The sequence below is a fragment of the Mesorhizobium sp. WSM4904 genome (genome assembly GCF_029674545.1).
In the GTDB taxonomy this organism is placed as follows: Bacteria; Pseudomonadota; Alphaproteobacteria; order Rhizobiales; family Rhizobiaceae; genus Mesorhizobium.
In genome coordinates, this window is record NZ_CP121354.1 from 6,484,372 (window position 1) to 6,539,694 (window position 55,323).

54 protein-coding genes and 1 pseudogene (2 of these 55 cut by a window edge) are annotated in these 55,323 nt (G+C 65.1%); 13 read left to right on the top strand and 42 right to left on the bottom strand.

Annotation, left to right across the window (positions count from 1 at the left end; translation table 11 throughout):
• The 3 genes in view from QAZ47_RS31310 to fdnG are tightly spaced (at most 12 nt apart) and all read right to left on the bottom strand, a layout consistent with a single transcriptional unit that may run on beyond the window.
• A protein-coding gene (locus QAZ47_RS31310; protein WP_278231959.1) for a formate dehydrogenase subunit gamma crosses the window boundary here: on the bottom strand, positions 1-346 show its start. Its footprint begins 359 nt before the window's first position; the window shows 346 of its 705 coding nt (coding positions 1-346); the start codon lies at positions 344-346; the stop codon falls past the left edge of the window.
• Positions 333-1,283: a formate dehydrogenase subunit beta gene (gene fdxH / locus QAZ47_RS31315; RefSeq protein WP_278204783.1), complete on the bottom strand. Its 951-nt coding sequence runs from the start codon at positions 1,281-1,283 to the stop codon at positions 333-335. The genes QAZ47_RS31310 and fdxH overlap by 14 nt, the downstream gene beginning before the upstream one ends.
• Before the next feature lie 12 nt (positions 1,284-1,295).
• On the bottom strand, positions 1,296-4,382 hold the full coding sequence (fdnG, locus tag QAZ47_RS31320) for a formate dehydrogenase-N subunit alpha (RefSeq protein WP_278231960.1): 3,087 nt from the start codon (positions 4,380-4,382) through the stop codon (positions 1,296-1,298).
• Between the two features lie 211 nt (positions 4,383-4,593).
• On the opposite strand from fdnG, the gene selD reads away from it, so the two are divergent.
• Both selD and QAZ47_RS31330 read left to right on the top strand, forming a co-directional pair.
• Positions 4,594-5,643, top strand: coding sequence for a selenide, water dikinase SelD (gene selD, locus QAZ47_RS31325; RefSeq protein WP_278233918.1), 1,050 nt, complete (start codon positions 4,594-4,596; stop codon positions 5,641-5,643).
• Between the two features lie 171 nt (positions 5,644-5,814).
• Complete coding sequence (locus tag QAZ47_RS31330) at positions 5,815-7,311, top strand: aldehyde dehydrogenase family protein (protein WP_278231961.1); 1,497 nt, start codon at positions 5,815-5,817, stop codon at positions 7,309-7,311.
• A gap of 424 nt (positions 7,312-7,735) precedes the next feature.
• On the opposite strand, the gene QAZ47_RS31335 is transcribed toward QAZ47_RS31330, so the two are convergent.
• From QAZ47_RS31335 to QAZ47_RS31455, 25 genes and pseudogenes are all read right to left on the bottom strand, one after another.
• Positions 7,736-7,945, bottom strand: coding sequence for a hypothetical protein (locus QAZ47_RS31335; RefSeq protein ID WP_278233929.1), 210 nt, complete (start codon positions 7,943-7,945; stop codon positions 7,736-7,738).
• Positions 7,946-7,970: 25 nt separating this feature from the next.
• Positions 7,971-10,310 carry a carbamoyltransferase HypF gene (gene hypF, locus QAZ47_RS31340; protein WP_278231962.1) on the bottom strand — a complete coding sequence of 780 codons (2,340 nt, stop codon included), beginning with the start codon at positions 10,308-10,310 and terminating at the stop codon, positions 7,971-7,973.
• A 9-nt stretch (positions 10,311-10,319) separates the two neighbouring features.
• Positions 10,320-11,771 (bottom strand): nickel-dependent hydrogenase large subunit, encoded by a 1,452-nt coding sequence (locus QAZ47_RS31345; RefSeq protein ID WP_278231963.1) that lies wholly within the window; start codon positions 11,769-11,771, stop codon positions 10,320-10,322.
• Positions 11,768-12,778, bottom strand: coding sequence for a HupU protein (locus QAZ47_RS31350; protein ID WP_278231964.1), 1,011 nt, complete (start codon positions 12,776-12,778; stop codon positions 11,768-11,770). Before QAZ47_RS31350 ends, QAZ47_RS31345 begins: the two co-directional genes overlap by 4 nt.
• Positions 12,779-12,785: 7 nt before the next feature.
• Positions 12,786-14,150, bottom strand: coding sequence for an ATP-binding protein (locus tag QAZ47_RS31355; RefSeq protein WP_278231965.1), 1,365 nt, complete (start codon positions 14,148-14,150; stop codon positions 12,786-12,788).
• A gap of 39 nt (positions 14,151-14,189) precedes the next feature.
• Positions 14,190-15,677: a sigma-54 dependent transcriptional regulator gene (locus QAZ47_RS31360; RefSeq protein WP_278231966.1), complete on the bottom strand. Its 1,488-nt coding sequence runs from the start codon at positions 15,675-15,677 to the stop codon at positions 14,190-14,192.
• A complete protein-coding gene (locus tag QAZ47_RS31365; protein ID WP_278231967.1) occupies positions 15,674-17,395 on the bottom strand; it encodes a hydrogenase maturation protein in 1,722 nt (573 codons plus the stop codon). The genes QAZ47_RS31360 and QAZ47_RS31365 overlap by 4 nt, the downstream gene beginning before the upstream one ends.
• A 1-nt stretch (position 17,396) precedes the next feature.
• Entirely contained in the window at positions 17,397-18,446 is a 1,050-nt protein-coding gene (hypE, locus tag QAZ47_RS31370; protein WP_278231968.1) for a hydrogenase expression/formation protein HypE, read from the bottom strand.
• Positions 18,443-19,594, bottom strand: coding sequence for a hydrogenase formation protein HypD (hypD, locus tag QAZ47_RS31375; protein WP_278231969.1), 1,152 nt, complete (start codon positions 19,592-19,594; stop codon positions 18,443-18,445). Before hypD ends, hypE begins: the two co-directional genes overlap by 4 nt.
• Entirely contained in the window at positions 19,591-19,836 is a 246-nt protein-coding gene (locus tag QAZ47_RS31380; protein ID WP_278204796.1) for a HypC/HybG/HupF family hydrogenase formation chaperone, read from the bottom strand. Before QAZ47_RS31380 ends, hypD begins: the two co-directional genes overlap by 4 nt.
• Positions 19,836-20,744: a hydrogenase nickel incorporation protein HypB gene (gene hypB, locus QAZ47_RS31385; RefSeq protein WP_278204797.1), complete on the bottom strand. Its 909-nt coding sequence runs from the start codon at positions 20,742-20,744 to the stop codon at positions 19,836-19,838. Before hypB ends, QAZ47_RS31380 begins: the two co-directional genes overlap by 1 nt.
• Entirely contained in the window at positions 20,744-21,085 is a 342-nt protein-coding gene (gene hypA, locus QAZ47_RS31390; protein WP_278231970.1) for a hydrogenase maturation nickel metallochaperone HypA, read from the bottom strand. The genes hypB and hypA overlap by 1 nt, the downstream gene beginning before the upstream one ends.
• On the bottom strand, positions 21,085-22,290 hold the full coding sequence (locus QAZ47_RS31395) for a hypothetical protein (RefSeq protein WP_278231971.1): 1,206 nt from the start codon (positions 22,288-22,290) through the stop codon (positions 21,085-21,087). Before QAZ47_RS31395 ends, hypA begins: the two co-directional genes overlap by 1 nt.
• Entirely contained in the window at positions 22,287-22,784 is a 498-nt protein-coding gene (hybE, locus tag QAZ47_RS31400; RefSeq protein ID WP_278231972.1) for a [NiFe]-hydrogenase assembly chaperone HybE, read from the bottom strand. The genes QAZ47_RS31395 and hybE overlap by 4 nt, the downstream gene beginning before the upstream one ends.
• Positions 22,785-22,851: 67 nt before the next feature.
• Positions 22,852-23,076 (bottom strand): rubredoxin, encoded by a 225-nt coding sequence (locus QAZ47_RS31405; RefSeq protein ID WP_278231973.1) that lies wholly within the window; start codon positions 23,074-23,076, stop codon positions 22,852-22,854.
• Entirely contained in the window at positions 23,073-23,918 is an 846-nt protein-coding gene (locus QAZ47_RS31410; protein ID WP_278231974.1) for a hydrogenase expression/formation protein, read from the bottom strand. Before QAZ47_RS31410 ends, QAZ47_RS31405 begins: the two co-directional genes overlap by 4 nt.
• Positions 23,919-23,941: 23 nt before the next feature.
• Positions 23,942-24,385: a hydrogenase-1 expression HyaE gene (locus tag QAZ47_RS31415; RefSeq protein ID WP_278075544.1), complete on the bottom strand. Its 444-nt coding sequence runs from the start codon at positions 24,383-24,385 to the stop codon at positions 23,942-23,944.
• Between the two features lie 4 nt (positions 24,386-24,389).
• The gene (locus QAZ47_RS31420; RefSeq protein ID WP_278075545.1) at positions 24,390-24,716 is read right to left on the bottom strand and encodes a HypC/HybG/HupF family hydrogenase formation chaperone; all 327 of its coding nucleotides are present in this window, start codon (positions 24,714-24,716) and stop codon (positions 24,390-24,392) included.
• Entirely contained in the window at positions 24,716-25,405 is a 690-nt protein-coding gene (locus QAZ47_RS31425) for a HyaD/HybD family hydrogenase maturation endopeptidase (protein WP_278231975.1), read from the bottom strand. The genes QAZ47_RS31420 and QAZ47_RS31425 overlap by 1 nt, the downstream gene beginning before the upstream one ends.
• 29 nt (positions 25,406-25,434) lie before the next feature.
• Positions 25,435-25,608: a hypothetical protein gene (locus QAZ47_RS31430; RefSeq protein WP_278204803.1), complete on the bottom strand. Its 174-nt coding sequence runs from the start codon at positions 25,606-25,608 to the stop codon at positions 25,435-25,437.
• Between the two features lie 100 nt (positions 25,609-25,708).
• Entirely contained in the window at positions 25,709-26,413 is a 705-nt protein-coding gene (cybH, locus tag QAZ47_RS31435) for a Ni/Fe-hydrogenase, b-type cytochrome subunit (protein ID WP_278204804.1), read from the bottom strand.
• 10 nt (positions 26,414-26,423) lie between these two features.
• Positions 26,424-27,002, bottom strand: a complete 579-nt coding sequence (locus tag QAZ47_RS31440) for a HupE/UreJ family protein (protein ID WP_278231976.1) — start codon at positions 27,000-27,002, stop codon at positions 26,424-26,426.
• Between the two features lie 12 nt (positions 27,003-27,014).
• On the bottom strand, positions 27,015-28,811 hold the full coding sequence (locus tag QAZ47_RS31445) for a nickel-dependent hydrogenase large subunit (RefSeq protein WP_278204806.1): 1,797 nt from the start codon (positions 28,809-28,811) through the stop codon (positions 27,015-27,017).
• Positions 28,811-29,887 carry a hydrogenase small subunit gene (locus QAZ47_RS31450; RefSeq protein ID WP_278075550.1) on the bottom strand — a complete coding sequence of 359 codons (1,077 nt, stop codon included), beginning with the start codon at positions 29,885-29,887 and terminating at the stop codon, positions 28,811-28,813. The genes QAZ47_RS31445 and QAZ47_RS31450 overlap by 1 nt, the downstream gene beginning before the upstream one ends.
• 339 nt (positions 29,888-30,226) lie before the next feature.
• Positions 30,227-30,358, bottom strand: a pseudogene (locus QAZ47_RS31455) (GntR family transcriptional regulator); the annotation flags it as partial.
• On the opposite strand from QAZ47_RS31455, the gene QAZ47_RS31460 reads away from it, so the two are divergent.
• Complete coding sequence (locus QAZ47_RS31460; RefSeq protein WP_278231977.1) at positions 30,336-30,800, top strand: TOBE domain-containing protein; 465 nt, start codon at positions 30,336-30,338, stop codon at positions 30,798-30,800. The pseudogene QAZ47_RS31455 and the gene QAZ47_RS31460 sit on opposite strands and share 23 nt — an antisense overlap.
• Before the next feature lie 155 nt (positions 30,801-30,955).
• Here the strand turns inward: QAZ47_RS31460 and QAZ47_RS31465 are convergent, their stop codons facing one another.
• The 4 genes from QAZ47_RS31465 to QAZ47_RS31480 form a co-directional block, all read right to left on the bottom strand.
• Positions 30,956-31,663: an SDR family oxidoreductase gene (locus QAZ47_RS31465; protein ID WP_278233919.1), complete on the bottom strand. Its 708-nt coding sequence runs from the start codon at positions 31,661-31,663 to the stop codon at positions 30,956-30,958.
• A 148-nt stretch (positions 31,664-31,811) separates the two neighbouring features.
• Positions 31,812-32,147 carry a hypothetical protein gene (locus QAZ47_RS31470; protein WP_278231978.1) on the bottom strand — a complete coding sequence of 112 codons (336 nt, stop codon included), beginning with the start codon at positions 32,145-32,147 and terminating at the stop codon, positions 31,812-31,814.
• Complete coding sequence (locus QAZ47_RS31475) at positions 32,147-33,013, bottom strand: DUF6772 family protein (protein ID WP_278233920.1); 867 nt, start codon at positions 33,011-33,013, stop codon at positions 32,147-32,149. Before QAZ47_RS31475 ends, QAZ47_RS31470 begins: the two co-directional genes overlap by 1 nt.
• Before the next feature lie 59 nt (positions 33,014-33,072).
• Complete coding sequence (locus QAZ47_RS31480) at positions 33,073-34,215, bottom strand: mandelate racemase/muconate lactonizing enzyme family protein (protein WP_278231979.1); 1,143 nt, start codon at positions 34,213-34,215, stop codon at positions 33,073-33,075.
• Positions 34,216-34,350: 135 nt separating this feature from the next.
• Here QAZ47_RS31480 and QAZ47_RS31485 point away from each other — a divergent pair, with 135 nt between their 5' ends.
• From QAZ47_RS31485 to QAZ47_RS31510, 6 genes are all read left to right on the top strand, one after another.
• A complete protein-coding gene (locus tag QAZ47_RS31485) occupies positions 34,351-35,109 on the top strand; it encodes a FadR/GntR family transcriptional regulator (RefSeq protein ID WP_278204809.1) in 759 nt (252 codons plus the stop codon).
• The gene (locus tag QAZ47_RS31490) at positions 35,106-35,897 is read left to right on the top strand and encodes an SDR family oxidoreductase (RefSeq protein WP_278231980.1); all 792 of its coding nucleotides are present in this window, start codon (positions 35,106-35,108) and stop codon (positions 35,895-35,897) included. Before QAZ47_RS31485 ends, QAZ47_RS31490 begins: the two co-directional genes overlap by 4 nt.
• A gap of 91 nt (positions 35,898-35,988) precedes the next feature.
• Positions 35,989-37,233: a sugar ABC transporter substrate-binding protein gene (locus QAZ47_RS31495; protein WP_278231981.1), complete on the top strand. Its 1,245-nt coding sequence runs from the start codon at positions 35,989-35,991 to the stop codon at positions 37,231-37,233.
• A gap of 87 nt (positions 37,234-37,320) precedes the next feature.
• Positions 37,321-38,175 carry a sugar ABC transporter permease gene (locus tag QAZ47_RS31500; protein WP_347567211.1) on the top strand — a complete coding sequence of 285 codons (855 nt, stop codon included), beginning with the start codon at positions 37,321-37,323 and terminating at the stop codon, positions 38,173-38,175.
• Complete coding sequence (locus tag QAZ47_RS31505; RefSeq protein WP_278231983.1) at positions 38,172-39,014, top strand: carbohydrate ABC transporter permease; 843 nt, start codon at positions 38,172-38,174, stop codon at positions 39,012-39,014. Before QAZ47_RS31500 ends, QAZ47_RS31505 begins: the two co-directional genes overlap by 4 nt.
• Positions 39,015-39,025: 11 nt before the next feature.
• On the top strand, positions 39,026-40,078 hold the full coding sequence (locus QAZ47_RS31510) for an ABC transporter ATP-binding protein (protein WP_278231984.1): 1,053 nt from the start codon (positions 39,026-39,028) through the stop codon (positions 40,076-40,078).
• A 51-nt stretch (positions 40,079-40,129) separates the two neighbouring features.
• Here the strand turns inward: QAZ47_RS31510 and QAZ47_RS31515 are convergent, their stop codons facing one another.
• From QAZ47_RS31515 to QAZ47_RS31540, 6 genes are all read right to left on the bottom strand, one after another.
• Positions 40,130-40,792 carry a TetR/AcrR family transcriptional regulator gene (locus QAZ47_RS31515; RefSeq protein ID WP_278233921.1) on the bottom strand — a complete coding sequence of 221 codons (663 nt, stop codon included), beginning with the start codon at positions 40,790-40,792 and terminating at the stop codon, positions 40,130-40,132.
• A gap of 154 nt (positions 40,793-40,946) precedes the next feature.
• Positions 40,947-41,471, bottom strand: a complete 525-nt coding sequence (locus QAZ47_RS31520) for a hypothetical protein (protein ID WP_278231985.1) — start codon at positions 41,469-41,471, stop codon at positions 40,947-40,949.
• Positions 41,464-44,343: a sarcosine oxidase subunit alpha family protein gene (locus QAZ47_RS31525; RefSeq protein ID WP_278231986.1), complete on the bottom strand. Its 2,880-nt coding sequence runs from the start codon at positions 44,341-44,343 to the stop codon at positions 41,464-41,466. Before QAZ47_RS31525 ends, QAZ47_RS31520 begins: the two co-directional genes overlap by 8 nt.
• The gene (locus QAZ47_RS31530; RefSeq protein ID WP_278231987.1) at positions 44,340-44,609 is read right to left on the bottom strand and encodes a sarcosine oxidase subunit delta; all 270 of its coding nucleotides are present in this window, start codon (positions 44,607-44,609) and stop codon (positions 44,340-44,342) included. Before QAZ47_RS31530 ends, QAZ47_RS31525 begins: the two co-directional genes overlap by 4 nt.
• Positions 44,610-44,621: 12 nt before the next feature.
• Positions 44,622-45,875, bottom strand: coding sequence for a sarcosine oxidase subunit beta family protein (locus QAZ47_RS31535; protein ID WP_278231988.1), 1,254 nt, complete (start codon positions 45,873-45,875; stop codon positions 44,622-44,624).
• On the bottom strand, positions 45,872-46,129 hold the full coding sequence (locus QAZ47_RS31540; RefSeq protein WP_278231989.1) for a hypothetical protein: 258 nt from the start codon (positions 46,127-46,129) through the stop codon (positions 45,872-45,874). The genes QAZ47_RS31535 and QAZ47_RS31540 overlap by 4 nt, the downstream gene beginning before the upstream one ends.
• Positions 46,130-46,187: 58 nt before the next feature.
• Here QAZ47_RS31540 and QAZ47_RS31545 point away from each other — a divergent pair, with 58 nt between their 5' ends.
• Together QAZ47_RS31545 and QAZ47_RS31550 are read left to right on the top strand one after the other, a co-directional pair.
• Entirely contained in the window at positions 46,188-46,628 is a 441-nt protein-coding gene (locus tag QAZ47_RS31545; RefSeq protein WP_278231990.1) for a hypothetical protein, read from the top strand.
• A 119-nt stretch (positions 46,629-46,747) separates the two neighbouring features.
• Positions 46,748-47,233, top strand: coding sequence for a hypothetical protein (locus tag QAZ47_RS31550; protein WP_278231991.1), 486 nt, complete (start codon positions 46,748-46,750; stop codon positions 47,231-47,233).
• An 86-nt stretch (positions 47,234-47,319) separates the two neighbouring features.
• On the opposite strand, the gene fhuB is transcribed toward QAZ47_RS31550, so the two are convergent.
• Together fhuB and QAZ47_RS31560 are read right to left on the bottom strand one after the other, a co-directional pair.
• A complete protein-coding gene (gene fhuB, locus QAZ47_RS31555; protein ID WP_278231992.1) occupies positions 47,320-49,347 on the bottom strand; it encodes a Fe(3+)-hydroxamate ABC transporter permease FhuB in 2,028 nt (675 codons plus the stop codon).
• A complete protein-coding gene (locus QAZ47_RS31560; RefSeq protein WP_278231993.1) occupies positions 49,340-50,140 on the bottom strand; it encodes an ABC transporter substrate-binding protein in 801 nt (266 codons plus the stop codon). The genes fhuB and QAZ47_RS31560 overlap by 8 nt, the downstream gene beginning before the upstream one ends.
• Before the next feature lie 294 nt (positions 50,141-50,434).
• Here QAZ47_RS31560 and QAZ47_RS31565 point away from each other — a divergent pair, with 294 nt between their 5' ends.
• The gene (locus tag QAZ47_RS31565; protein ID WP_278231994.1) at positions 50,435-51,199 is read left to right on the top strand and encodes a pseudouridine synthase; all 765 of its coding nucleotides are present in this window, start codon (positions 50,435-50,437) and stop codon (positions 51,197-51,199) included.
• 258 nt (positions 51,200-51,457) lie between these two features.
• Here the strand turns inward: QAZ47_RS31565 and QAZ47_RS31570 are convergent, their stop codons facing one another.
• Entirely contained in the window at positions 51,458-52,039 is a 582-nt protein-coding gene (locus QAZ47_RS31570) for a histidine phosphatase family protein (protein WP_278231995.1), read from the bottom strand.
• 187 nt (positions 52,040-52,226) lie between these two features.
• Positions 52,227-53,561, bottom strand: a complete 1,335-nt coding sequence (locus tag QAZ47_RS31575; RefSeq protein ID WP_278231996.1) for a dicarboxylate/amino acid:cation symporter — start codon at positions 53,559-53,561, stop codon at positions 52,227-52,229.
• 235 nt (positions 53,562-53,796) lie between these two features.
• Here QAZ47_RS31575 and QAZ47_RS31580 point away from each other — a divergent pair, with 235 nt between their 5' ends.
• A protein-coding gene (locus tag QAZ47_RS31580; RefSeq protein ID WP_278231997.1) for an ATP-binding protein crosses the window boundary here: on the top strand, positions 53,797-55,323 show its 5' portion. It continues 339 nt past the right edge of the window; only the first 1,527 of its 1,866 coding nucleotides appear in the window; the start codon lies at positions 53,797-53,799; its stop codon lies off the right edge, out of view.

Genomic DNA, 55,323 nt, shown 5'->3' on the forward strand with positions numbered 1-55,323 from the left:
CATTGTCCTCTTGATTGGCCAGCACGTCGCGGAAACGGCCGAGCCACGTCCCGTCCTCGCGTCTCCACAGATTGGCTTTCCAGAACCGAAGGAAAAGCCCAAGGAAGCCGAAGAAGAGCACGACGCCGATCCAAGGATGGATGAAGCGTGTGAACTGACCTCCGCCGAAAAGGCCGGACAGGAAGAACAGGCTCGGGTGGAACATCGCAAGGCCGGACAGAGCGAGCAGGACCAGGCTCGCCGCGGTGATCCAGTGGTTGATCCGCGCCCCTACCGTGTAGCGGTCCACGATCACCGGCTTGCCGGGATGGACCTGTTCGTTCGGCTTGAGGTCATCGGCGGCCATGGCTGTCGCCTCCCGTCAGCTCTTCGGCGTGCTCCTCATCCGCCTCGGTTACCCTGTTCGGTCCCATGATCAAATGGTGGAGCAAGCCGACGCCGGCCGCCACGCCCAACACCGTGAGGCCTGCATATTTGGTTACACCTTTCCACGCCTCGACCAACGGACTGATCTTCGGGTCCTTGGGCAGGCCGCCGTAGATCTCCGGCTTGTCGGCATGATGCAGCACATACATTACATGTGTGCCGCCAACGCCCGGTGGATCATAGAGGCCGGCATTGACGAAGCCGCGCGACTTCAAGTCCTCGACACGCTTGGCGGCCCAACCCGTCATCTCATCCTTGGTGCCGAAGACGATCGCCTGCGTTGGGCAAGCCTTGGCGCAGGCAGGGCCTTGGCCGACCGCGACGCGGTCTGAGCAGAGCGTGCATTTATAGGCCGTGTGGTCGACCTTGGAGATGCGCGGGATGTTGAACGGGCAGCCCTTGATACAATAGCCGCAGCCGATGCAGTTCTCGTGGACGAAATCGACGATGCCGTTCGAATATTGCACGATCGCGCCCGGCGCCGGACAGGCCTTGAGGCAGCCCGGATCGGCGCAGTGCATGCAGCCGTCCTTGCGGATCAGCCATTCGAGCTCATTGGTCTCGGGGTTGTCCCATTCGCTGTAGCGCATCAGCGTGAACATGTCCGGCGTCAGGTCGGGCGGATTCTCGAAGGCGCCGGCGAAGACACCGACTTCCGGATGCGTGTCGTTCCACTCGATGCAGGCCGTTTGGCAGGCCTTGCAGCCGATGCATTTCGAGACATCGATGAGCTTGGCGACTTCCGTCAGCTGCTTCTCAGGAGCAGGAACGGTCGACGCCGAGCGGCGGATGAGGTCCTTCTCGGAGAGACGCGGGGTCGTCTGCGTCGTCGATGGATTGGGAAGGGGAGGAAACATCGCTTGCCCCTCCTATGCCGCCGGGCCCGGTGCGGGCTCGATATTGACCAGGAACGCCTTGTACTCCGGCGTCTCGATATTGGCGTCGCCGACAAAGGGCGTGAGCATATTCGGGCCGAAGCCTTTCTTTGCCGCTCCGGTGAAGCCCCAGTGCAGCGGAATGCCGACGATATGAATGGTCTTGCCGTCGCAGGTGAGCGGCCTGATCCGTTTGGTCACCATGGCTTTCGCCACCACCGAGCCGCGCTTCGACCAGACACGCACCCAGCCGCCCTTGGCGATGCCCTTCTCGGCCGCAAGCTGTTCGGAAATCTCCACGAAGAATTCCGGCTGGATCACCGCATTGACGATGACGTGCTTGGTCCAGAAGTGGAAATGCTCGGTCAGCCGGTAGGAGGTCGCCGCGTAGGGGAACTCCGGCGAGGCCGCTTCGGCGAACTGGGCCATGTCGCCTTGGAATACCCGCGCCGCGGGATTGCCGCGGACTTTGGGCGCCACCGGATTGACGATCGGCGACTCGAACGGCTCGTAGTGCGCCGGGAACGGTCCGTCGCGCATCATGGTTCGGGTAAAGAGACGCGAGACGCCTTCCGGGTTCATGATGAACGGGCCGACCTGATCAGGCTTAGCCGACGGCGCGATATCAGGTACGTCGTAACCCGACCACTTCTGGCCGTCCCATGCGATCACTTTGCGGCTCGGATCCCAGGGCTTTCCGGTGAGATCAGCGGAGGCCCTGTTATAGAGAATGCGGCGGTTGGCGGGCCATGAGAACGCCCATTTCGAATAGAAGCCGGCATCGTCCGGATCGCTCGTATCCCGCCGGGCCATGTTGTTGCCGTTCTCGTTGAAGCAGCCGGAATAGATCCAGCAGCCGCAGGCGGTCGAGCCGTCGTCACGCAATGCGGCAAAGGCCGGCAGCAGCTTGCCGGCCTCGGCCAGCACCTTCGTCGGATCGGTCGTGTCGGTCACCTTGGCGAGCGCCCTGCCGTTGATCTCCTGCGCAAGTTCTTCGGCCTTCGGGTCGCCGGGATCGGCGTAAGGCCAGTTGAGCTTGACGATCGGATCGGGGAAGGCACCGCCTTCCTTGGTGTAGAGATCCTTCAGGCGCAGGTAGAGTTGCGCCATGATCCAGGTATCGCGCTTGGCCTCCCCGGGGGGCGTGCCGCCGGCCCAATGCCATTGCAGCCAGCGTCCCGAATTAACTAGAGAGCCATCGTCCTCCGCGAAGCAGGTCGAGGGCAGCTGGTAGACTTCCGTCTGAATCTTCGACGGATCGACATCGTTGTACGGCCCGTGGTTCTCCCAAAACCGGCCCGTTTCCGTATCCAGCGGATCCATGATGACCAGGAATTTGAGCTTGGAGAGGGACTCGATCACCTTCTTCTTGTTCGGAGCCGCCTGCAGCGGGTTGAAGCCCTGGCAGAAATAGCCGTTCATCTTGCCCTGGTGCATCAGCTCGAAAGTTCGCAGCATGTCGTAGCCCGGCACGTCGAGCTTCGGCAGATAGTCATAGGCGAAGTCGTTCTGCGGCGTTGCCGCATCACCCCACATCGACTTCTGGAAGCTGACGAAGAACTTCTTGTAGTTCTGCCAATAGCTCATCTGGTTCGGCCGCAGCGGCTTGAAGCCGCGCGTCGACATGTAGGTCGCGAGGTCCGGCTCCTTCTGCGTCGGCACCGTGAGATAACCCGGAAGCAGGTTCGACATCAGCCCCAGGTCGGTCAGCCCCTGGATGTTCGAATGGCCGCGCAATGCATTCATGCCGCCGCCCCGAATGCCGATATTGCCGAGAACGAGCTGCAGCATGGCCATGGCGCGAATGTTTTGCGAGCCCTTAGAGTGCTGCGTCCAGCCGAGCGCATACATCGACGTCATTGCCTTGTTCGGCGCGGACGTTTCGGCAACCATCTTGGCTACCTGAAGGAATTTCTCCTTCGGCGTGCCGCAGATGCGTTCGACCATTTCCGGCGTATAGATCGCGACGTGGTTCTTGAGCAGGTTCCAGACGCAACGGGGATTGGCCAGGGTTTCGTCGACGACGGCGAAGCCATCGGGTCCGATATCGTAATCCCAACTGGACTTGTCATAGTCCCGCTTTGCCTCGTCATAGCCGGAGAACAAGCCGTCCTTGTAAGTGAAGCCCTGCTTGACGACATAGGGCGCGTTGGTGAACGCCTTCACATAGTCCCATTGCACCTTGTCATTCTGGATACAGTAGTTGATGAGGCCGAGCAGGAAGGCGATGTCGGTCCCCTGGCGGATCGGCGCATAGACGTCTGACACCGAGGCCGAGCGCGTGAAGCGCGGATCGATGACGATGAGCTTGGCGCCGCGGTTGGCCTTGGCTTCCGTAACCCATTTGAAGCCGCACGGATGGGCTTCGGCGGCATTGCCGCCCATGATCACAACAAGATCCGTGTTCCTGATGTCGGTCCAGGAATTGGTCATTGCGCCGCGGCCGAATGTTGGGGCGAGACTCGCCACCGTCGGGCCGTGTCAGACACGCGCCTGGTTGTCGAACGCCAGTATCCCTGTGCTGCGGACTACCTTGTAGGTCGCGAACGCGGTTTCATTGGTCGAAGCCGAGGCGGCGAGGAAGCCTGTGGTGAGCCACCGGTTGACCGTCACGCCGTCATTGTTCTTCGCGACGAAATTCTTGTCGCGATCGTCCTTCATCAGGCGCGCGATGCGATCCAGCGCGTCCTCCCAGCCTATCGGCTCGAACTTGTCGGACCCGGGCTTGCGGATCAATGGATGCTGCAGCCGGGTCGGAGATTTTACGAAGCCGAGCAGGGCCGATCCCTTGGGGCACAACGTGCCGCGATTGGTCGGATGGTCGGTATCGCCCTCGATATGGGTGATCTCGGCCTTTTCGCCCTTCCTGAGGTCGCCTTTCGAATACAGGATGATGCCACAGGCCACCGAGCAGTAGGGGCAGGTGTTGCGCGTCTCGACCGTGGTGGCGAGCTTGAAGGGCCGTATCGCCGCCGCATGCGCGGCCTCGATGTCGGCGAAGCCGAAAGCTCCCAACGTTGTGCCGGCGAGACCCGCGCCTGCGGTACGCAGGAACGCGCGCCGTGAGAGTTCAACGTTCATCTGGATTTCCTCCCGAATTCCACGCCCATCGGGGCATCTAGAACCAAGGGATACGCACGCCATTTTGAGCCGAATTGGCGTAATGTCAAAACTTAGAGCGCAAATCAGCGCCGGCAAATGTTTCACGCAGGAAAATGGAATTGACGCTCTTCGGAACGTGATCCTACAGTAGGGCGTGGTGTTGGAAACGGCTCCCGCGTTGCGGGGCGATATCACCGAAGCACATCCGCGCCTGACCAGCCTTGCCCATGGCGGCGGCTGCGGCTGCAAGCTGGCGCCCTCCGTCCTTCAGCAGCTTCTTGCCGAGCAGGCGGAACCGAGCCCCTTCAGGCAGCTCCTCGTCGGCACCGAAACCGGAGACGATGCTGCCGTCTGGCAGATCGACGACGCGACCTGCGTGATTGCAACCACCGATTTTTTCATGCCGATGGTGGACGATCCTTACGATTTCGGCCGGATCGCCGCGGCCAACGCACTCTCCGACGTCTATGCAATGGGCGGCCGCCCGATCATGGCCTTGGCCATCGTCGGAATGCCGATCGAGAAATTGCCGACGCATACGGTGCAGGAAATCCTCAAAGGCGGCTGCGACATCTGCGCCACAGCCGGGATACCGATCGCGGGCGGCCATTCGATCGACTCGCCGGAGCCGATCTACGGGCTTGCCGTGACCGGCATCTGCCGACCGGAGGCAATCCGGCGCAATTCGGGAGCTAGGCCGGGAGATGCTCTGATCCTAACCAAGGGACTCGGCGTCGGGATCTATTCAGCTGCCATCAAAAAGCAGGCGTTGTCGCCCAGCGGCTATAAAGAGATGATTGCTTCGACGACTCTTCTCAACCGGATCGGAGCGGAACTCGCCGAGGACGCAAGCGTGCATGCGATCACCGATGTGACCGGCTTTGGCCTGCTCGGACACGCCCTTGAGATGGCGCGAGGCTCAGCCTGTGAGCTCGTGATCCACAATCGCGAGATTCCGGTCTTTGCGCAGGCCTCATCACTTGCACAACAAGGCTTCGTCACCGGCGCGTCACGGCGCAATTGGGCTAGTTACGGCGATGCGGTGCGACTGCCTAAGGGCATGCCGGAGTGGCGGCGCGATCTGCTTGCCGACCCGCAGACATCAGGTGGGCTGCTGATTGCCTGCGATCCCGGCAGGGCCACCGCCCTGGTCGAGAGAGTCGTCGCAAGCGGCTATCCGTCGACTAGAATGATCGGGTGTGTAAAAGGCGGCCGACCCGTAATTGCGATCACGGACTGACCAGATTCTCACGTTTCCCTGGCGCATTCTTGAAGGTCCTCCGTTGCCGGAACCATCGGGGAAGACGCGTGTGTTGCACAGTCCGATTATCTGAACGCCCTCTTAGCGTTCCTTGTTTGAGGTCGCCCGTACCGGGAGTAATAGTCGGCACGAAATTGCCAGGAGGAGACGATGACGCTGAACTTCGACCCGAGGGCAAAGGCCACGACGCTTTACCATGGCGAGTTCCGGCCGATGTTCATCGGCGGCAAGTGGATCGCGGCGCAGTCCGGCCAGGAGATGCAGGCGTTGAACCCGGCGACGGGCGAAGTGCTGGCCACGGTGCCGCGCGGTTCGGCCGCCGATATCGACGCGGCGGTGGCTGCCGCGCGGGCGGCCTTCGAAGGCCCCTGGTCCAAATTCTCCCCTTACGAGCGTCAATGCGTGCTTCTGCGGATCGCAGACCTGTTCGAGAAGCATTGGGAGGAGCTCAGCGTCTCCGACACGCTCGACATGGGGCTGCCGATCACGCGCACGCTGGCCAACCGGCGCCGGGTCATCGGCATGCTGCGCTTCTACGGCGGCATGGCGACCGCGCTGCATGGCGAGGCGATCGACAATTCCATTCCGGGCGAGATCGTCACCTTCACCCGGCGCGAGCCCGTCGGCGTGGTCGGCGCGATCATTCCCTGGAACGCGCCGACCGCCGCTTCGATCTGGAAGATCGCGCCGGCTTTGGCCACCGGCTGCACCGTCGTCCTGAAGCCCTCGGAGGATGCGTCACTGACGCCGCTATTGATCGCGCGGCTGATGCAGGAAGCGGGCGTGCCCGACGGTGTGGTCAACGTGGTCACCGGAACGGGCGCGGAGGCGGGTGCCCGACTGGCGGAGCATCCCGACGTCAACAAGATCGTTTTTACCGGCTCGACGCTGACCGGGCAGGCCATCGCGCGGGCGGGTGTCACCAACCTCAAGCGCGTCTCGCTCGAGCTCGGCGGCAAGTCGCCGATCATCGTCTGCCGCGACGCCGATATCGACAAGGCTGTTCCGGTCGCGGCGATGGCGGTGTTCGTGCATTCGGGCCAAATCTGCATCGCCGGTTCGCGGCTGTTCGTGGCGCGCGAGATCCACGACGAGTTCGTCCGCCGGATCGCCGAGTTTGCCGGCAAGCTGCGCATCGGCCACGGCATCGAGGCGGAAACCGAAATCGGCCCGCTCATCAATGCAAGGCAGGCGGGCAAGGTGGAGGGTTACATCAGGGCCGGCAGCGACGAGGGTGCTGAACTGATCGCCGGTGGCTCACGGCTGACGGGCGCGCTCTATGATGGCGGCAACTTCATCGCGCCGACCGTCTTCGGCGCGGTGTCGGACGGGATGACCATCGCGCGGGAAGAAATCTTCGGACCGGTCATTTCGGCGATGCCTTTCGACACGCTGGATGAAGTCGTCGCGCGGGCCAACGCAACGCCTTACGGCCTCGCGGCCGGCATCTTCACCACCAATCTCGGCACCGCGCACAAGCTTGCCCGCCGCGTCAAGGCCGGTTCGGTCTGGGTCAACATGTACCACGCCATCGACCCGGCCGTGCCTTTCGGCGGCATGAAGATGTCCGGCTACGGTCGCGAAGGCGGCATCGAGCATCTGCACGAATATCTGGAAACAAAGGCGGTCTGGATCCAGACCGATTGATATTCAGGCGAGGCCGGCCTGACCTGGACCTCGACACGGCATGGCGCGTTCGGAAAGATTTGGATGAGCGCTACCTGCGACGAGGTCTCGATGACCTCGACGATCGAGCGGGTGGCGCAGCTTGAACGTCGCCAGTATGTCACCCGCAGACCAGGTTGAGGAGGCAGACGTCCTCTAGACTGGCCAGCACGCTACCGTCAGCCCGATGATCGCCCCAATTGCGAGGTTCTTGATCACAAAGAGCACCAGTGGAGGCATGAACTATGCTCCCGGAGAGCATTCGCGGCGCAGCCACCGCTTGCTGCTTGCACGAATTCAGCAACTGCCACTCAACGCCAAACACGCGGCTGGGTTGCTCCTCCAGTCTGTTTTCATTCCGGCACCGGTTCTACGGCTGTCCACGGTTTGCCAGGCCGACCGGCGCTCAGCGTTGCCAATCGAGGTCGGACGCGCGCCAACGCTTGCCTCGCCGCGCGACTGCCCCACGTCGCAGATCGAGCTGATCTTCAGCCGACACCTTGCGCCCGACGAGAACGGATATCTTGCTCTGGACGTCGCGAAGTTCGATCGCGACCTCCTTGCGCAGATCCTGATCGACCTGGACCTGATCGACATGGATGGTCCGCAGCCGCAAGGCGGAACGTCAACCGCACTACTTCTTAGCCGAGGGCGGCCAAGCCTATCATCGCTTGGCCGAGCGCCAGCCCCCCGTCATTGGCCGGGACATTCTTATGGGCAAGCACCTCGAACCCAGCGGCGGAGAGTTCCGAGAACACGCCTTCAAGCATGATCCGGTTCTGGAAGACGCCACCGGAAAGCGCGATCGCGTCGACTTCGTTCTCGCGGGCCAATCGGCGCGCGGTCCTGGACACGACCGCGATCAAGGTCCGATGAAAACGCGCGGCGATCAGGCCGGTCTCGACCTCCGCGGCCATGTCGCGCAGCAACGCCTCCCAGAGACTTCGCCAGCGAATGATCGATCCATTGTCGGAAGGCAGTGCCCAAGCCTCGGCCGCCTCGATGAACGGGTTTGCCAACGCCTCCAACTCCATGCCTGCTTGCCCTTCATAGGACTGCAGCTCGAAACAGGTTCCCAGGATCGCCGCACAGGCGTCGAACAGCCGTCCCGCGGAGGACGCGAGCGGGGTGTTCACTCCCCTTTCAATCATTTTCGCGACAACATTCGGCTGCCTTTCGGCGAGCGCCCGCGCAAACGGCAAGCCACCCGCCGGACCGGCAAGAAAATCAGGGCCGAAGGCGGCGCGAAGATGCGCGTAGGCGTTGCGCCAGGGCTCCCGGCTCGCCCGGTCGCCGCCGGGCATCGCGACGGCGTCGAAATGGGCGAGGCGCTTGTAACGGCGGTAATCTCCCAGCAGGAACTCGCCGCCCCAGATCGTATCGTCTTCACCGAAACCCGTACCGTCGATGATCACGCCCAGAACCGAAGGCGCGTCGAGCGCGCGGCCGTGCTGAGCGATGCAAGAGGCGAGATGAGCGTGATGGTGCTGGATCTGGACCAGCCTCGCGCCGGTCTCGCGCGCGAATTCGAGGCCGATGCGCGTCGAGCGATAGCCCGGATGCAAGTCGGTAACGACGATGTCCGGCCTCGCGTCGAAGATACTCCGGTAGAGGGCAGCGGCGTCTCGCCAGGCCTGCTCGCTCTTCCGTTCCTCGAGGTCGCCGAGATGCTGGGAAAGCAGCGCCTTGCCATTGCCGGCCAGGCAGAAGGCAGCCTTGAGATCGCCCCCGGCGGCAAACACCCGGCGCGAACCGTCGAAGCCGTCCGGCACGGCAACTTCCTCCGGCGCCAGCCCGCGGGCACGCCGCAGCACCGAAACGCCATGCCTGTCGCACCGCACGACGCTGTCATCCAGTCGGTTGACGATAGCGCGGTCGTGCATCAGCCAATGATCGGCAATGCCGCCGAGTTCGTTTTTCGCCTCGTCGTTGTCCGTGCATTGCGGCTCGCCCGAACGATTGGCCGAGGTCAGGACGATCGGCCTGTCGAGCGCCTGCATCATGAGGTGGTGGAGCGGGGTATAGGGCAGCATGAAGCCAAGCCGGTCATTGCCGAGGGCAACCCCTGCCGCGATGCCGCGGTCCCCGCGGCTGCGCAGCAGTACGATCGGCGCGGCGCGCGAGGCGAGCGCTTCGCGCTCCTCGGCAGAAATGCGGGCGAATTCCGCGATCTGCCGCAGGTCGCGCGCCATCAGCGCGAAAGGCTTCGCCTCGCGCTGCTTGCGGCCGCGCAGCCGTGCAACGGCATCGTCATCGGTGGCGTCACAGGCGAGGTGGAAGCCGCCGACACCTTTGACGGCCACGATGCGCCCCGACGCGATCAAGGCGGCCGCCCTCCGGATAACGGTCTGCGATGCTCCTTCGGCCGCAACGCCGGTCTGGTCTTCAAGCCAGATGCGCGGGCCGCAGGCGGGGCAGGCGATCGGCTGGGCATGGAAACGCCGGTCCGCCGGGTTCTCGTACTCGGCCCGGCATTCCTCGCACATGATGAAGCTTTTCATCGAGGTCGAGGCGCGATCGTATGGAATCGCCTCGATGATCGAGAGACGCGGACCGCAATGCGTGCAGTTGGCGAACGGATAGAAGTAGCGGCGGTCGCCTGGATCGAGTATCTCGGCAAGGCATTGCTGACAGCATGCGGCGTCGGGGACGGCGCTTGTCCTCACCTGCCCGCCCGCGCTCGCGGCGATGGCAAAGCCGTCTGCCGGGGGCACGCCTTCGAGATCGACTGCCTGGATCGCGTCGATGCGCGCCAATGGCGGGCATTCGGCGGTCAGCCTTTGCCTGAAGGCGGCCAGTTCCGCGTCGCTGCACCACAACGCAATCTCGACACCCGCCGCATCGTTGCGCACGTGACCGGTGAGTCCGAGGGCGGTGGCTATGCGCCAGACCGTCGGCCGGAAGCCGACCCCCTGCACGGCGCCGGAAACCCGGATCAGGCGACCCCGGACGGCTGGCGAAGCAGCGAGCGGCGTGCTCATCGCCCGACCTCAATGCACCGTGCAGACCATGCACGGATCGAACGAGCGCACAATGTGCTGGACTGCGACCGGTTCGGTCTCGCCTTGACGCACGGGCGCGCCTTCGAGCGCGAGCTCCAGCGGACCCGGATTGCCGTCACGGTCGCGCGGCGAAAAATTCCAGGTCGTCGGAGCAATGATCTGGTAGTTGGCGATCCGGCCATTGCGCACCGCCAGCCAATGGCCGAGCGAGCCGCGAGCGGCCTCCGTCAGGCCCGTGCCCTGGCTGTCGGCCGCGGTGGCGCCGTGATCGCAAAAGCTTTCGCCGGGTCTAAGATCGCGTATCCAGCGCTCCATCGCGATCACCACGAGCGCGATCTCCAGCACGCGGGCGACGACGCGGGCATGCACATTGCCGCCGCCCGATCCGACCAGTTCGCTGATCAGCGGATGGCCGTTCACAAGCTGACGGGCGATTGCCCCCACTTCGACAGCCTCGCCGGCAAGGCGCGGCGCCTTGCACCAGCTATAGCCCTTGCCCGTGCCGTCGCCCGGCACGGTCTCTCCCAAGGCCGGCGGCAGCGGACGCTCAGCCGGCGCGTACCAGGCATTCTCGGTATCCTCGGCAATGAGCGAGAGGTCGAGCGGCACCTGGCGGCCTGCCCTCCAGAGACCGCGGCGAAACAAATGCCCGCCTGCGGCATGATAGGCGCCGTAGCTCATGAACAGGCTGCCGGCACGGCCGAGCCTGCCCAGGCCGAGAGCCTCCGAAATGGCCAGGAAATGGCGGAAGTCGCCGGTGGTCGCGGGTTTTTCCTCGCGCCAGGCCGCGAGCTCGTCGATGGTGGCCAGCGCCGCCACCCGCTCCAGCGCATCGGAAAAAAGCGTCCGTTCGAGGAACCGGCGGAAGGCGCCGACGATGCCGGCCAAGCGCGCCTGTTCGTTGGCGGTGACGGCGCGGGTGGAGCCGCCGGGCCGAATGCCGAGCGTATGCGGCCAATGGCCGGCCAACAGGCCCATCACGTGCATCCACTGCGCGCGCGCCGGCAGGACCTCCTCGGCCGCGGTTCCCGAGAGCGCGCGGAAGCGCGCGGCGGCAGCCTGGTGCCATGGCTCGCCCGCATAGGCCTCGCGGGCGAAATCCGGCATGAAAAACAGATAGAAATGCGTCAGGTGGTCGGCGACATTCTCGGCCGCGTGGATAAGATCGATGGCGATCCTCCCGTTCTCCGCGACGCTCAGGCCCTGCACTTCGGCGAGCGCGCGTGCGGCGGCGATGGACTGCGAGACCGAACAGATGCCGCAGATGCGTGGCGCATAGACGAGCGCGTCTTCGGGCGGCTTGCCGCGCAGGATCTGCTCGAAGCCGCGATAGAGCGGTGAAACAACCTCGGCCGAGCGGACGGCTCCGCCGCTCAGGTCGAGCTTGACCTCGAGATCGCCCTCGACTCGATTGAACGGTCCGACGACGAGCCGGCTCATGGTCGCCTCTTCTGCTTGTCGTGCGGCGGCACGGCGACGTGATCGGCGGTGGCATTGGTTTTGAGACGGACGGGGGTCGCCGCCTTGGACAGCGCCGCCAGCGCGACGAACCATGCCTTGGGCATATCCGTCGGAAGCCCGACCGGGATGCCGGAAACCTTCGGCGTCGCGGTGAAGGAATGGCCGGGCTCCTCGAAGCCGGGCGAGGTGCAGTTGATGCAGGGATAGCCGCCGTCGATGCACGAGCCGGAACCGTTCCACGGCCGTATGTTGCAATCGGCGCGCGCCTGCGTGCCCTTGCAGCCGAGATTCTCCATCATGCAGCCAAGATCGCACAGGCGCTCGGCGCTCGCCTTGAACTCGTAGAATTCGTTGCGGGAGCAGCCGTGATGAACGAGATGGTTGGTGTAGCTGACGGGGCGCTCCCATTCGTCGACCTGGCCGCGATCGAACCGGCCCGCGGCGATCTGATGGAGCGTTTCCGTCAGCCAGTCGGGATGAATGGGACAGCCCGCGACATTGATGACCGGCAGGCCGGATTTCGACAGGAAACCGTGGCCGAGCAGCCCGCCGGGTTCCGTGCCCTCATAGGCGAGGCCGCAGGCCTCGACGTGGTTGGCGCCGGCGGCCGTGATGCCGCCGAAGGCCGCGCACGAACCGACCGCGACCACGTGGCCGGCGACCGCCGCGAGCTCGCCGATCCAGTCCATCACCGGCCGGCCGGTCCCCGCCATCATGTGGAAGCGGCCGGTGCCGTTGGGCCCGCGCATGACGGCGCCTTCGAGGCAGAGGATGTCCAGTGGAACCTCGCCCGATGTCACGCGCTCCATGATCGCGATGACGCCGCGCCCGGTTTCGGCACTGAGCGAGGGATGCCACAGCACTTCGATGCCGGCCGTGGCGAGGCTCGTGATCAGGTCCGGCCCTTCCGCGCCGATCAAAGACAGCGTGCAGCCGCCGCAGCCGCCGGACTGCAGCCAGAGAAGATTGAGCGGCCGCTTCGTCATCGTTCCCTCAGCCCGGATTCGCCGGAAGGTGGATGGTGAACACGGCGCCGCCTTCGGGATGATTTGCCGCTGTCAGATCTCCGCCCTGCTCCTTCATGAGGCCGTAGCTCACATAGAGCCCCAGCCCCGTTCCCTGCCCGATCGGCTTGGTGGTGAAGAACGGTTCGAATATCTGGTCCATATGCGTTTGCGGAATGCCGGTCCCGTTGTCGCGAACCTTGATGACGACATCCTCCCCTTCCCGGCGGCAGGAGATTTCGATCCGGGGGTCCGGGCGGTTCTGAAGGACGTCCGCGGCGTTGTGGACGAGATTGACGATGACCTGATGCAGATGCCCCTTGCGCGCGCAGACATCGAGCTCACCCGGCATGTCGAAGACGACGGCGGGTTTGACGCGCTCTGCCCTGACGACCCAGTCGACGGCAGTGCGGATGGTGCGGGTGACATCGAAGACCTCCAGCCCCTCTCGCTGGCTGCTGGAAAAGCGACGCAAATCCTGAACGATCGCGCGCACACGCTCCGCGCCTTCGAGCGTGCCGTCGATCAGCGGCTTCATGTCGGCTGCGATCGAATCGATCTTCAGCTTTCGGCGCAGCTCCTCGAGCGCCTGCGGGTCGGCGCGGCCATGCGCAGCATCGAGATAGGCGGAGATCGCCGCCCCGTAGCGCTTCAGGGCGTGCATGTTTCCGAAGACGAAGCTGATCGGGTTGTTGAGCTCATGGGCGACCCCGGCAACGACGCGGCCGAGCGCCGCCATCTTCTCGGAGACGACGAGCTGCTGCTGCGTCCTGGTCAGTCTCTGGTGCGCAAGATCGAGCTGGTGGTAAGCGCGACGAAGTTCGCCGATCGGCCTTCCGACGATGACGATGCCGACGAGCCTGCCCCGATGGTCGAGCCGCGGCGAGCAGTTCAGCGCCAGCGGCGTCGCACCGCCGCCCTGCTGGCGCATGTGCACTTCGAGGTCAGAGATTGGGCGCGCCTCGCGGAAACAACCGGCGAGCCGGGCGGCAACCGCACCATCCTCATCCTCGAACAGATCGAGGATGGCCGATCCCATCAGGCTCTTCTCGGCGACACCCGACAACTGGACCATCGCCGGGTTGACCTGCTGGATGCGCCCCCTCGCATCGCAGGCCACAAGCACGTCGGTCATCGAGCCCAGTACCGAATCGATGAATTGCTGCGCTTCCTCGAGGGCGGCGTGCTGACGCTCCAGCAATGTCTGCGATTCGACCAGATCCTTGTAGACCGCGTCCATCTTGCGGATGACCTCGATCCAGGCTTCCTCGCCGGCCGGCGCCAGGCCGAGCGTGGGCACTTCCGCCTGCATCGGCAAGGACTCGTGGAATTTCCCTGACGCGGGCTTTGCCATCTGCGGTTTCGGCACCCTTATGAGCTCCATGGGCGCGCCTCACCGGACGGAGCCGGCCGCGCGCCGTGCCGGCAAGGGCTTCACATTCTCCAGCCCCAGTCGCTCGAGCTTGCCGCGCAATCCGACCCGAGACAATCCCAGCTCCTCCGCTGCCTTCGACTTGTTCCAGCGATGGCGGATGAGTGTCTCGCGGATGATGCGCAGCTCCATCTCGTTGATGCGGTCGCGCAACGTTCCGGTGAGCCCCGCAATGTCGTCTCTGTCTGCGTCCTCGACTTGCGGGACGGCCGTCAGGATGTGACGGGACACGAGTTCGGCGCCAAGCTCCTGGCCTTCCCGACCCATGACCAGCATGTGCTGGATCTCGTTCTGCAGCTCGCGCACGTTTCCAGGCCAGGAGTAATTCTCGAAACAGGCGATGGCTTCGGCCGAGATGCCCGGCACGTTCTTGCCGAGCTTGTGTCGCGCGCCCTCCAGGATCGCCGCCGACAGGATTTCGATATCCATCGGCCGATCGCGCAGGGCCGGCAACCTGATGACCGTGCCTGCCAGCCTGTAGAACAAGTCGGCACGGAAACGCCCATGGCGCACCTCGTCCTCGAGGTCGCGGTTGGTCGCCGCCACGACCCGAACATCCACTTTGCGCGTCTTGCCGCTCCCGACCGGGCGGATTTCGCCTTCCTGCAGGACACGCAGCAATTTGACCTGAAAGGCCGGCGAAACCTCGCCGATCTCATCGAGAAAGACGGTGCCGCCGCTGGCGCGCTCGAACAGGCCGATATGGTCCTCGACAGCACCGGTGAAGGCACCGCGCTTGTGGCCGAACAGCTCGCTTTCCAGGAGCTGGTCGGGCAGAGCGCCGCAGTTTTCGACGACGAAGGGCTTGTTCCAACGCAGCGAGCCATAGTGCAGCGCGCGGGCGGCGAGTTCCTTTCCGGTGCCGGAAGCGCCGATCAGAACGACCGGAATATCGAAGGGCGCGACCTGTTTCAGCGCGTCGCAGACCGTGTTTAGAGGGCTCGACGGGGAGCGGATGATGCCGTCGTCGAAATTGTAGTCCCGCCGGAGCGCGCTGCGGCGGTCCGAAACGACCTTGGAGGCGGTTGACGGCGCCATTCGCATCTCGACGGCCAGAAGCTCGTTCTCGCGCTGCAGGACATAGAGTTTGACCGCGTTCTTCAGCGTCAGGATCAGGTTTTCAGGATGCCAGGGCTTGGTGATGTACTGATAGATGCCGGCCTCGTTGATACCGTCGATGATGTCATGAGCGTCGGTATAGCCGGAGATGATCATACGCACCACGTCGGGCCAGCGGGTGCGCACCTGCTTGAGGAATTCGATGCCGGATGTGCCGGGCATGCGCTGATCACAAAGGATCAACTGGATCCACTCGCTCTCCAGGATCGACGTCGCCGTCTTGATGTCGCTTGCGACATGGACATCGAAATCCTCGCCCAGAATGCGGCGCAGCGACTCCAGCGAACGCACCTCGTCGTCGACGATCAGAATGGGGGGAAGCTCGGTCACGACGCCCTCCTCCTGCCCGGCGCGCTGGAAGCCCAGGCGAGGTCGCGGTGGCGGGCGATGGTGACCGGCGTGCGGGATTTCGGCACCTTGTGCACGAAATTGTGCCGGGCAACGTGATAGCTCGCATCGAACCCGTAGAAGTTTCGGCGCATCCTGGCCAACTCCTCCTCTCGATATGCCGAGAGCGGCTTTGCCGCCTCGTCGGCGGCCCGGCGTGCCTGCTTTTCGGCAAGCAACCGCGGGAAGTCGGGCCTGTCCGCCAGCCCGGCGGCGAGCGCCTTGACCTCGGCCGTGAACCTGTCGCGCGAGCCGGGCAGAATGCGGTCGGCGAGCCCGAGACTCAGCGCTTCGCGCGCGCCCATTGGCAAGCGGGCAGCGGCGATCCTGCGGGCATTGTCGGCACCGCAGTGGCGCGGCAGGAGATAGGTCCAGAATTCCGAACCGAAGAGATTGCCCATGTCCTTGTAGTGCGGGTTGAGGATCACGCCCGAGCGCAACCAGACATGATCCGCGCCGCGTGCCAGGAAGACGCCCCCGGCACCGGCATTGCCGCCGAGCGCCGAAACGGTCAGGTGGCTCGTCGTCCTGATGATCGCCTCGGACAGGTCGTCGATGGCGCAGATGTTGGCGTAGGACTCGTCCGCCGAGCTCGCCGCCGCCTCGATGCGGTTGAGATCGAGACCGTTCGACCAGAACTCGGGCCCGCCGCAGAGCACGATCACCTTCGTCGGCCGTTCGGCCGCCTTGCGGTAGGCATCGAGCAGGCGCTCGCAAGCATCGGTGCCCATCGCGCCGTTGTGGAAGGGGAAATGCAGGAATCCGACCGCACCCTGCTCCTCATAGGCGATGTCATGATAGCCGCCGCCGGAATTCAGGGGCCGTTCCGGCAATTGCGCGGCCTCGGGGGCGAACGCCAGGGTCGCCGGCAGCTTGAACGGACTGGCGGAACCTGGACGGCGCACATGGCCGATCCATACCGCGCCGTCCGTCGTGGCGCGGGCGATCGCGGGACCGCTTCTGGCGATCACGGCACCCGGTTCCGCGACAGGCAGCCCGAACGCCTGTCTGGCGTCGAAAAGGAAAGCCGGCTCCCCGAAGAGCTCGTCCCGAACGCCCGGTATCCCGTCGGCCGCCGCGATCTTGCCGATGACGGTTGCCGTCGTGTCGCGCACCCAGTCGATCTGCCGGTCAGCCTGCCTGATCGCGTCCTGCCAGCGCCCGCGATGCGGGACGCCAAGCTCCTCCGCAGGCACGGGCTTTCCACCCGTCCGTAAACGCTCCACGGCTTCCAGCACCGCCGTGACCGCCGCTTCCGTCGCCTCGTTGCGGTAAAGGCTCGATTTCGTTGCCCGTCGCATCGGAAAGGCCGCGCTCGCCCAGACCGGCCCGGCATCCATCTCCCGCACCGCCTCGAGAACCGTCACGCCCCATTCCGTCTCGCCATTCGTCATTGCCCAGTCGAGCGCCGACGGCCCACGGTCGCCGACGATACCGGGGTGCACGATCATGCAGGTGCGGTTCTCGTGGACCCGAGCGGGGATCGCACGCTTCAGGTAGGGCGCAACGACGAGGTCGGGTTCGAAAAGCGCGACCGCCTCGATCGTGCGAGCATCGTTGACGTCGATCTCGATCGACACCTCGTGGCCTTGCTCGCCAAGTTCGACGAAGAGCCTCTGGCTCAGCGCATTGAAGGCGGTGACGAGGAGCAAGATTCGCATCTCAGCATATCCTGGGAAGCTGTTCGCCGGCTATCCAATCGACGACGCGCATGCCGCCGAGCCGGGTGCGCATGGTGACCAGCGCGTGCTTGTCCGCGACGACCTCGCCAATGATCGCCGCGTCGAGCCCTTTCGGATGGCTGCGCATGGCGGCAAGCAGGATTGCGGCGTCGTCCGCCCCGCAAATCGCAATCAGCTTGCCTTCGTTGGCGACGTTGAGCGGATCGAGGCCTAGCAGTTCGCACGCCGCCGCGACCTCCGGCTTCACCGGCACGGCCGTTTCCCCGATCACCATGCCGACCTTCGACTGGTGCGCGATCTCGTTGAGCGTGGCCGACAGCCCGCCCCGGGTCGGATCGCGCAGCACGCGGATGCCGGGCACGGCCGCAAGCATTGCGGCAACCAGATCGTTGAGCGGCTGCGTGTCGGACAGAATCTCGGTCTCGAAATCGAGATGCTCGCGTTTGGAAAGTATCGCGATGCCGTGATCGCCCATCGTGCCCGAGACAATGATCGCGTCACCCGGCCGCGCGTTGCTTCCACTGATATCGGTGGCTTCGGAAAGAACACCGACACCGGTCGTCGAGATGAACACGCCGTCGCCCTTGCCCTTTTCCACGACCTTGGTGTCGCCCGTGACCACCGGCACGCCCGCCTGGCGCGCGGCAAGCGCCATGGAGACGACGATCTTCTCCAGTTCCGCGAGGGGAAACCCTTCCTCCATGATGAAGGAAGCGGAGAGCCAGAGCGGCCTGGCGCCCATCATGGCGACATCGTTGACGGTACCATGCACGGAAAGCGCGCCGATGTCGCCGCCCGGGAAGAACAGCGGCGAAATGACATGGCTGTCGGCCGCCATCACCAGCCGGCCGGAGACGCTGCCCAGAAGCGCACCGTCATTGCCTTGCGCCAGATAGTCGTTGGCGAGATGCTTGTGGAAGACGTCGCGGATGAGCTCGGCCATGGCGCGCCCGCCCGCACCGTGGGTCATGTCGACCGAACCGCGGACGCGTGATAGGTCTGCTGCGAGCTTGGGATCGGCAGCAGTCATTCGGCTGCCTCCAGCTTGGCGGGCTGCTGGTCGCGGAAACGGCCGTAAGTCCAGTAAGCCGCGCAGGCGCCTTCCGATGAGACCATGCAGGAGCCGATCGGGCTCTGCGGCGTGCAGGTCGTGCCGAACAGCTTGCAGTCGGTCGGTTTCTTGACGCCGCGCAGGATCGACGGGCATTCGCAGGACTTCGCCTCGCGCGAAGCCTTGACCGACAGCTCGAACCGCTTCTCGGCGTCGAAATCGGCATAGGCGTCGCGGATGCGGAGCGCGCTGTATGGCACCGTGCCCAGTCCGCGCCAGGCGAAGCTCTTGCGCAGCTCGAAGACGTCGCTCACCAGCGCCTGCGCCTTGACGTTGCCTTCTTCGGTCACGACGCGGGTGTATTCGTTCTCGACCTCGTGCCGACCGTCGTTGACCTGGCGGATCAGCATCAGCACCGACTGCATCACGTCGAGCGGCTCGAAGCCGGCGATGACGACCGGCTTCTGGAACTCTTCCGCGAAGAATTCGTAGGGCTGCGAGCCGATCACGGAAGAGACGTGCGAGGGTCCGAGAAAGCCGTCGATCTTGACGATGCCGAGGTCGCGCACCTCGGGCGATTCCAGGATGTGGCTGATCGCCGACGGGGTCAGCACATGGTTGCAGAAGACGCTGAAATTCCTGAGCCCTTCGGCCTCGGCCGCCTTGAGCGCGACCGCGGTCGGCGGCGTGGTGGTCTCGAAGCCGATGGCGAAGAAGACGACCTGCCGGCCCGGATTCTCGCGTGCGATCTTGAGCGCGTCGAGGGTCGAATAGACCATGCGCACGTCGGCCCCGTCGGCCTTCGCCCGGATAAGGCTCCGCTGCTTGGTGCCCGGCACGCGCATCATGTCGCCATAGGTGCAGAGGATCACGCCGTGCCGTTCGGCAAGCTCGACCGCATCGTCGAGCCGGGAGACCGGCAGCACGCAGACCGGACAGCCGGGGCCGTGCACGAAATGCACGTTTTCGGGCATCAGGTCCTGCACGCCGTAGCGGAAGATCGCATGCGTGTGGCCGCCGCAGAACTCCATGAAATGGTAGTTCCTATCCGGGTCGGCCTCGGCCGCGATCGCGGCCGCAACGGTGCGTGCGAGTTCCTGGTCGCGATATTCGTCGACAAATTTCATGCCGAAATCTCCTCCAGTTCCTCCTCCAGCACACCGGCTTCAGCCATCATCCTCAGCGTGCGCTCCGCCTCCTCGACGCTCACCTTGTGCAGCGCGTAGCCGACATGGACGAGCACGAAATCGCCGATCGCCACATCCTCGACCAGCGCGAGCGAGATGCGCTTCCTCACCGTGTCGAAGGCGACGACCGCCATGTCGTTGTCCAGGAGTTCCACCACGCGGGCGGGCATGGCGAGGCACATCAGGCAGCTCCCTTCAGTTCGGTCCGAAGTTCGCCGGCGAGTGGATGGCCGGCGAGCGCCATCGCGCGGGCGGCGACGATCCATGCCGTCCAGTCGGCCATTCCTTCACCGGTCCGCGCCGAAAGCTGCAAGACCTTGATCCTCGGATTGACCTTGCGCGCATTGGCGATGCAGGCTTCGAGATCGAAGTCGAGATGCGGCAGAAGATCCGTCTTGTTGAGAATCATCAGATCTGCCGCGTGGAACATGTCGGGATATTTGAGCGGCTTGTCCTCGCCTTCGGTGACCGAGAGGATCACCACCTTATGCGCCTCGCCGAGATCGAAGCCGGCCGGGCAGACGAGGTTGCCGACATTCTCGATGAAGAGCAGCGAGCCTTCGGCGAGATCGAGATGCTCGACGGCATGGCCGACCATGTGCGCGTCGAGATGGCAGCCCTTGCCGGTGTTGATCTGGATCGCCGGAGCGCCCGAGGCGCGGATGCGCTCGGCATCGTTCGAGGTCTGCTGATCGCCCTCGATGACGGCGGCCGGAAGCTTGCCCTTCAGCGCTTCGATGGTGCGGCACAGCAGCGTCGTCTTGCCCGAGCCGGGGCTCGACACGAGGTTGAGCGCGAGCACGCCGCGCGCAGCGAAAAGCTTGCGGTTCTCGGCGGCATATTGGCTGTTCTTGGACAGAATGTCCTTTTCGAGCCGGACCAGCCGCGCCTGGCTCATGCCGGGCGCATGGGCGCCGGCGGAGCCAGAACCATAATCGTGCAAATGATCGTCGTGATGATGGCCGTGATCATGACCGGCATGATCGTGGTCATGCCCGTGGCCGTGACGGCCGCCTTCGTGGTGATGATGATGGCCGGCCTTGCCTTCGACCCGCACCTCGCCTTCGCCGCATCCGCATACGCTGCACATCAGCTCACCTCCAATTCCTTGATCCTCATCTCCTCACCCCCGGTCACCTGCAACTGATGGCTGCCGCAAACCGGGCACGGGTCGTAGCGCTGGGCGATTGCGACGCTGCGGCCGCAGGGCATGCACCATGCGCGCGCCTCCGTCTCCAGGATGTCGAGCCTCGCGCCCTCGGCAAGCGACCCGCGCATGACCACGTCGAAGCCGAATTTCAACGCCTCGACCTCCACGCCGGCGAGCCGTCCGATCTCCAGGCAGACGCGATCGACCCTGGCGGCGCTCTGCTTTGCGGCCTCTTCCTCGAGGATGCCGCGGATGCTTTCGCAGATCGCCATCTCGTGCATCAGTGGAACCTCACCTGATAGCCGACGCAGGGGTCGATGGCGCGCACGAGAAGGTCGGCCTGCAGCGCGAGTTCCGCGCGGCTCGGCGCAGCGAGCGCCGCGAGCGAGCGTTCCGCGATGCCGTTTTCGCCGAAATGGCTGCTTGTCGGAGCATCGATCGCGTAGCCGATCACACGTCCCTCGCTAAGCACGACACGGTGCTCGAGCCTGCCCCGCGCGGCCTCGGCATAGCCGATGCCGGAGAAAGCGTTCGGCTCACCGTGTGCAGGGAGGAGATGTCGGCGGGCGGGCGAGGAACTGTGCCAGGCTTCCGTATTTTCGCTCCCGCCCATCCGGTCCTTCGGCGCACCTTCTCTTCGCAAACCACGGGAATGGGTTCCGCTCCCCCGCAGCACCGCAAGGCCGGCGGAAATCTCGCCGGGAAGCTTTGCCGCCTCGACGAACCGCGCCACCAGGCGCGCACCAAGTCCGCCCTCGCCCTCCACCGAAAGGAAGGCTCTCACTAGCGGCTCGCCGGCCTGCCGGGCGAGGCAAGTCGTGTCCGCGAGCGCCTGCAATTTTTCGCCTCCCCCTTTTGCTTTCGGGCAGCCTATCATGGCCCAGCCCCTTGCCAAGATCGGGTAGGCAAGCCGCGCGGCGGCGGTACCCCCTTCCGAGGCCCAGGCGGCGAAGGCGGCCGCGTTCATCTTGCAAAGGCGCCCTGCTTCCACATCGACCATGGCGCACGTCAATTCGGCGGCCTCCGCAGCGATGCGGTCGGCGTCGGAACCCGGCACTCCGGCCCGCGCACCGGGAGTGAAGGGGTCGCCATCAGGAAACAGTGCTTTTCTCAGCCGCACAGGCAACATCATGGCGCGGCGCAGAAGCGCAGCCTCCGGCACGGCATCCGCGAGGCGCTGAACGTCGAGGCCGATCCTGACCAGATGCTCGCGCAGCGTTTCGGCAAGCACGAGCAGCCGTCGCGCCGTTTCCGTCGGCGGATCCGTCTCGATGCCCAGCGCCGCTTCGACGGCTTCCACGCCGGCCGCCGCTTGCGCCATGCCGCAGACGCTGAACAGCGATGCGACCGCCGCGATGGCCTCTGCGGCTGATCTGTCCGTTACGAGCGGGCCGAGAGCGACGGCGCGCGCCGGCTGGACGCGCGCCAGAAAAACCGCGCCGCCGTCGCAAAAAAGGTCGATCACGACCCGCCCGTCGAGGCTCATTGCCGTGCCTCCTCGTCCTGAAGTCCGAACAAGGCGCGGCGGGTCAGCGGCGGAGGCCTTGCCGCAGCCGGGGCGGCGCCCTCATCCGGCGTGGCATCGGGGTCCGGCAAGCGGCCCTCCCAGAGGCGGACCATGTCGCCGTCTTCATCGCCGTCCGTTTCGCCGTTGAAAAGCTCTGCGAGCACCTGCCGGGCCGTCTCTTCCGCACTCTCCTGATCGGCGAATTCGAGGACCGGCGAGAAGAGCGAGCACGTGAGGTAGGCACCAAGCTCTTCCTCATAGGCATGAATGAATTCGAACCTGCCTGCCGGAAATGCGACCTGCTCCTTCGTGCCTGGCCGCAGGCGACAACGCGCCTCGACGCCCGCGGCAGGCAACAGGACGAGATTCATGAACCAGGGCGTGATCAGGACCGCAAGCCACTCGCCCTGCCACATCCGCACGCCCAACGCCCGGACGGACAGCGTGGGATTGAGGATCGGGATGCCCTCCATGGATGTCCGCTCTATCCTTTGAAAGACGGACTCTAGGCAGCGGGCGACGGCAAGCGATTGATCCACGTCAATCGTCCTTTATCACCATGAAATCTTTCCTGGAGCCGTCGCAATTGGGGCAGCTCCAATGTGGAGGCAATTCGGCGAAGGAGGTTCCGGGCGGTATCTGCCAGTAGTCGTCGCCCTCCTCCGGGTCGTAGACATGCCAGCAGATCTTGCATTCGAGCCGCGTCGCCGAACCGATCTTGGCGTTGTCCCCGCCATAGGAGCCATCGAAGAAGGACGCTGTCATCGATAGACCTCCAGGATCTCGAGCAGCCGGCCATGGCTGTCGGCAATGTCTTCCGGCGCGGCGCTGACAACCTCCGGCAGGGCCGTCACTTCGATCGTGTTGAGGATCAGCGCTTCGGTGGAATTGTAAAAACGCACCCACCACACATCCCGCGTCGCGGTCGTCGTAACGCGGCAGTTGCCGTAGCCGCGCGAGAGGACCACGACGGGCCCCTGGCCAAGCAGGCTATCGAGGAGGGCAAAGTCCTCTTCCGTGTGCGGCAGGAGCGACAGGTTGATCACATGCGGTTCGACGCCCGGCGCCGTGCGGCGGATATGCTCGTTGATCTCGGCGATGAGCGGCGGCGCGTTGAAGATCCCCGCAGGGTAGGCCGCGGGGGCGGCGAGCGCGTCACGGCTTTCGGCGAAGGCCCGTGCCATCACGGCGGACGGGAAAGTTCCTACCTCGATCGTATCGCTCGCGAGTTGGCCGTTGGCACCTGTGCGGCGCACGCGCCAGACGCCGGCAAGCACCGATTCCTGCGCCTGGACGTCGCCGCCGCAGATGACCGACACCTCGCCTTCGCCGAGCGCTTGGTCGATCAGCGCGAGGTTGGCGTGGTCGAGGCCGGCGAGATCATGGACCGCATTCGGGCGCCCCGGCGAGAAGGCGGCGAGGCTGTCGGCCACCGCCGAGAGGACGGCGAGTGCCGCTCGCAGCCCGGCGACGTTTTCCTTTTCCGGCAGGATCGGCCGGGCGAAGGTGAGCATGCCCTTCGGCATCTCCATATACTGCAACTCGCCGCCGTCCTCCTCGAGAGGCTGCGAGCCCGGCCCCAGGCCGCCAAAAGACGTGATCGCCATGTTCTAGCCCTCCCCGGCTCGGCTCAGTGGAAGTGGTCGTGATCGTGATGATTGCCGGTTGCGCAGCCCTCCGGCAGTTCGAACGGCGGCGGCGCGGAAGGCTCGCGCGCCAGGATGGAGGAAATCTCGCCGAGATAGTCCTCCCAGTCGAGCACACGCTTGATGACGCCGAGATATTCGCCGTTTCTCAGGAAAACGAGCGCGGGAAACGCGTTGAACCGATAGCGGCTCTGCAGCTTGCGCTCGCTCTCCTTGGCGACGACCGCCGCCTTGAACACGCCCTGGAAGGCTGCGACCAGCTCCGGCAGGATCACCGCCACATCGTTGCTCTCGACGAGCCGCTGCCAGTCGCCGGGGAAGAAAAGCACCGTGAAATCGTGGTTTTCGGCGAACCCGTCCACCGTCATGTCGTCGACGACGGCCATGCCATGGCGTTCGATCATTGTGCTGAGAAGCGGCGAAAACATAGGCTCAGGCGTCCTTCGTGCTTTGTGTTGGAAGGGCCGCGCGCAGGTGCTCCGGCAATTGCGGTTCGCGGCCGGCGAGGTCGGCAAAGAGATGGTCGAGATCGGTCTCGCCGGCGAGCGCCCGCTCGGCGGCCTCGAGTGCGTCGGCGATCCGGCGCGCGGCCTCGGGCGCGATCACCTCGCGTGCCGCGTCGAGGAAGGTGATGATCCACGTGCCGGCCGGCTGGTCGCCGGTAAGCGTCATGTCGATCCGGCGCAGTCCGGACCGCCCCCGGCAGAGCGCAGAACCGTCACGCGATTCGAGCACTTCGAGGGGAACGCCGACGCACATCAGCCCTGTCCTCCCCGCGAATGGAGAAGCCGGTCGATCTCGCTCTCGTAATTCTCCGGCGCGCAAAAACCGCCGCCTTGCAGGATGCGCGCATCGCCGATGCGGCAGGCGTCCTCCGGCCGCGGCCTTCCGCTCTCGTAGAGGCCGATCCGCATCTCGCGCGACGCCAGCGTCTCGTCTTCCGCAAGCGGCTCGGCGCGCCGCTTCACCGCCACCCCCTGGCGGGCAAGCCAGTCGACGGCGATGCCGATTGCCGGAACGATGCGGTCTCTGACGGCGGGGCGCAGACTGCCGCCATAATCCTCCAACTCCTCGGGCTGCACGCCAATCAGGAGCAGACGCCGAGGGTAGTCGCCCATCATCGCCGCCATCGCCAGCACCTCCTGGAAGCCGGTCTGGTGCAGCGAAACCTTCTTCGCGCCGAGGAAGGCTGGAACCTCGTCGCCCTCGACGACCTTGATGGTGGCGGCGGGCAGGCCGTAGTCGACCGCGTCGAAGACGACCAGAATGTCGGTCTCGCGGATGTGCTGGACGAGATAGATGCCCTGCGTGCCGCCGTCCATCACGCGCATGTTTTCGGGCGTCTCGTAGAGACGGTCGAATTCCTCCACGGCGCGGACACCGAAGCCCTCGTCGGCCCACAACAGATTGCCGATGCCGAGCACCAGCACCGAGGGTGCATCCTCCACAAGCGTTTCCTCCCGCCTCCTGTTTTCCTTCAGATCGCAGCAAGAAGCGGGCCAAGTTCACGGGTCACGGCCAACCCAGCAAAAACAAGGATCTGACGGCCGGCGGCGGGGTGAAGCTGAAAGGTCTTCAGCCGGTTCTGCGGCCAAAGTGGAAAGAAGCCTTCCACTGGACCGACAAGCCCGATGCCGCGGAAAGCAGACATTTCACGCCACTGGAAAGCCGCCTTTCAGCCAGCAGAAAAAAGCCGGCGCGGCTGCAGCCGCACCGGCCCAAATGCTCGCGGTCACGAGCGTCAGTGGGAGTCAGTCTTTGGGCACTCCATTGCCTCGGAAGGTCCGCCAGCCCGAGAACATGGAGGAGATGATCGACTGCCTCGACATGATGTCCTCACGCACCGCGGCGTAGATATGGACGATGATGAAGCAGATGATCACCCACATGCCGAGATGATGCCAGGTGTGGACGTCCTGGCTCTGGCCAAAGAACGGGATGACCCAGCTCGTGAACAGGCCGTATTGCCAGGAGCCCATACCCTCGCCTTCACCATAGAGTGCCAACCCGGTCACGATCATGAAGATCGTGAACCAGACGAACAGAATGTGCATGGCGAGCGTGGCGAGCGGATTATGCCCGGAATATTTCATCGGCTCCTTGACGAGCATCGCGTACCAGAGCACCTCGTGCCAGAGTTCGCGCCAGAACCGGCCGCTCAGGACCGGTGGCAGGAAGATCTGGCGGGCATGCTCGCTGCCGACGAACGCCCAGTAAACGCGGAAGGCGAAGCCGGCCACCAGGATGTATCCGGCGGAGAAGTGCAGATAGCGGATCCAGCCGAACAGGAAGCTGGCGCTCGCCTCTCCGCCGACCGCAGGCGGCGGCGACCCGATCAGATAGCCGGTTCCGGCCAGGGTGAAGATCGCGAAGGCGTTGACCCAGTGCCAGAGGCGCAGCGGCGCCTCATAGACATAGACGGCCTCCTCGCTGCGCGGTGTGTGGCTGACGCTCATGGCCGCCTCCTTAGCCGCCGAAGACCAGCGCCGCGCCGGAGCCGGCGACGAGGATGCCGAGCCCTGCACGCGCCAGGGGCGACCGGGCAAGCTTCAGTCCTATGCCGACGCCGAGCCCGTGCAGCGCCGCGGTCGAAAGCGTGAAGCCCGCAACATAGGCCAGAGCTGCACCGCTCGCTTCGCTCGCATGGGCGTGACCGTGGAAAACGGCGAAGATGCCGGCAAGGCCGACGCCGGCGACGGCGGGCAATCCTGCGCCGGCCACGATCATCAGTCCAACCGCGAGCACCGAGAGCGCGACCATGCCTTCCACCGCCGGCAGCCCTATGCCGGCGAAGGAGAGTGCCGCGCCGGCGATCATCATGCCGACGAAAGCCGCCGGCGCCGCCCATGGCCGGCACGGCGCGGCTGTCGCCGACCAGACGCCGACCGCGGCCATGGCGATCGGGTGGTCGAGCCCCAGAAAAGGATGCGCCAAGCCGGCGGCGAAGCCGTCGGCATGGCCGGCGCCGACATGGGCGAACGCCGGGCCGGCGAGAACCGCGAGCGAACCGGCGGCGGAAGCAAGTGTCAGAACCGTGCGTCTCATCTCAATTCCTCCCTAGCGCACCTTGACGTTGGCCAATTCCTGGCCGTGCGGACCCATGACATGGGTCGAGCAGGCCAGGCAGGGGTCGAAGCTGTGGATCGTTCTGAGGATCTCGACCGGCTCCTCCGGCCGCTCCACCTTCGTATCCATGAGCGAGGCCTCGAACGCGCCTATGTTGCCTTGATGATCGCGCGGCGAGCCGTTCCAGGTGGTCGGCACGACGCACTGGTAGTTCTCGATGCGGCCGTCCTTGATGCGCACCCAATGGCCGAGCGCCCCGCGGGGCGCCTCGGTGAAGCCGACACCCTTGACCTCCGAGGGCCAGGTCTTCGGATCCCATTTGTCGGTGCTCGCCGTCGCGCTGTCGCCCGCCTTGATGTTGGCGACCAGCTTGTCGAGGAAATAGGCCTGCTTGCGCGCGGCCCATTGCGCTTCGAGCGCGCGCGCCGCGGTGCGGCCGAGCGTCGAGAACAGCGCCTCGAGGGGGACGTTGAGCGCCCGCAGCGTCGAATCGACCTGCTCCTTGATGTCCTCGCGGCCCTGCGCATAGCCGACGACGTAGCGGGCGAGCGGCCCGACCTCCATGGCATTGCCTCGCCAGCGCGGCGCCTTGATCCAGGAATATTTCGCGCTCTCGTCGATCTCGACGATGTTGGTGCGCGTGCCCTTGGCGTTCGGCCCGAGTTCGTAATGCGCCTCGGTGACCCCGTCCCAGGGGTGAAGGCCCTTGGCCTCGTCCGGATATTTGTACCAGGAATGCGGCACGAATTCCTGGACCTGCTCGGGATCGCGCACGTCGACCGGCAGCACCTCCTTGAGATTGCCGTTGATGATCGCGCCCTGCGGCATCAGGAGATTGGCGGCCGAATAGTCGTTCGCCTTTTCGGGGATGTCGCCATAGGCAAGCACGCTCTTGCCCGACAGCCCTCCGCCGTAGAGCCAGCCCTTGTAGAAGCCGCCGATGGCGATGATGTCGGGGATGTAGACATTTTCGACGAACTCGATCGAGCGGTCGATGACGCTGCGAACATAGTTCAGCCGCTCCATGTTGATCGGCGCGCCGGCGGCGAGTTCCCCGTCGATGTTGATCGCGCATGGCACGCCGCCGACCAGCCAGTTCGGATGGATGTCCTTGCCGCCGAAGATCGTCCGCGTCGTCATGATCTCCTTCTGAAAGTCGAGCGCTTCGAGATAGTGCGTGACCGCCATCAGGTCGGCCTCGGGTGGCAGCAGGTAGGCGGGGTTGGTCCAGTAGCCGTTCTTGAACGGGCCGAGCTGGCCGCTTTCGACGAATTTCTTCAGCCGGTTCTGGACGTCGCGGAAATAGCCGGGCGACGACATCGGATGGCTCGGCGAAACCGTCTGCTGCAGCTCCGACGTCGCCTTGGGATCGGCCTTGAGCGCGTTGACGGGGTTCACCCAGTCGAGCGCGTGCAGGTGATAGAAATGCACGAGGTGATCATGCACCTGCAGCGAAAGCTGCATGATGTTGCGGATCGAGTTGGCGTTTTCGGGGATCGTGATGCCGAGCGCATCCTCGACCGCGCGCACCGAGGTGAGCGCATGCGTTCCGGTACATACGCCGCAGATGCGCTGGGTAAAGGCCCAGGCATCGCGCGGGTCCCGCCCCTTGAGGATGACTTCGAGCCCGCGCCACATGGTTCCGGTCGAAACCGCGTTGCGGATGACGTTGTTCTGGTCGACGTTGACCTCGCAGCGCATGTGGCCTTCGATGCGGGTCACCGGATCGACGACGACGCGCTGCCCCGAGGTGTCGAGATTGAACCCGTTCGGTGTCTGGATGCCCATCAGCTTTGTCCTCCCTTTTCGCGCATCCGCTTGACGACGCTCGCCGCCGCATGCGCGGCCGCCGCGGCGCCGACCACCGTCGCGGCCGTCGCCCCGATCCTGTCGGCGTTGGCCTCGACGCCGAAGCCGTTGATGTTGGTGAGGCGACTGTAGAAATCGCCCTTGTCCCAGAAACCGTCTTCCGAGCAGCCGATGCAGGGGTGGCCGGCCTGGATCGGGAAGGAGAGGCCGCCGTTCCAGCGCACGGTGGAGCAGGCATTGTAGGTGGTCGGGCCCTTGCAGCCCATCTTGTAGAGGCAGTAGCCCTTGCGCGCGCCCTCGTCGTCGAAGGCCTCGACGAACTGGCCGGCGTCGAAATGCGGCCGCCGGTAGCATTTGTCGTGGATGCGCTGGCTGTAGAACATTTTCGGCCGGCCCTGCCGGTCGAGTTCGGGGAAGCGCTCGAAGGTGAGGATGTAGGTGATGACCGCGGTCATCACCTCGGCGATGGGCGGGCAGCCGGGCACCTTGATGATCGGTTTGTCGGGAAGGCCGGGAACCTTGTGGACGGGCGTCGCGCGCGTCGGGTTCGGCCGCGCGGCCTGCACGCAGCCCCATGACGCGCAGGACCCCCAGGATATGATGGCCTTGGCGTTCTGGGCGGCATATTTGAGCTGATCGACGAAGGGCTTGCCGCCGATGATGCAGAACATGCCGTCCTCGTTGAGGGGCGGATTGCCTTCGACGGCGAGAATATAGTTGCCCTTGTACTGTTCGACCGTCTCGGTGACGATCGCCTCGGCCTGGTGGCCGGCCGCCGCCATGATCGTATCGTCGTAGTCGAGCGACAGCATCGAGAGCACGACATCCTTGGCGAGCGGATGAGCCGAGCGGATGAAGCTTTCCGAGCAGCAGGTGCATTCGAGCCCGTGCAGCCAGAGCACCGGAATGCGCGGCTTCGATTCCATCGCATAGGCGATCTTCGGCGCGAAGGCCGGGCCAAGGCCAAGCGACGCCGCCGTCAGGCTGCAGAATTTCAGGAAGCTTCGGCGGGTAATCCCCTGCCGCCGCATGACTTCATAGAAGGTCTCTTGCATCGGTGCTCCTCCACGGGCAGCGGCATTCTCCGGCGCCGCCGCCATGAAAGGAACGAAGCAAGTCCGATGCCAAAGCAGAAAAATTTAATGAATACAACTGTATGTGGCTGCACGACCGAATGTCATCGGCATGGGCCGCCACATGCCGCTGGCAGGCCGGCTTACAAATTGCAAGGAAAGCTGTCAGTGCCGGTCTTCCCGGCTGGTGATCATGATCCGCACTACGCGCGAATGCAGGACGATTGAACCACCCCGGGCGCTCCGCAACGCTTGCGATCTCGATGACTGAAGCGAACCTGGGCTGGCGGGGCCAACCGCCTTTTTGGTCGCTGCGGATGCTCAGAGAGGATCGAGGCGCAGTTTGTTGCGGGCGATCCTCCAGGCGGATTCGACGTGCCGGCGCGCCGCCGCCTCCGCTTCCTCCGGCTTGCGCGCCCTGATCGCATTCATGATCGCGTTCATTTCGGCGATCAGGAGCGGACGCATCGCGCAGATCGGCACCGGCGAGGACCTCTATCTGAGGCCCGCGAACGAGTTCGTCGCCGGCTTCATCGGCAACTCCAATTTCTTGGCCGTCGAGCATCTGGAAACCGAAAACGGCGCAGCCGTGGTGCGGCTCGCCGACGGCTCGATCGTCAAGGGCGTTAAGGCAACCCATAAGCTCGACCGCGGCCAGAAGGCCAGGCTGACGGTGCGGCCGGAAGCCTTCCGCCTGACGCCTGTACCGGGAAACGCGTCACTTGCGGTGGAGATCGTGGACGCGGCCTTCTTTGGCGACCGCCGGCGCGTCGTGGCGCGCACAGCATCCGGCCAAGAGCTTGACGTGAGACCTGATGCGGCGGAGTCGCCTGGCGCCCTATCGAGCTCTCGGATTTCCTTCGATCCCGCGGCTGCTTTCCTGTTTCCGGACTAGAGCGGTTCACCGTTTCACGGAAACGCCGAACCGCTCTAACTCTTCGTTTTTACGCAATTCCGGGCGGAAAACCGCTCACACTTTTCCTGGAATTGCTCAAACGGCCGTCGCTTGCACCAGCAAGCTCCTGCGGCGGCTAGCAATGCCGAGCGCGGTCAGCGGAACATCGAACCACCGTCGGCATCGAGCGCCGATCCATAGACGAAGCTGGCCGCGTCGGAGCAGAGGAACAGGATTGCGGCCGCCATGTCTTGCGGACGGCCCATGCGGCGCAGCGGCAGGTTGGCGGCGATGCGGTCCTTGAGACCCTGGTCTATATGCGCATGCATGGGCGAATCGGTCGGTCCCGGATTGAGCGCGTTGATCCGGACCCCCTTGCCCGCCAGCTCACGCGCGACCGATTTGACCAGCGAGAGCGTGCCGGCCTTCGAGGCAGCGTAAGCCGTATCGGCGATCAGGCCGCCGCCGCCGTGAACGCCGGCATCCGAGGCGACGCAGACGATGTTCCCGCCGGAGGGATTGCCGATCATGCGTTCCGCCGCGGCCTGGACGGTGAAGAAGGTGCCGAGCAAATTGACCGACAGGACGCGCTGCCAATGCGCCCAATCCTGATCGAAGATGCGCTTGGCCGTGATGATGGCGGCACAGGTGACCACATTGTCCAGGCGCGCGAGATTGCTGTCGCAATAATCGAACGCACGCCTGATGCTGCCGTGATCGCTGACGTCGACGGCGACCGTATGCACCTTCCCGCCGGCAGCCTTCAAGCCGGCGCCGTGGCGCGCAAGGCCCTGCTCGTCACGGTCGCACATGACGACCTCGGCGCCTTTGGACAGAAAGGCGCGTGCCGTTTCGAGGCCCATGCCGCTGGCCGCGCCGGTGACCAGAACCGTCCTGCCATCAAAGCTGTCGTTGGCGAATGCCGAATAGGGGTCGGTCATTTGGGGGCTCCCGGATAAATGAAATAGGTGAGCAAAGTGGCCGGACGAGCGAGGGTGTGGGCAAATCGGCTCAGGCCTTCAGGTGAAGAGTGACCAGGACGGTCGATTCGGCCCCATCCTCGAAGTGGGCCGTGACGCGAAGCCAGTTGCCGAACATGGTGACTCGCGCCACGGCGATGCCGTCGGTTTCGGAGGGCATCGTGAATTCGGTTCCCTCACGCACCCAGCGCATACCGTCGGGCGAGATCTCCACCCGTGCCGTTGGCGACGGGCCGACCGGAGGCTTCAATGCGCGCACGAAGAACACGGCCTCACGCGCCCAGCCGGCCTCATAGGGCTCGCTGGCGGCATCGTCGCTCCAGCGCTCGTTGCGAGCGATAACCGCTGTCGTGTTCTCCGGCAGCATCAGAATTCCCCCGAAATGCAGACGGAATCGACGTAGAGAAAGGCGCGCTTGGCGACATCCGTCTCGGCGAAGAGACCGAAATTCAGCATGCACCAAAGGTTCTTCATTGCCGGGATGCGGATCGAATCGAAGCCCGACAGGTCGAAGGTTCGGTCGTTGCAGCGCAGCGCCAGCGCTTTCATCGAGGCGAGGTCGAAATCGAAACAGAGATAGGTCCAGTTCACCTTGGTCGGGATCTCGTTGTAGCAGAGGCGCTGCTCTCCATCCGGCAGGTCGAGCCAGCCTTCGGGCGCAAGGTGATCGTGGCTGACCGTCTTGTTGTCGGCGCCGATCGGCCTGAACCCGGTGGTCTCGCGCTTGTACTGCCATTTCTGCACATGCTTGCCGTCGAGCGCATTGAGGAAGCGCAGATGCGGCATGACCCGATCGTCGTCGGCATCGTGGTCGCCGCCCTGCAGGTCGAACAGGAAGCCGATCGAGCGCACGTCGGTTTCCGACAATTTCAGATCCGTCGCTTCCGGTTTGAAGGTGAAATAGAGCTCGAAGCGGATTGGCCCGCGATGACGGAAGGTATGGCGCTTGATGGCAACGTTGCGCGCCCCTGGCCTGGGGCGCGTGGCGATCTTCAGGGCGTAGGAGGAAGACATGCCGCCGTGCGAGCCCGCGTCCCAGTGTGCGAGCGTGGAGAGCATGGCGCTGGAATGCTGCGCATAGCCGGGCAGCATCGTGTCGAGATCGTCCTCGTAGTTGCCCACAAGCTGCGACCAGCCGCAATGGCCGCGCGAAAAGTCGTCGAAGGAAAGGATGCGCGGCAGCGGATCGAAGCGGCTGAGCGCGGGATCGGCGCGCAACAGGGCACGGCGCATGGCTTCGGTCGTCTCGGCGGACGGAAACGGGTTCGATGTCGTCATGTTTTTGGCGGACCTCATGCGGCGCGGAGCTTTTCCACGGCTTTCCAGTCGATCTCGATGCCGAGCCCGGGTCTGGTCGGAACGTCGAGCGTGCCGTTCTTCTGGCGGACGCAGCCGGGCTCCATATCGGCCAGGATCGTCTTGAACGGGCTTCGATCGCACTCGCATTCCATGACGCCGAAATTCGGCATGGCCGCCGCCAGGTGGACGCTGGCGGTCTCGCAGACGATGCCGGACATGCCGATATGCGGCGCGTAGCGAATGTCGTGCGCCGCCGCATAGTCGGCCATCCGCCGCGTCTCGGTTATGCCGCCGGCGCGCGCCACGTCGGGCTGGAGCACGGAAAGCGTGCGGCCGGCGATCAGCCGCTGCGCCTGATCGAGCGTGAAGTTGCTTTCGCCGGCCGCGAGCGGGACATCGCAGCGCTTGCGCAGCTCCTCATAGCCTTGCTCGTTCTCCGGCGCGAGCGGCTCCTCGAACCAGAAGTAGCCGTTGGCCGAGAGCGCGCGGCCGACCTCGACCGCCTCGTCGAGGTTGTAGGCCCAGTTGGCGTCGACGCAGAGCTCGACCCGGTCGCCCGCGCGCTTGCGCAGTTGCTCGATACGCCGGCAGGCATCGCGCACAGGCCGGGCGATCTTGACCTTGATGCGCGGAAATCCCTCGCCGACATAGCGCTCGAGCTCGGCATCCGCCTGCTCGTCGTCGACCCAATTCACCGCGGCCGCGTAAACATCGATCCTGTCGCGGCCGGCACCGCCGAGCAGTTTCGCCACGGGCTGGCCCGCGATCTTTCCCAGGATGTCCCAGAGCGCGATATCGACCCCTGAAATGGCTTCAATGAGCATGCCACCGGCGCGGCCCGACAGGGCGCGGCGCATGGACTGCCACAAGGCGCCGATATCGCGCGCATCCCGGCCGATCAGGCGGGGCTTGAGAGACGTCTCGATCAGTTCGGCATAGGCCTTGGGCGAGAAGCGCGCCAGCGTTTCGCCGACGCCTGTGATGCCGGCATCGGTACGCACCTCGACGAGCACGATCGAGACCTCCTTGTAGGCGCCCCAGGAGGTAACCGTCGGCTTCGGCAGTGTCTGGCTAAGCGGATGGGCGATGACATCCGTTATGCGCACCACGGCTCCGTGTTCCAATCCGTCGGCCATCTGTTCGTCTCTGCTCGCGTCCGGGCTCGATGCCGAGCCGACGCTCTTTTACCGGTCACCTAAAAACTTAGCAACCCAAAAACTTAGTTGCTATGTTTGCGGAGGATATGCTAGTTGCGCCGAAAAGGATCCGACATGAGCCCCGAACCCGATCGAAAGCCCTTCTTCGCCGGAAAGCGCCTCAGCCCGTCGCGACTGGCCGACGGCGTCTCCGATGCCATCGCCGCTGCCCTGTTCGACGGGCGCATCGCGCCGGGAGAGCCACTGCCGGCGGAAGGTGAGATCGCGCGGGAGTTCGGGGTGTCCAAGCCGATCGCGCGCGAAGCCCTGCGCCAGCTCACGGCGGCCGGACTGGTCTTCACGCAGCAGGGCAAGGTCGCGCGGGCAAAGGCCCTCAACGGCGAGCCGATGGACCGGATCTACGCCTATGCCGTCCGCTCCAGCCTCAAACGGCTCCGGGAAGCCAACGAGATGCGGCGGGTGATCGAGACCGGAATCGCCAGGCTGGCCGCGGAGCGCCGGGCGCCAGCCGGGCTGGAGGCCATGCGGCAGGCGCTTGCCGACATGCGGACTTCGTTGCGCGAGCCGGAAGGATTTACCGAGGCCGACATCCTCTTCCATCTCGGCATGGCAATGGCCACGGACAACTCCATGATCCGCATCCAGATGGAAGGATTGCGCTCGGTGCAGCGCGGGGTCTCGGAACTGTTTTCGCGCCGCGCCAACCGCACCGACGACGACTGGCGGGCAACCATCGCCCGGCACGAGGCGATCTACGAAGCGATAAAGGTCGGCGACGCGGCGCTGGCCGAGCGCTGCATGCTGGCCCATTTCGACGCCGCCGACATCGCCTCGCTCGAAGTCGCAGACAGGCTGGAGGAGCGGGAGCAGTGACCAGCGACCTGCTCTCGCTTCAAGGCAGACGCGCGCTGGTGACCGGCGCCAGTTCGGGTATAGGCCGTGCGGTGGCGCTCGCCCTGGCGCGCCATGGCGCAGGTGTCATCGTGCATCATTGCGGCGAGGCCGCGAGAGCTCGGGCGGTGGCGGAGGAAATCGGCGGCGCGATCTCGGTGATGGAAGCCGATTTCACCGACACGCGCGCCACATCGGCGTTTGCCGACGAGGTCGTTGCGCGCCATGGCCCCATCGACATCCTGATCTCGAACGCGGCAATCGAACGGCGCCTCGGCTGGGAAGACATAACGCCGGCGCATGTCGAAGCCCACGCGGCCGCGAACTTCACCGCCCTGCTGACGCTCGCCGGCAGGCTGGTGCCCTTGATGAGCGGACGCGGCTGGGGCCGTGTCGTGGCCACCGGCAGCGTCATGGCCTGCCGGCCACGGGCGGAGACAGCCGTATACGCCTCGCTCAAGGCGGCCCAGCTGACGGCCGTGCGCGCGATCGCGCGCGATGTCGCCCGCCACGGCGTGACGATGAACGTGGTGTCGCCGGGAGCGATCGAAACCGAAGCGACCGCCCAGCGATATAGCGACGCCGCCTTCCGGAAGGCTGTGGCGGCGAAGATTCCCGCCGGCCGGCACGGCCTGCCCGACGACCTGGTCGGTGCCTTCGTTTTCCTTTGCAGCGATGCCGCGGGCTACATCACCGGCGCCGACATTCCGGTCGACGGCGGCTGGACCATCGGCGATGCGCCGGGCGCCTTGCCGGAGGCATCGGCATGACCTTGGGCCGCGCTTTCCGTTTGATCGCGAATGCGTCTCCCGGCGGGCGCAACAGCTCTTAGGTTCGAACGTTGAATCACGGGAGGAAACAATGAGACTTTCAATCCAAATCGCGGCGTCGGCCTTCGCCCTGTGGGCAATGTCCGCACCGGCCCTCGCGCAGGAACTCCGCGTCACCGTCTGGACGGGAAACGCGGCGCAACTGAAGATGCTCGACGGGATCGCCGACGGCTTCAAGGCCAAGCATCCCGGCGTCAGCGTCAAGTTCGAGACCGTGCCCGTCGCCGACTACACGCAAAAACTGACGTTCCAGGTCGCCGGCGGCAACGCGCCCGACGTCGCCTGGATGATGGAGGATGCGGCCCCGGCCTTCGAGAGCGCCGGCCTGCTCATGGATATCGGACCGACGCTCAAGGCGACCGAAGGCTATGATTTCGGCGACTTCTCGCAGCCGGCAATGGCGCTTTGGCAAAAGGGCGAGACCGTCTACGGCGTCCCCTTCTCGACGTCGCCATTCATGATCTATTTCAACAAGGACATGTTCGACAAAGCGGGTATCGAAGACCCGCTGCAGCTTGCCGCCAAAGGCGAATGGAACATGCAGAAATTCCAGGAAGTCGCCAAGAAGCTGGCTGAAGCCAATCCCGGTAAGTGGGGCTTCGAGTTCAAGGACGGCGAAGGCTACGCTTCGCGCATGACGCATGCCCTGCTTCCGTCGATCCGCGCCTATGGCGGCGAATTCTGGAGCGACGGACAATGCGGCTTCGACAAGCCCAAGGCGGTCGCCGCGGTGCAGCAGTTGCACGACATGGTCTTCAAGGACAAGTCCATCGTCCCGCCCGGCGAGCAGGGCGACTACTTCTCCGGCAATTCGGCGATGACGGTGAACCAGATCTCGCGCGCGTCGAAGATGCCGGAGGCGGGCTTCAAATGGGGGATCGCCCCCTTGCCGTCGGGTCCGGCCGGCGAGGCCCCGGTTATCGGCCAGGCGGCGCTCGTGGTGTTCGATGCCGGAAAGAACAAGGATCTGTCGGCGCAGCTCGTTGCCTATATGACCAACAAGGAGAATGTCGCGACGATGGCGCAGTTCTTTCCGCCGGCGCGCAAAAGCGCGTTGGACAGCGACGCGTTCGTCAACTCCAACAAGCTCATTCCGGCCGAGCAGATGAAGAATGTCGCCGCCGCGATCCAGCATGGGCGCGTCCATCCCGCGCATGAGAAGATGCCGCAGATCCAGGCGGCGATGGCGCCGCGCGTCGATGCGCTGTGGAAAGCCGACGCCGATGTCGGACAGGCGCTGAAAGGCGTTTGCGCCGCCATCCAGCCGTTCCTGTGACGGAGAACGCGGGTGGCTGGCATCGAATGGCGAACGGCCGCGCCGCACGCCCGGCGCGCGCCGTGGCTGACGTTGAAATACCGGGAGATGATGGAGGGCTGGCTGTTCGTCAGCCCGACCCTGATCGGCTTTCTGGTGTTCTTCCTGGGGCCGTTGCTCGCGGTGGTCTACTATTCGATGACCGAATGGAACCTGCTCACCCAGCAGGCGACGTTCGTCGGACTGCGCAACTTCGAAAACGCGCTGCTGGAAAATCCCGATTTCTGGCTGGTGGTCCGCAATTCGGTGATTTTCGCCATCGGCCTGGTGCCTCTGAACATGGCCCTGGCGTTGCTGCTCGCGCTCGCCCTTTCCAGGCCGTTCCTTGGCGTCGTCTTCTTCCGCACGATCTTCTTCGCGCCAGTCGTCACGTCCGCGATCGCCTGGGCGATCGTGTGGAAATTCATGCTTCAGGGCGAAGGCGGAGCCGTCAACCAGATGCTCTCCTGGATCGGCATCGACGGTCCCAACTGGCTTCGGCAGCCCAGCTGGGCGATGGCCGCCGTGATCGTGACGCGCGTCATCAAGATGGTTGGGTTGAACATGATCATCTACATCGCCGCGCTGCAATCCATTCCCCGCGACTACGAGGAGGCTGCACTGCTGGAGGGCGCGTCGCGCTGGCAGATCTTTCGCATGATCACCTGGCCGATGCTGGCGCCGACGACCCTGATCATCATGGTGCTGACGACGATCGGGTCATTCAAGGTGTTCGACCACATCTACCAGATGACCGGCGGCGGTCCCGAGAACGGAACGCTCGTGCTCGCCTTCTACATCTACCAGCAGGCTTTCAAGTTCTTCAATGTCGGCTATGCGTCGGCGCTGGCGCTGATCATGTTCGTCATCGTCATGATCCTCACCCTCGTGCAGGTCATGATTCGCCAGAGGGGAGCGGAATGAGCCGGCGGCAGATCCAGATCACCTACCGCCTCTGCTGGACGCTGGCGTTGCTGATCCTTGCCGTCCCCTTCGTCTTCCCGTTCCTGTGGATGATCTCGGGCGGGTTCAAGAGCACGACCGAAATCTTCGGTTCTCCGACGCTCATTCCGCGCGTGTGGCGCTTCGAGAATTTTGCGGAGGTCTTCACCTACCAGCCGTTCGCAAGGCAGTATTTCAACTCGCTCTACATCGCCGGCGCGGTCACGGTCCTGACCCTCTTCATCGCATCGCTCGCCGGATACGCCCTGGCGCGCATTCGTTTCGCCGGCGCCGGCCTGCTGATGCTGCTGCTCGTCACGGCGCTCATGGTGCCGGAGGAAGTCACGATCATCCCCAACTTCTTCATGGTCCGCTGGGCGGGACTGGTGGACACCCACTGGCCGCTGATCCTGCTTCCGACCTTCGGGCCTCAGGGCGTCATGGCGACCTTCCTGATGCGCCAGTTCTTCCTGGCGCTGCCGAAGGAACTCGAGGATGCCGGCAAGATGGACGGCCTGTCGCGCTTCGGCGTTTGGTGGAAGATCGCCATCCCGATGTCGCGCCCCGCCTTGGCCGCGGTCGCCATCATCACGTTCCTCCACTCGTGGAACCTGTTCCTCGAGCCGCTGATCTTCCTCAGCTCGCTGGAGAAATTCACCCTGCCGCTGGCGCTGACCAACTTCAACGACAGCTACGGCCTGCCGCTCTGGAACCTGCAGCTTGCGGCGACGAGCCTTGCCGTCGTGCCCATTCTGGTCATCTACCTCATCGCACAGCGCCAGATCATGGAGAGTTTCGCGCTCTCGGGCGTCAAGGGATAGAAAGCAGCGCCATGACGAAGCTCCGGCTCAAAAACATCAAAAAGCGCTTCGGCGGCACGGAAGTGATCCGCGGCGTCGACCTCGAAGTCGACGACGGAGAATTCGTCGTCTTCGTCGGTCCGTCCGGGTGCGGAAAATCCACCCTGCTGCGTCTTATCTCCGGCCTGGAGCACATCAGCGACGGCGAGCTCCATATCGGTGACCGCCAGATGAACGAAGTGCAGGCCTCTCAGCGAGGCGTGGCAATGGTGTTCCAGTCCTATGCGCTCTATCCGCATCTCACCGTCCGCGAGAACATGGGCTTCGGGCTGAAGGTGCGGAAAGTGCCGGCGCCGGAGCGCCGCCGCCGCGTCGAGGAAGCGGCAGCCACGCTGAAGCTGGAAGCCTTGCTCGAGCGTTATCCACGCGAGCTTTCGGGCGGCCAGCGCCAGCGCGTGGCGATCGGCCGCGCAATCGTCGGCAACCCGAACGTCTTTCTTTTCGACGAACCGCTGTCCAACCTCGATGCCGAACTCCGCGTCCATATGCGATCCGAGATCGCGGCCCTGCACAACCGCCTGTCGACGACGATGATCTACGTCACCCACGACCAGGTCGAGGCGATGACGCTTGCCGACAAGATTGTCGTGCTGCGCGACGGGCTGATCGAGCAGGTCGGGTCGCCGCGCGCGCTTTACGACAGACCGGACAACATGTTCGTGGCCCAGTTCATCGGCAGCCCGAAGATGAACATCCTGCCGGTCGAAAACGTCCGCCGGCTATCGCGAACGGCAAAAGTTCCCGAGTCGGCCGAAAGCATCGGCATCCGTCCGGAACATCTCGATCTGGCTCCCCCGTCGGAGGGCGCGCTGAACGGCAAGGTGAGGCTGGCGGAATATACCGGCGCGGTGACCTTGCTTCATATCGAGTTGCCGGACGGGCAGACCTGTCTCGTCGTTCACGACGGGCGAAATGGGCTGGAAATCGGCACCGACGTCGGACTTCGGACCGGGACGGAGAGCCTTCACTTCTTCGATCGAAATGGTCGCGCCATCCGGGAGAAGGTTCATATGGCGCCGGCATGAACCTGGCCCGCGCTCACGAGGCGCATCGCACCGCCGATCAGTCGGCCTTGCTCAGTTGCGGCTTCGCGCCAACATCTTTTCGGCGAAGGCCTCCACCTCTCCCTCGCGGGGTTCCTTGCCGGTGTGCGTGAGCAGGTAGGCCGGTGTCAGGAAGAGACGGTTGCTGACCGGTTCGACGATCTCGAGCGAGTAATAGCCGATCTGCGTGAAGTAGAGCACGCGGGCCCGCACGAAGGCTTCCGTGTCCGCGTAGCCGTGCCGCGAAAACATCGCCCGGATGGCGTCGACGCGAGCATCGTCCTCCTCGGCCACGATCCGATGCACTTCGGCGGACTGGCGCGACCAGGCGCGCACGGCGAAATCCAACCGCGGATTGAACAGCGTTTCATCCAGCCAGCACTCGAAGACGTTGAGCACGGCCTGCGTTATCGACGCGGCGGGCCGGCCGGCCTGCTGGACGATGAAGCGGGTGTTGTTGTTGCGCCAATGGTCGAGAAGCTGATCCAGCAGATCCTGGCGACTCTTGAAATACCAGTAGAAGCTGGAGCGGGAGACGTTCAGCTTCTGGCCGAGCGCAAGCACGCGCACCGCCTCGACGCCTTCCGAGATCAGCGTCTCCAGCGCGAGTTTCATCCAGTCCTCGCGCGTCACCTTGGTGTTGCCGGTCAGACCGGATCGCCGCGCCACGTCTTCAGCACTGGAATCGGAGAGCATCGCGGCCTGACCAAAATTTAACCGCCGGCTAGAGCGTTTCACCGTTTCACGGAAACGGCGAACCGCTCTATCTCTTTGTTTTTTACGCAATTCCGAACGGAAAGCCGCTTACACCTTTCCTGGAATTGCTTTAGATAGACCTGAAACCGCAGCCTTACAATCCTGATGATTGTTCGAGCCATTCCCAGAGGTAAGGCGCGAAGCCGCGATCGACGTGGAGCCGGGCCCGGTCAGCGTGGCCGAACCGGTAGAACAAGACATTGACGCCGGCAAAAAGCACCGAAGCCGAACGGCTCGCCTGCTGAGGATCGAGTGTCGTGGCCCTGGCGACCAGACCAGCCAGACCCGGCCCCTCGATCTCAAACACATGCAGTCCGGCATCCATGACCGAAACCGCGAAACCGCCCTCGTGCCAGCCGGCCGCGATGGGCAATGGCTGTTCGCCGACGGCGAGAACGCGATCGCGCGCGATCCGCACCACATAGGCGTCGCCACTGGCAACCGCGCCGGCTCCGACGCCCTCACCCGCGAGACCCGAAGCCTTCGACCAGGCCGAAAGGTTGCCGCTGACCAGGAGTTGGTTCAGCCCGCTGAGCGTTCTCACGCCGAGGCCGTCCTTGTTCAGCACCGCAGTAGCCCAGTCGGGCGCAGCCGGCCATTTTTCGGCGAGGTTACGCATGAAGCCGCTTCCCTTCCGGATCGAAGGCGCAGGGCGCGACAATGGTTGCCTGGCGCACGACGCCGAGATGTTGAACGTCGATCGTTTCGCCATGGCGCGCGGCACCGCGTTCGATGAGCGCCAGGGCGACCGGCCGCCCCAGGGTCGGGCTTTGATAGCTGGAGGTGACGAAGCCTATGCTTCTCGAGCGGCCCCCGCTTTTCTCGACGCCATACGCGCCGGTCGCCAGCGGCGCCTCGCCGTTGCGGATCGCGAGACCGACGAGTTGGTTGCGATCGGAGCGGTTCGCCGCTTCGGTGAAAAGCGAGCGCCGGCCGACGAATTCACCTGTACGTTTGGCACGCGGCCCGGCCACACCCAGATCGTGCGGCATGATGTTGCCGTCGGTGTCCTTGCCGATGACGATGTACCCCTTCTCGGCGCGAAGGATCATCAGGGATTCGAGGCCGAGCAGAACAGCGTCGAACGCGCGTCCCTCTTGCCGCATGCGCTCCCACAGCGCCTCGGCCCGATCGGCGCGGATGGAGATTTCGTAGCTTCGGTCGCCGGTGAAGGAGACCCGGGTTATACGCACCTCGTCGCCGGCAAAGCGGCCGACGGCGACCGCCATGTGCGGCAGGCTGGCATCGTCCAGCGCCGCACCCAGATCGAGCGCTTCCACCAACCCGCGCGCGTTCGGACCCGAAACGGTCAAGGTGGCGTATTGCGCGGTGGCGTTGTGGATATAGACAGCATCGCGGCCGAAACGATCCTGCCGCCACTCTTCCAGCCGGGCATGGACGGCGGCGACATGCGACGACGAGCAGGAGACGATGAAGCGGTGCTCGTCGAGGCGAACAAGCACGCCGTCGTCGAAGACGACGCCGTTTTCCGACAGCATGAAACCATAGCGGCAATGGCCAGGCTTCAGGGTCGACATGGTGTTGTAGTAGATGAAGTCGACGAATTCCGCCGCGCGCGGGCCGATGACTTCGATCTTGCCGAGCGTCGAGCCGTCGAAGAGCGCGGCGGATTGCCGGGCGCGCCGCGCTTCCTCCTGGATTGCGGCCCTGGCTTCGCCGCTTCCGTAATAGGCAGGCCTCAGCCAGCCGCCATATTCCTGGAAGACACCACCCGCCGCGCGATGGTTCGCCTCCAGCGGCAGGCGGCGGATTGGGGCATGCATGCTGCCCCGGCGCGCTCCCGCCAGGCTGGCAAACGGCACAGGCGTGAATGGTGGCCGGTAGGTCGTGGTGCCAACCTCGGGGATCGCGCGGCCGGTAACCTCGGCCAGCAGCGCCAGGCCGTTCAGGTTCGACGTCTTGCCCTGGTCGGTCGCCATGCCGAGCGTCGTGTAGCGCTTCAGATGCTCGACGGAGACGAAGTTCTCCCGCGCCGCGAGCTCGACATCCTTGGCGGTGACGTCGCTCTGATAGTCGATCCAGACGCGGCCCTTGGCCTTGGGTTTCGGCCACATGCTGACAACGCCCAGCGTTGCTTCCGCTCCCGTGCTGCGGGGCGCTGGCGACGATGCGCCGTACCCTTCGAGAGCCGCCACGCCGCCGGCCAAGGCTTCGGAAAGCGAGACCGTGCCGGCCGCGGCGCCCGCCACGCCGATCCCTTCGACAGCTTCTCCAGGGACAAAAGCCGTCAGTGGATCGCTCCAGGCGAGCCTGCCTTTGGCCTGCGAGAACAGGTGCACGGTGGGCGTCCAGCCGCCTGAGACGAGCACGCAGTCGGCAGCAAGCGTCATGCCGTCGTCGAGCAGGACACCCTGGACGGCACTGCGCCCGCGCGCCGCCGCGATCGTGCGCCCCGCCAGGATGCGGACACCGGTCTTCGCCTGCACGCCGCCGTCGCGCCGGCAATCGACCACCGTCACCGAGGCGCCGGCCGCGGCAAACGCCGAGGCCGGCTCGTAGACGCTGTCGTTGTTGGTCGCGACGACGATTTGCCGACCCACAAGCACGCCATGCCGGCGCAGATAGGCAAGCGCGGCATCGGCGGAGAGTATGCCCGGAAGGTCATTGTTGGCGAATGGAACCGGCCGTTCGATCGCGCCCGTCGCCAGCACGATGCGGCGCGGCCGCACGCGCCACAGCGTGTCCGGCCGGCTGTCGCGGTGCCGCTGGTTGAGCGCGACCAGATTGTGATCGTAGAGGCCGAAGGCGGTCGTTTCCATGAGCACGATCTGACCGTCGCTCTTCAGCCTGGCCACCGTTGCCTCGGCCCACGCCGCCCCCTCGACGCCATCGACCTCGCCGGCGCGATGGCGCAGCGATCCACCGGGATGCGTCCTGTCGTCGACCAGGACGACCGAGTGCCCGGCCGCCGCCGCGCCGGCTGCCGCGGCGAGGCCGGCTGGTCCGGCGCCGACCACCAGAACGTCGCAATGATGGTTGATCTGGTCCGAGGCCTGACGCGGCTTCCAGTCGCGATCGACGACACCAAGTCCGGCCATGGCGCGGATGCGCGGCTCGAACAGGTGCCAGTCCGGCCAGATGAAGGTCTTGTAGTAGAAGGCTGCGGGCAGGAAACGGGCAAAGCGGTCCAGCACCGCGTTGCGGTCGGCCAGGGCCGTCGGCGACGCGTTGACGCTCCTGACGACGATGCCGTCTGTCGCCGGCACGGTCGTCGCCCGCGCATTCGGCACGCGGCCGTCGGCGCTCTCCAGATCGACCAGTGCGTTGGGCTCCTCCACGCCGGAGCCCCAGATGCCGCGCGGCCGGTGATATTTGAAGCTGCGGCCGACAACCGCCTGGCCGCTCGCCAGCAAGGCAGAGGCGATGGTATCGCCGACGAAGCCCTCGACGCGCCTGCCGTCGAAAGTGAATGTCAGCGGGCGGATGCGATCGATGTCGCTGCCGCCCTTGGCGAGACGTGAAGCGCTCATGCGCCGTGCTCCGTTTCGCCGAGCACGGAGGAACCCGACACCTTGTGATTGACGCTGTCACGGGTCATCGCGAAGAACTCGCCGCAGGTCAGGTGCATCCAGATCTCGCGGGTCGGTCCCTTCGAGTTGTGGCGCATATGGAGATAGCCGGCCCAGCGCTCGGCCGTCACGTCGCCGCCGTCGGGCCTGAGATTGCCGGCCTCGCCGCCATAGTGAAATTCGCTTTCTTCGCGCGGCCCGCAGAACGGGCAGGGAAAGAGCTGCATCTTTCTACACCTTCAATGGGCAATGCCGGAGCCGGCGGCCTCGTCGATCAGCCGGCCGCGGGCGAAGCGGTCGAGATCGAAAGGCCGGCTGATGTCGTGATGCGTGCCGGTGGCAAGCAGATGGGCAAGCAGCGTGCCGCCGGCGGGGATCGCCTTGAAGCCGCCGGTGCCCCAGCCGCAATTGAGGAACAGGCCGGGCAGCGGCGATTCACCGATGATGGGCGAGGAATCCGGGACCACGTCGACGATGCCTGCCCATTGCCGCATCATCTTCAGTTGGCCGAAGATCGGGTACATGTCGAGCATGCCGGCGATTACGCCTTCCAGCACCGGCAGGTTGCCGCGCTGGCCGTAGGATGGGATGCGGTCGAGCGCGCCGCCGATCACCAGTTCGCCCTTGTCGGACTGGCTGACATAGACGCCCGTGTCCGGCGAGATCACCACCGTGTCGAGGATCGGCTTCACCGGCTCCGACACGCAGGCCTGCAATGCGTAGGAGTTGACCGGCAGGCGGAACCCCGCCTTCGCCGCCAGCACCGACGAATGACCGGCCACCGCCATCCCCGTACGCTCGGCCCGGATCGCACCGCGCGACGTGACGACGCCGCGGCAACGCCCATTCTCGATGATGAAGTCGGTGATCTCGCAGTTCTGGATGATGTCGACGCCGAGACGGCTTGCCGCACGGGCATAGCCCCAGGCGACGGCATCGTGACGGGCGGTGCCGCCGCTCGGCTGCCAGGTGCCGCCATAGACCGGGTAGCGGGCATCCGGGCTGAAATTGTAGATCGGCACGACGCGCCGCACGTCCTCGACCGAGAACAATTCGCAGTCGATGCCGTTGACCTGGATGGCGTTGACGCTGCGTGCGGCGGTTTCCATTCCTGCTTCGCTGTGCGCCAGCGTGAGGATGCCGCGCGCGGAAAACATCACATTGTAGTTCAGATCCTTGGAGAGCGTCTTGTAGAGGCTGTGCGCCAGCCCATAGATCGCCGCGCTTTCGGGATAGAAATAGTTGGAGCGCACCACGGTGGTGTTGCGGCCGGTGTTGCCGCCGCCGATCCAGCCCTTCTCGAGCAGCGCCACGTTCGTGACGCCGTGGTTCTTTGCCAGATAGTACGCCGTGGCTAGGCCATGGCCGCCGCCGCCGATGATGATGGCGTCATAGCGCGGTTTGGGCTCAGGCGAGCGCCAGGCCTTTTCCCAGCCGGTCTGACCGGCGACGCCTTCCTTGAAGAGTGAAAGCGCTGAATAGTGTCTTGTCATGCACTCAAGCCCGTATCATCACGCGACTGGCATCGCATCGGCGCGAAGGGGTATCGAGCCGCCGCGTCGGTCGTGCAATGCCAAACCGGTGCAATCACCTCACCCCGCCCTCGAAGGTCCATGATCCATTCCGTCCCGCTCGGATCGACGAGGACCGTCGCCTTCGCGGGCGGGAACTTAGCTTGAATGTACACCTGTGTCCATTCAGCGATGCGAAATGCATTTGCGCGCATCGGGCCGATGGCGGATTTCATTTGCTTGGTGATCCCCTATCGATAGGGCAAACTGCCTCCCGGGCTTTCGGGAGGAGAAATGAGAGCACGCGCAGCGACGGTCGGAGACCTCGAGGATGTTTTCCGCGACCTCTCCAAGCGGATGTCGGACGAGTACCTGGCGGCCGGCAAGGACAGCAAGGCCGCCTACGACAATCTGATGATGAACCTGAAAGAGGGCCGGGCGCACGCGCTGGTCGAAGGCGACAAGGCCGTCGCCATCATCGCCTGGCATGAGCACGGCGACGCGGCCGACACGCTGTTTGCCGCGCAGGAAGACTTCTTCAGAGCCGCAACCGTTCGCTTCTGCAAGCGTCACATCCGCCATATCCAGGCTCTTGCCGGCAATCTCCCCGTACACTCGCGCAGTTGGCTGCATGAGCCGGATATCGCGAAATGGTTCCGGGTCATCGGCTATGTCGAGCGAGGACAAGAGAACGGCGCCACCCTGTTCGAGCTGCCACCCTCTCCTAACGGCTGAGACGTTCCGGTTATCTCCTGCAACCGCAGCCGCTTGCACCGCGCACCAATTGGCGAGATGGTATGGAAGGCAGCCGGGGGCGCTGGCACGCCGGAAATGCATGGCTGCTGGAAATCGAGATGTTGCGCGCTAGCCTGGCCTTTGTCGCCCTTGTTGCCCTGGTGAGGCCGACGGACGCAGGCGGGCGGCTGGCTCATCTCATCGACAACACCGGCCTGACGTCCGCCTATTTGGGCGAGTCCGACCTTGTGACTGCCTATGCGACCGGAATGGCCCGCTACCGTCTTCAGCTCATGGCGCGTACCGGCACGGCCAACCTCGCCACCGCTCTCGAACCATTAGCCTTGCGGCCGGAATTCCGCCAGCGGACGTGGCGCTCGGCCGACGGCAGCCTTCTGCAAGGCTTCGCCGGCAAGGGCGGTTTCCGGCTGACCTTGGGCAACTGCCTCGCGCGCATGTGCGCCGCAAGCGAATGCAGCGAGGCCGACTGGCCGGTCTATGCATGCAGCGACGGGCGCAAGCGCAAGATGTCGGTCAAGAGCTTCGTGACGGCAACCTTCGACGGCATCCCTTACCGGCGGTTGAGCGCACCGCCGGAACCATGACCCTCGCAACGCGCCAGCCGCCCTTCCCGCTTCGACTTCACCGAAACGCCGCATGCATGGCGCGCACCTCCGCCGGAGACGAACGATCAGCGACAGCGCAACAGCCACATCAGCACCGGACCGCCGATGAGCGTGGCGACGAGGCCGGCCGGGATCTGGCGCGGGAAGATCGAGGTGCGTCCGATCCAATCGGCTGAGACCATGATCAGCGCCCCGGCAAACACGGCGCCGGCAGCCTGCGGCACGGCGCGGACAAGCCCCAGGCGCCGGGCCAGATGCGGCGCCATCAGGCCGATGAATGTCAGCGGGCCTACGATCAGGGTGGAGGCGGCGGTCAGCACGGCGACCATCAGCAACACCAGAAGCCGGGAGCTTGCCACATCGACGCCGAGCGAGCGCAGCGCCGGCGCGCCCAGCGGCAGCATGTCGAGCCAGCGGGCGAACAGCGGCGCCGTCAGCAGCAGGCAAAGCGCGATCGACGCCGTCAGAACCGCGGAGCCTTGATCGACGCCATAGGTCGAGCCGGTCAGCCAGTTGATGAGAAGCATGGCGCGCGGATCGCCAGTGGCGGTGAGCACCAGGATCAGCGCGTCGAAAAGGGCCGTCAGCGCGGCACCGGCAAGCAGCAGCCGCTCCGGCGCGTAGGCGGCGCGGCGGCCGATGGCAAGCACGGCGATTAAAGTTGCGAAGGCGCCGATGGCGGCGGCCGCGGTCTGCAAAGGACGGCCCGGAACGGAGACGGAAAACATCGCCACCATCATGCCGAGCGCGGCACCGGCGCTGATGCCCAGCACTTCCGGGCTCGCCATCGGATTGCCGGTCAGCCGCTGCATCATCAGCCCGGCAAGCGCGAGCATCGCGCCGGCGGAAAGGGCGGCAAGCACGCGCGGCCAGCGCCAGGACAACAGAGGCTGCAGTTGATCCCCCGAGGCGAAGCTCCAGCCGTCCGGCCCGGGTCCGAAGAACAGCGCGAGACCCACAAGCACGAGCAAGGCCAGGCCGATCACCGCCAGAACGATGCCGGGGCGTCGTATTCTGGGCAGGCGCTCCGCGGCGAGCACCGGAAGTTCGGCGCCGAGGCTGAGGCGCGGCAGCAGCCAAAGCAGCAGCGGCGCGCCGAGCAGCGCTGTGACGGCGCCGGTCGGCAGCAGGTCGCCCTGCGGTCCGGTCGCCAGCTGCACCGCCTGGTCGGCGGCCCACAGCAACGCGGCGCCCAGCAACGGCGCCATGACCAGCCGCTGGCCGAACCGGCGCGCTCCGCCGATACGGGCGAGTGCGGCGGCCGCGAGGCCGACGAAACCGATGACGCCGACGGCCGCGACGACGAAGGCAATGAGCATAACGGCGGCGGCCAGTCCCGCAAAACGATAGATACCAAGCGGCACGCCGAGGTTGCGGGCGCCTTCGTCGTCGAGGCCGAGCAAGGTCAGCGGCCGCGTCATCAGGCCGATCGCCAGCGCGGCGGCGCCGAGACGCGGCAGCAGCCAGAGCGTCGTCACCCAATCCTGCTGGCCGAGCGAGCCGGCGCCCCAGATGAACAGGCCGGCCAGCCATTCGCGGTTGAGCACGACAAGTGCTGCGCCGATCGCGCCGGCATAAAGGCTGACGACGAGGCCGGCGAGCACGACGGAAAGCGGCGACAGGCCCTTGTGCCAGGAGAGCGCAAGCACGGCGGCCATGGCGGCGAAGGCGCCGGCAAGCGCCACCCATTCGCGCCCGAGGGCGAGCAGCGCGGGCGCGAAGAGCGTAGCCAGAATAAGCGCCAGATAGGCGCCGGCCGAAACGCCGACCGTTTCGGGGGAAGCCAGCGGATTGCGCAGCACCTGCTGCAGCACCGTGCCGGCCAAGCCGAGTGCCGCGCCGCAGAGCAGGCTGACGGCAAGCCTGGGCAGGAAGGCATAGTGGACCAGCACCTGCCGCATGTCGTCGATGTCGGGCGTGAACGCCGCGTCGAACCAGAGTGGCGATGGCAGTTGGACGGCCAGATTGAGAAGCGTTGCCACCGCAGCCAGGGCAGCAAGCGTGACGCTCAGCAGCACGGCGACAAGCGGCCAACCGCTTGCGTTCGAGAGGGCCTTGCGGCCCTGCGCCACGCTGCCGAAGCCCTCAGCCATGGGCGGTCATCGCTTCGGCAAGCACGCGCGCGAAGCGGGAGGCGGCGGGAAGCGCGCCGAACATCAGCACGGGAGGCAGGCGCATGATCGAGCGATCGCGCACGAAGGGCATCGCGTTCCAGACCGGACTTTCGGTCAGCATGCCGTCGGCGCCGGCGGGCAAGGGTTCGAGATAGGCGAGACGCGCGTCGTCCGCCATCGCCAGGCCGTCGAGGCCGACAGTCGAAAAGCCCCAATAGTTGGTCTCGCCTGTCCAGGCGTTGCGGATGCCGATGCGGTCGAGCACATCCTGGAACAGGCTCGCCCGGCCATAGACGCGCACATTGCGCTGATCCATGAAGGAGACGACGTACAGCGGCCTGGCGGCAAACGGCGCCAGCTTCTGTCTGACCTTCGCGAAGCTTGCTTCGGTCGCTTCGATCAACGCCTCGCCTTCGGCCTGCCTGCCGACCAGGCGAGCGAGCTTCCGCGTGGCTTCGACGGCCTTGCGATAGGGTTGGCCGTTCTCGACGTAGATGCCAATCGTCGTCACCGGCGCGACGCGCTGGAGCAGAGGCTTGATGCCGTCCAGATAGGGGGTGGCGAGGATGAGATCCGGCTCGAGCTGCTGAAGGAACTCGAGATTGGGCTCGAGCAGCGTGCCGATATCGGCGACCTGTGGCGGCAGCACCGGCTCGACCACCCACTCCTCCCAGACCTTGCGGTCGGCGATGGCGACCGGCCTGACGCCCAACGTCAGCAAGGTCTCGGCTAGGCCGTCATCGAGGCAGACGATCCGCGGCGGCCTCTTCATTGCAGCAGCCGGCTGAATGCCCGCGAAGGGCAGCGCGAAAAGTCCAAGCGCGGCGCGCCGGGTGATGAGAGAAGGCTGATGCCGAGGCACGCCCGTTCTTGTCCCCTGTGTTAACGGAAGGTCTGCCACAGCGCCGGCGAGCCATGACTGTCCGCCAGGTCTCCGCTCCTTCTCCCACATGCCGATCTTCCGGATTTCAGCTCCACGGCCGCTGATTATAAAACATGATTTCTATAATCAACATTTAACCTGTCAGGTTGCGCGCGCATCGCGCTGCGTGGCATCTGTCGGCCGATGACACGCAAGCCAGCACGACAGCTTCCCGACCTCCCGCGACAACCGATCGCCGGCAAAGTCAGCCTCAACCGCGCGCTGTCGAAGCTCGGGTTCTGCTCGCGCAAGCAGGCCGAGCTGATGATCGCCGAGGGGCGCGTGCGCGTTGCCGGCAAGGTGGCGCGCGACCCGTCGCTGCGCGTCGATCCGGAGCGTGACCGCATCACAGTCGACGGCACGCAGATCGCCGCGGAGCGAAAAGTCTATCTGATGCTCAACAAGCCACGCGGGCTGGTCACCACGCGCGACGATCCCGAGGGCCGCGGCACCGTCTATGACTGCCTTGCCGATCTCGACCTGCCCTTCGTGTCGCCGGTCGGTCGTCTCGACAAAGCGAGCGAAGGTCTGCTTTTGATGACCAACGACACGCGCTGGGCGAACGCACTGCTCGACCCGGCGTCGCATGTCGCGAAGACCTATCACGTGCAGATCGCTTCCGCCCCTGACGAGACGATGCTCGAGCGGTTCCGCCAAGGCGCTGTCGTCGATGGCGAGTTGCTGACGGCAAGCTCGATCGGGCTCTTGCGCAGCGGCGGGCGCACGGCTTGGCTGGAAATCGTGCTCGACGAAGGCCGCAACCGCCAGATCCGCCGCCTGCTCGGCGCCTTCGACATCGAGGTGCTCAGGCTGGTCAGGGTGGCGATCGGGCGACTGCAGCTCGGCGATCTCGCGAAAAGCAAGGCGCGGCATTTGACGGCCGAAGAGCTGGTGATGGTCAGAGTCTAGCCGAAACGTCTCAGCTTCGTCATCCACGGGCGGAGCGGGAGCGAAGCGGACGCGCAGACCCGAGAATCCATTCCGTAACCTCGCGCAAGGGGTAAGGACGGTGCAAGACAGGGGTCGTCCTGCATCGCTGCAACGCTCATAGGCAACGGAATGGATCCTCGGGTCTGCGCCGCGTCGCTTCGCTCCTTGCTCCGCCCGTGGATGACGAAAAGCGTTTCGGCCAACCGCCAACAAGGTCGATCTGCTACAAAGCCCGGACTATCTCTGGTTCCACCGCCGGATCACCGGCTCGGTCAGATCGTGCTCGTAGCCGAGAATGCTGAGGCTTGCGGTGTCGAGCACGAAATGGGCGCCGCCCTGAGGCAGCAGGCCGATCCAGCGCGCCGCAAGCACGCGCAGGAAATGCGAGCTCGAGAAGATGAGCACATTGCCGGCAACGGTGCGAGCCTCGGCGATGATCGCATCGGCCCTGGCGCCGACATCGGCGGCCGCCTCACCATTAGGGCAGCCGTCGCGAAACAATTGCCAGCCGGGACGTCCGGCAAGGATCTCCTTGGTCGTCACGCCTTCATAGGCGCCGTAGTCCCATTCCTGCAGGTCGGCCTTCTTCTCGGCACGCTCGCCGAAGCCGGCGAGCCGGCAGGTGTCGAAGGCGCGTTGCGACGGGCTCGACCAGACCACCTGGAAGGTCTGGTCCTTGAGACGATGGGCGACACCGCGTGCGGCCTCTTCGCCCTTCGCGGTCAGCGGAATGTCGGTGCGGCCGGTGTGCCTGCCGGACGCGCTCCATTCCGTCTCGCCATGGCGGACAAGGTAGATCTCGGGAAACGCGCTGCTCATCCGCCGCCCTCGCGGTTCAATCTTGTGCCGGCGGCACCGGCCCGCGCCACCCTATGCGGCACGCGGCAAAAAGAACAGGCCGCGACGGAAGCCGCGGCCTGTTCATGCGCAGGGAGGATGCCTCTTTGCTTGCGCAATTCCGGACGGAAAACCGTTGGACACTTTTCCTGGAATTGCTCCGGTTGGATCAGGCTGGCTGGAGACCGCCTGAGAGCGCAAGGTCTGCTTCTTCCGGCAGCTGGCCGGCCATGGCGGCGGCGAACTGCTTCTGGTCGAGCTCGCCTTCCCAGCGCGCCACGACGATGGTCGCAACCGCGTTGCCGACGAAGTTGGTCAGCGCGCGGCATTCCGACATGAAGCGGTCGACGCCGAGGATCAGCGCCATGCCGGCGACCGGCACCGAAGGCACGACCGACAGCGTGGCGGCCAAGGTGATGAAGCCGGCGCCGGTGATGCCGGCGGCGCCCTTGGAGCTCAGCATGGCGACCAGCAGCAGCAGGATCTGATCGCCGAAGGTGAGCGGCGTGTCGGTCGCCTGGGCGATGAAGAGCGCGGCCAGCGTCATGTAGATGTTGGTGCCGTCGAGGTTGAAGGAATAGCCGGTCGGGATGACAAGACCGACCACCGAGCGATTGCAACCGGCGCGTTCCATCTTGGCCATCAGGCCGGGAAGCGCCGCCTCGGATGACGAGGTGCCAAGCACCAGGAGCAACTCTTCCTTGATGTAGCGGATCAGCGCCAGGATCGAGAAGCCGTTCCACCATGCGACGGCGCCGAGAACGACGAGCACGAAGAGCAGCGACGTCAGGTAGAAGGTGCCGATCAGGAAAGCGAGGTTGGCGATCGTGCCGATGCCGTATTTGCCGACGGTGAAGGCCATGGCGCCGAAGGCGCCGATGGGCGCGGCCTTCATCAGGATGGCGACGAGGCGGAAGATCGGCGCGGTGAGCGCCTGCAGGAAGTCGACGACCGGGCGGCCGCGCTCGCCGACGAGGGCCAGCGCCACGCCGAACAGCACCGAGAAGAACAGCACCTGCAGGATATCGCCCTGCGCGAAGGCGCCGGTGATGGTGTCGGGGATGATGTTCATCAGGAAGCCGACGATGGTGGTGTCATGCGCCTTCTCGGTGAAGGTCGCCACCTTCGAGGGGTCGAGCGTCGCCGGATTGATATGCATGCCAGCGCCGGGCTGGATGACGTTGGAGACGACCAGGCCGACGATGAGCGCCAGCGTCGAGAAGACGAGGAAATAGATCATCGCCTTGCCGGCGACGCGGCCAACCTTGTGCAAATCGGAGACGCCGGCGATGCCGGTCGCGACCGTGAGGAAGATCACCGGCGCGATCACCATCTTGACCAGCTTGATGAAGGCATCGCCGAGCGGCTTCAGCGAGGCGCCGATGTCGGGATAGAAATGGCCGAGCAGGATGCCGGCGGCGATCGCCGCCAGGACCTGCACATAGAGATGCCGGTAAAAGGGAACCTTGCCGCGCGGCTCGGCGGCAGCGATAGCTGTCTGCATCGTATCCTCCGTTCAGCCCCGATCGAAACGCTCGACCTCCCTGGGGCAGTTGACCTCCACAGCCTCACGGCTGCTGCGGATGCAGCTGCAACAGGCGTGCCAAATTCCGTTTCGACGCGCCCGATATTGATTTTGTTCACCTTTTTCGATCGAACGACCCTCAATTCCGAGAGCCTCGTGCGGCTATCCGCATAGGTTGAATTGTGCTTTGTGCGAAATCATGCACAAATGCGGCATGCTGCAACGCCCCGCCGCTGCCGTCGCCTCGACGCCCGAACTGCTCGCAAGGCGGGCGCGGCGCGCCTGGCTGCTGTTTGCGGCGGTGGCGCTTCTCATCGTGCTGGCGGCGCTCTACGGCGCGGGCCTCTACGGACGCTCGACCGAGATCGAGACTTTGGCCGCGCAAGGACGCACCGATGCCAATCTCAAGGTCGCGCTGCTGCGCGCGGTGCTGGAAAATCCACGTGCCTTGCCGCTGCTTCTGTCCGAAGACCAGCAGGTGCATGACGCGCTCACCGAGCGCAGCTCGGCCGCGATCGATGTGCTCAACCGCAAACTCGAAGGGCTGGTGTCCGGCACCAAGGCCTCGGTGCTCTATGTCACCGGCACGGACGGGCTGGCGATCGCCTCCAGCAACTGGCGCGAGCCGGTGAGCTTCGTCGGCAACGACTACGGTTTTCGTGCTTATTTCTCTGGTGCGATGCAATCCGGAACCGCCGAATATTTCGCGCTAGGCAATACCAGCAAGCGCCCGGGCCTCTATATTTCGCGCCGGGTCGGAAGCGCCGCCGCGCCGCTCGGCGTCGTCGTGGTCAAGATGGAGTTCGGCCAGCTCGAGGCCGACTGGCACGAGGCAAGCCGCCCCGCCTATGTCAGCGACGAGCACGGCGTGGTGCTGATCACCAGCGTGCCCTCCTGGCGCTTCATGACGACGGCGCCGCTCGGCCAGCCGGCGCTGGCCGATATCCGCGCCAGCCAGCAGTTCGGCGAGGCGCCGCTGGTGCCCTTGCCTATCACGAGGCCGCAACCGCTCAGCGCCGATGTCGCGCTGGTCCACGCCATCACGCCTGGCGGCAGCGACGCGGAGTATCTGCGGCTGTCCACGGCCGTGCCCTCGACGCCGTGGCGGCTCGACTATCTCGTTCCGGCGGAGGCGCCCGTCGCCTCGGCCCAGCGCGAAATGCGCTTGCTTGCGCTCGGCGTCCTCGTCCCGCTCCTCGCCTTGGCCGCCTATCTTTTGTGGCGCCGGCAATCTGCCCAGATGCGGATCGCCGCGGAACAGGCGGCACGCGCCGAGCTCGAGCGCCGCGTCGTCGAGCGCACACAGGACCTCAGCCTCGCGCGCGACCGGCTGCAGGCCGAGATCGCCGATCATCGCAGCACCGAAGCCAAGCTGCAGGTGATGCAGCAGGAGCTGGTGCAGGCCAACCGGCTTGCGACCCTTGGCCAGGTTGCCGCGGGCGTCGCGCATGAGATCAATCAGCCGGTGGCGACGATCCGCGCCTATGCCGACAATGCGCGTGTCTTCCTGGAGCGCAAGCAGACGGCGCCGGCGGAAGAGAATCTCGGCGCCATCGCCGCGCTGACCGAGCGCATCGGAACCATCACCGAGGAGCTGAAAGCCTTCGCCCGCAAAGGCCGCACGGCGGCCGAGCCGGTCGAACTGCGCAGCGTCATCGAGGGCGCGGTCGTGCTGCTCAGGAGCCGTTTTGCCGGGCGGCTGGACGCGCTGTCGATCACGCTGCCGCCGCGGACGCTGAAA

What these genes read in the sequence shown, in the direction of transcription:
- QAZ47_RS31350 (WP_278231964.1), bottom strand. Translation starts at nt 12,778, where the DNA reads ATGACGAAGCGGCCGCTCAATCTTCTCTGGCTGCAGTCCGGCGGCTGC.
- QAZ47_RS31475 (WP_278233920.1), bottom strand. Translation starts at nt 33,013, where the DNA reads ATGCGCCGTGCCCTGTTGCGCGCCGATCCCGCGCTCAGCCGCTTCGAT.
- QAZ47_RS31465 (WP_278233919.1), bottom strand. Translation starts at nt 31,663, where the DNA reads ATGGGCCTCGAAACGGCACGCGCCTTTCTGTCCAAAGGCGCCGAGGTC.
- hypE (WP_278231968.1), bottom strand. Translation starts at nt 18,446, where the DNA reads ATGACTGCTGCCGATCCCAAGCTCGCAGCAGACCTATCACGCGTCCGC.
- QAZ47_RS31505 (WP_278231983.1), top strand. Translation starts at nt 38,172, where the DNA reads ATGAGCCGGCGGCAGATCCAGATCACCTACCGCCTCTGCTGGACGCTG.
- QAZ47_RS31345 (WP_278231963.1), bottom strand. Translation starts at nt 11,771, where the DNA reads ATGAGCCGGCTCGTCGTCGGACCGTTCAATCGAGTCGAGGGCGATCTC.
- fdxH (WP_278204783.1), bottom strand. Translation starts at nt 1,283, where the DNA reads ATGTTTCCTCCCCTTCCCAATCCATCGACGACGCAGACGACCCCGCGT.
- fhuB (WP_278231992.1), bottom strand. Translation starts at nt 49,347, where the DNA reads ATGGCTGAGGGCTTCGGCAGCGTGGCGCAGGGCCGCAAGGCCCTCTCG.
- QAZ47_RS31415 (WP_278075544.1), bottom strand. Translation starts at nt 24,385, where the DNA reads ATGTTTTCGCCGCTTCTCAGCACAATGATCGAACGCCATGGCATGGCC.
- QAZ47_RS31540 (WP_278231989.1), bottom strand. Translation starts at nt 46,129, where the DNA reads ATGAAATCCGCCATCGGCCCGATGCGCGCAAATGCATTTCGCATCGCT.
- QAZ47_RS31560 (WP_278231993.1), bottom strand. Translation starts at nt 50,140, where the DNA reads ATGAAGAGGCCGCCGCGGATCGTCTGCCTCGATGACGGCCTAGCCGAG.
- QAZ47_RS31500 (WP_347567211.1), top strand. Translation starts at nt 37,321, where the DNA reads ATGATGGAGGGCTGGCTGTTCGTCAGCCCGACCCTGATCGGCTTTCTG.
- cybH (WP_278204804.1), bottom strand. Translation starts at nt 26,413, where the DNA reads ATGAGCGTCAGCCACACACCGCGCAGCGAGGAGGCCGTCTATGTCTAT.
- hypB (WP_278204797.1), bottom strand. Translation starts at nt 20,744, where the DNA reads ATGTGCAGCGTATGCGGATGCGGCGAAGGCGAGGTGCGGGTCGAAGGC.
- hybE (WP_278231972.1), bottom strand. Translation starts at nt 22,784, where the DNA reads ATGGAGGGCATCCCGATCCTCAATCCCACGCTGTCCGTCCGGGCGTTG.
- QAZ47_RS31545 (WP_278231990.1), top strand. Translation starts at nt 46,188, where the DNA reads ATGAGAGCACGCGCAGCGACGGTCGGAGACCTCGAGGATGTTTTCCGC.
- QAZ47_RS31510 (WP_278231984.1), top strand. Translation starts at nt 39,026, where the DNA reads ATGACGAAGCTCCGGCTCAAAAACATCAAAAAGCGCTTCGGCGGCACG.
- QAZ47_RS31495 (WP_278231981.1), top strand. Translation starts at nt 35,989, where the DNA reads ATGAGACTTTCAATCCAAATCGCGGCGTCGGCCTTCGCCCTGTGGGCA.
- QAZ47_RS31330 (WP_278231961.1), top strand. Translation starts at nt 5,815, where the DNA reads ATGACGCTGAACTTCGACCCGAGGGCAAAGGCCACGACGCTTTACCAT.
- QAZ47_RS31405 (WP_278231973.1), bottom strand. Translation starts at nt 23,076, where the DNA reads ATGACAGCGTCCTTCTTCGATGGCTCCTATGGCGGGGACAACGCCAAG.
- QAZ47_RS31480 (WP_278231979.1), bottom strand. Translation starts at nt 34,215, where the DNA reads ATGGCCGACGGATTGGAACACGGAGCCGTGGTGCGCATAACGGATGTC.
- QAZ47_RS31450 (WP_278075550.1), bottom strand. Translation starts at nt 29,887, where the DNA reads ATGCAAGAGACCTTCTATGAAGTCATGCGGCGGCAGGGGATTACCCGC.
- QAZ47_RS31565 (WP_278231994.1), top strand. Translation starts at nt 50,435, where the DNA reads ATGACACGCAAGCCAGCACGACAGCTTCCCGACCTCCCGCGACAACCG.
- QAZ47_RS31460 (WP_278231977.1), top strand. Translation starts at nt 30,336, where the DNA reads ATGATCGCGTTCATTTCGGCGATCAGGAGCGGACGCATCGCGCAGATC.
- QAZ47_RS31535 (WP_278231988.1), bottom strand. Translation starts at nt 45,875, where the DNA reads ATGACAAGACACTATTCAGCGCTTTCACTCTTCAAGGAAGGCGTCGCC.
- QAZ47_RS31445 (WP_278204806.1), bottom strand. Translation starts at nt 28,811, where the DNA reads ATGGGCATCCAGACACCGAACGGGTTCAATCTCGACACCTCGGGGCAG.
- QAZ47_RS31470 (WP_278231978.1), bottom strand. Translation starts at nt 32,147, where the DNA reads ATGCTGCCGGAGAACACGACAGCGGTTATCGCTCGCAACGAGCGCTGG.
- QAZ47_RS31355 (WP_278231965.1), bottom strand. Translation starts at nt 14,150, where the DNA reads ATGGCAAAGCCCGCGTCAGGGAAATTCCACGAGTCCTTGCCGATGCAG.
- QAZ47_RS31410 (WP_278231974.1), bottom strand. Translation starts at nt 23,918, where the DNA reads ATGGCGATCACGTCTTTTGGCGGCCTGGGGCCGGGCTCGCAGCCTCTC.
- hypF (WP_278231962.1), bottom strand. Translation starts at nt 10,310, where the DNA reads ATGAGCACGCCGCTCGCTGCTTCGCCAGCCGTCCGGGGTCGCCTGATC.
- QAZ47_RS31395 (WP_278231971.1), bottom strand. Translation starts at nt 22,290, where the DNA reads ATGAGCCTCGACGGGCGGGTCGTGATCGACCTTTTTTGCGACGGCGGC.
- QAZ47_RS31575 (WP_278231996.1), bottom strand. Translation starts at nt 53,561, where the DNA reads ATGCAGACAGCTATCGCTGCCGCCGAGCCGCGCGGCAAGGTTCCCTTT.
- QAZ47_RS31570 (WP_278231995.1), bottom strand. Translation starts at nt 52,039, where the DNA reads ATGAGCAGCGCGTTTCCCGAGATCTACCTTGTCCGCCATGGCGAGACG.
- QAZ47_RS31515 (WP_278233921.1), bottom strand. Translation starts at nt 40,792, where the DNA reads ATGCTCTCCGATTCCAGTGCTGAAGACGTGGCGCGGCGATCCGGTCTG.
- QAZ47_RS31525 (WP_278231986.1), bottom strand. Translation starts at nt 44,343, where the DNA reads ATGAGCGCTTCACGTCTCGCCAAGGGCGGCAGCGACATCGATCGCATC.
- QAZ47_RS31440 (WP_278231976.1), bottom strand. Translation starts at nt 27,002, where the DNA reads ATGAGACGCACGGTTCTGACACTTGCTTCCGCCGCCGGTTCGCTCGCG.
- QAZ47_RS31365 (WP_278231967.1), bottom strand. Translation starts at nt 17,395, where the DNA reads ATGCGAATCTTGCTCCTCGTCACCGCCTTCAATGCGCTGAGCCAGAGG.
- QAZ47_RS31430 (WP_278204803.1), bottom strand. Translation starts at nt 25,608, where the DNA reads ATGTCTGCTTTCCGCGGCATCGGGCTTGTCGGTCCAGTGGAAGGCTTC.
- QAZ47_RS31420 (WP_278075545.1), bottom strand. Translation starts at nt 24,716, where the DNA reads ATGTGCGTCGGCGTTCCCCTCGAAGTGCTCGAATCGCGTGACGGTTCT.
- QAZ47_RS31550 (WP_278231991.1), top strand. Translation starts at nt 46,748, where the DNA reads ATGTTGCGCGCTAGCCTGGCCTTTGTCGCCCTTGTTGCCCTGGTGAGG.
- QAZ47_RS31380 (WP_278204796.1), bottom strand. Translation starts at nt 19,836, where the DNA reads ATGTGCCTCGCCATGCCCGCCCGCGTGGTGGAACTCCTGGACAACGAC.
- QAZ47_RS31520 (WP_278231985.1), bottom strand. Translation starts at nt 41,471, where the DNA reads ATGCGTAACCTCGCCGAAAAATGGCCGGCTGCGCCCGACTGGGCTACT.
- QAZ47_RS31485 (WP_278204809.1), top strand. Translation starts at nt 34,351, where the DNA reads ATGAGCCCCGAACCCGATCGAAAGCCCTTCTTCGCCGGAAAGCGCCTC.
- hypA (WP_278231970.1), bottom strand. Translation starts at nt 21,085, where the DNA reads ATGCACGAGATGGCGATCTGCGAAAGCATCCGCGGCATCCTCGAGGAA.
- QAZ47_RS31530 (WP_278231987.1), bottom strand. Translation starts at nt 44,609, where the DNA reads ATGCAGCTCTTTCCCTGCCCGTTCTGCGGGCCGCGCGAAGAAAGCGAA.
- hypD (WP_278231969.1), bottom strand. Translation starts at nt 19,594, where the DNA reads ATGAAATTTGTCGACGAATATCGCGACCAGGAACTCGCACGCACCGTT.